The following is a 57671-nucleotide window of genomic DNA, read 5'->3' as shown; positions in this document are numbered from 1 at the left end:
CGGGCAGCGTGTCCGGTGTGCCGGCGACCTCCGCGTGGTACAGCGCGGTCAGTTCCCGGGTCAGGATGCCCACCGACCAGCCGTCGGTGACGATGTGGTGCTGGGCGAGCAGCAACAGATGGTCGGCGGCGGCGCGGTGGACGACAAGCGCCCGGGTCAGCGGCCCCGCCTCCAGGTCGTAGGGGCGGCTCAACTCGTCGGCGAGGAGCCGCTCCGCGGCCTCGGCGCGCTGCTCGGCGGGCAGGTGCCGCACGTCGGCGGTGCGCAGCGGCAGGACGGACTCGCGGCTCACCCGCTGTACGCCCTGCCCGTCGACGGTGGCGAACGTGGTGCGCAGCGATGCGTGGCGGGCGGCAAGACGGTCCAGGGCCCGGCGCAGTGCCCCGGTGTCGAGGTCTCCGCGCAGCCGCACCGCCACGCCGGTGTTGTACTCGGTGCCGCCGTCGCTGAGGTCGTCGAGGAACCACAGGCGCCGCTGCGCGCTCGACAGCGGGAGCGGCCGGTCGTGCGGGGCGGCCGGTATGGGATCCGGGGCCACGGCGGCGGCCGGGTCGCCGAGCAAGGGTGCGAGCGCCGCGACGTTGCGTGCGGTGAAGACGTCCCGTACGAGGAGGCTGACGCCCAGCTCGTCACGGATGCGGGACAGGGTCCGCGCCGCCAGGATCGAGTCGCCGCCGAGGTCGAAGAAGTCGTCCTCCACGCCCACGGCTTCGACGGCGAGGACGTCGGCCCAGATGTCCGCGAGGGCCTGCTCCTCGGGGGTACGCGGCAGAACGCGGCCGGGTGCGGGGGCATGCGCGGGGGCGGGCAGGGCACGCCGGTCGATCTTGTGCTGCGGGGTGAGCGGGAGTTCGTCGAGGACGACGACTGCGGAGGGCGTCATGTGCGCGGGCAGCGCCGCGGCCACGAAGGCCCGCAACTCCGCCGGACCCGGGGCCTGTTCGCCGCCGTCGGCCCTCGTGACGTAGCCGACGAGCCTGCGCCGTCCCGGCTCGTCCTCGCGCACCACGACCACGGCCTCGCGGACGCCGGTGTGGGCAAGGAGTGCCGCCTCGACCTCGCCGGGTTCGATGCGGAAGCCGCGCACCTTCACCTGGCGGTCGACCCGGCCGAGGTACTCCAGTTCGCCGTCGGCGGTCCAGCGGGCCCGGTCCCCGGTGCGGTAGAGGCGGGCGCCGGGCGGGCCGAAGGGGTCGGCGACGAAGCGTCCCGCGGTCAGTCCTGGCCGGTCGAGGTAGCCGCGGGCCACGCCGTCGCCGCCCACGAACAGTTCGCCGTCACCGCCGGGGGGCACCGGCCGCATGTCCGCGTCCAGGACGTGGGCGCGGGTGCCGGGCAGCGGGCCGCCGATCGTGGGGGTGCCGCATCCGGCGGCGAGGGGTCCGGTCCAGGAGGCGACGATGGTGGCCTCGGTCGGACCGTAGGAGTTGATCATCCGGCGGCCGGGTGCCCAGGCGTCGACGAGGTGCGCCGGGCAGGCCTCGGCGCCCACGATGAGCGTCCGCAGGTGGGACGCGCCGCCGGGGCCGGGGGGAGGCAGGGTGGCGAGGGCGGCCGGCGGGATGAGGGTGTGGCTGATGCGGAACTCGTCCAGGACCGCGGCGAGTTCGTCGCCGAGCCACGGCCCGTCCGGCGGGACCACGAGGGTGGCGCCGGTCAGCACCGAGATGAACAGTTCGAGCACGGAGGCGTCGAAGCTGGGTGAGGAGAACTGGAGCACGCGATCGCCCGGCCCCACCGCGTACCGCTCCGCCGCGGCCTCGACGAAGCCCGCGATGCCCAGGTGGGTGACCGTCACGCCCTTGGGTCTGCCGGTCGAACCGGAGGTGTAGATGACGTAGGCGGCATGGTCGGCGCCGACCGACGCGCCCGGCACTCCGGCGTGCGCTCCCCCGGCGTCCGTGCCGTCCGCGACGTCCATACCCTGCGCCTCGTCCGTACCCTGCGCATCGCCCGCACCCCGCGCATCGCCCGCACCCCGCGCATCGTCCGTACTCTGCGCGGTCTCCATCACGTCGCGGACCCGGCGCAGGTCGTCCAGGACCACTGCGGGCCCGGCGTCGTCCAGCATCAACGCGCGCCGCTCGGCGGGGTAGTCGGGGTCCACGGGCAGGAAGGCCGCGCCCGCCAGGGACACGGCCAGTTCGGCGGCGATCAGTTCCATGGAGCGCGGCAGGACCAAGGCCACGGTCCGTTCGGGGCCCGCCCCGCGCCGCACGAGTGCGGCGGCGAGCCGCCCGCTCCGGGCCGCCAGCTCACGGTAGGACCACGTCCGTCGGCCGTCGGTCAGCGCGGGCGCCTCGGGCGTGCGCGTCACCCACGCGCCGAACAGTTCGGCCAGCGTCCGGTGCGGTGCCTGATCCGTCCCCTCTGTCCCCGTGGCCGCGGCGGCCTCGGGGGGCCGCGGCTGCGAAGACGCCGGAGTGGATGTGTCGTGCGGCTCGTTCATGGGGGCAGTCCTTCAGTGCGGGGACGGTGCTGGGCGCGCCGCTGCGGGAGGCGCCCCCGGACGGCGGAGTCATGGGGGTGCCGCGACCGCACGGCACAGGAAGACGGCGGTGCGGTGTACGTCAGACGGTGCCAGTGCGGCGGGCGGCGCGCCCCGATATCTGCACGTGCTCGATGACGCCGGTGGCGGGGTCGCGGTGGAACCGGCCGCCGGGCTCGAGGCGGCCGGTGGCGGGGTCGACGAGATCGCACGTCAGGTCCGGGTAGCAGACCAGCGGCAGCGGGGCGTCACCGTCGACGGACAGCGTGGGTCGGCCGTCCGCGTCGAGGGTGATCAGGTATTCGGTCGGGCCGTTGTGGTAGACGCCCGCGCATTCGGGGAGGGCGATGGGGTCGCCGCGGTGAGCGGGCGCCGGAGCGGTCGGCACGCGCGCGCCGGTGAGCCGGGGAAGGTCGTCGACGAGGTCCTGCCAGAGCTTGGTGGCACCGCCGGCGTTGCCGGTGAAGGCGACGACCACACCGCTTTCCGGTTCCACCCGCAGGTGGCAGGAGGTGCCCTGCGCGTTGCCGTCGTGGCCGCACCACCTCTGTCCGTCCTGGTCGAACAGCGCGACGCCGAGGCCCCAGCCGTCGGCCAGGGCGCCCGGGGTGGCGCCGGGTTCGGGCCGTCGCATGCGGGCGGCGAGGTCGGGCGGCAGTACGGCGGAGCGGCCCGCCAGGGCTCGTCCGATGTCCACCAGGTCGAGCGCGCCGGCAAGGAGGGCGCCGGCCGGTGCCTCCACCGGGGCCAGGTTCTGGTGGGTCGGGCGCGGTCGGCCGGTGGCCGTGTTCACGGCGTGGCCGACGGCGCCGGAGCGGGCGGGAGCGGTTTCGCCGAGGAAGGCGGGCTCGGTGCCCAGGGGGTCGAGGAGCAGCGCCTGGACGGCTTCCTGCCAGGTCATGCCGGTCACCAGCTCGACGAGGCGGCCGGCGGCTATGTAGCCGGCGTTGGAGTAGGAGAAGCCGGTGCCGGGTGCGAACAGCGCGTCCTGTGCGGTGCAGAGCCCGGACAGATAGCGCGACGCGGTGGTGCGGGCAGCCGTGTCCGAGTCCGGTCCGGTGGGCAACCCGGCGGTGTGGCCCAGCAGGTGACGTATCGTCACCTCCGGTAACTCGCGCAGTTCGGGGACGTACGAGGCGACTGGGTCGTCCAGGTCGAGATCGTCGTCGTCGGCCAGGAGGAGGACGGCGGCGGCGGTGTAGACCTTGGTGACGGAGCCCAGCGGGACGGCCGTGTCGGCTGTGTACGCGCGGCCGGTGGCGGCGTCGGCCGTGCCGGTGTGGACGCTGATGAGTTCCGTGCCGGTGTCCACGGCGAGGTGGGCTCCGGGCACCCGGTGGGCGTGGGCGAGGCTGTCGAGGCGGTCCTGTAACTCCTGGCGCAGGAGCGGTGCTTGCCGGTCGGCGACCGGGGCGGCTGTGGGGTACGGCATGAGAAGGGAACTCCCGTGGGCTGTGGCTCGTGGAAGGTGACACGCCGACCGGGCGGGACGGGCGGCGGTCGGCCGCGCCGAGGTGCGGCCGCTAGGGCCTTTTGACCTCGACCGGCAGGTGACGTACGCCGATGATGACGGCGGGATTCTGGTACGTGACGTCGGCGTACGACGGGATCGCGAGATCGCGGAAGTCGTCGAGCAGCATGCGCAGCGCGATCCGGGCCTCCAGTCGGGCCAGCGGCGCACCGAAACAGAAGTGGATGCCGTGGCCGAACGTCAGGTGGTTGTTGGGGCTGCGGCCGATGTCGAGGGTGTCGGGCGCGGTGAACCGGCTCGGGTCGCGGTTGGCGGCACCCAGGTGGGCCATCACGAGGGAGTTGACGGGAAGTTCATGGCCGCCGAGCCGCACGGGCTTGGTGATGCGGCGGCCCAGTTCGGGGAAGGGCGGAAGGAGCCGCAGCACCTCCTCGACGGCGACCGGCAGCCGGTCGGGTTCCGCGCGCAGGGCGGTGAGTGTGCCGGGCTGCTGGTCGAAGGCCACCAGGGCGTTGCCGAGGAGGGCGGTGGTGGTGATGTGGCCCGCCACCAGGAGGAGGGCGACGAAGCCGACCATCTCTTGGTCCTCGAGGCGCACGCCGTCCACCTCGGCGGCGATGAGCTCGCTGATGAGGTCGTCGGCGGGGTGTGCGCGCCGGTGCCGGATGTGGTCGAGGACGTAGCTGTTCATCTCGCGCACGGTCGGCGCGATGGCTTCGAGCGCGCGTTCCAGGTCGGCCGCGTCGGGCGCCTCGCTGAGCTGGTCGCCGCCGAAGAGGGTGGCGGCCCACTCCTGGAACAACGGGTGATCGTCCGCCGGGATGCCGAGGAGCTCGGCGATCACGATGATCGGCAGGGGGTAGGCCAGGGTGTCGACGACGTCGAACCTGTCCCGGTCCGCCACGGTGTCGAGCAGGCGCCTGCACACGGCTTCGATGCGGGGTTCGAGGCCCTGCACCACGCGCGGGGTGAACGCCTGGCTCACCAGGGTGCGGAACTTGCGGTGCTCCGGCGGGTCCATGCCGACGAAGTTGCCCTGGGTGAAGGCGGCGAAATCCTCTTGGGTGGGGGCGATCGGGGTCATGTCCGAGGAGTACGTCGCCGGGTCGGCGAGCACGGCGGCGACCCCTTGGTGGTCGACGACCCGCCACACGCCCTGCTCTTCCTCGTAGCTGACGGGCCCGCCTTCGCGCAGGGCCTGCCAGCGGTCGGTCAGGGCCGCGAAGGGTAAGTCCGGCTGTATCGTTTCGCTGCTGGTCACATCTCTCCCTTGAATGGCGCGTGCGGGCGCGGTGGGGCCACGGGCGGGGTGCGGCTGAGGCGGTCGCGTTGGGCGCGCCGGACGTGGGCGTGGTACGCCTCCGGTCGGTCGGGCAACGCGCGCGGACGGGAACGGCGAGGGCCGGGCATGCCTGCCTCCGCTGCACCGGCGGGCTCGATCAGGCATGCTTGCGGGCCAGTTGGGCGCGCACGTCGTGCGGGCCGGCACCTGCGCGGGTCTAGGCGCTGGTGGCGTGCCCGCCGGGTCGTACGGCTGTCATCCGTCCGTCAACGAGGCCGTGTTGGCTGGGCTCAACACAGCCGCCACGGCGCACTTCGGTGCTTCGCCCACCCCTGGACGAAGGACGGCACCTGTGGTGCGAACCTTGCCGACATCACTCATCCCCCAGTGAAACGTTCCGCGCCGCTGGCTGCGCGCGTGCTTCCCCATGCACCTGCGAACTGGTGGCGGCCCCCCTGAGGCCGAATACCCGGGAACGGGGTGAGGCGGTGCGCACACCCTGTCGGAGCCTGTCCGACGCTCTGCTCAGTGCGCACTCGAACCACCTTCGTCCCGGTGGAACTCGGCCACAGTCTTCACGGTGGGTCACGGGATAGCAACCCCCTAAAGTTGAACGGATAGTGCTCTTGCTGCCGCGCGCAGTAACCGGTGAGTAGCTTCCGCGAGGCCTCAACCTCGCACGACAGCCATGGCCGGGCCGCCGCCTGCCCCAAGTGCCCGGCTGCCACCCCCTCAAACACACGCCTGCGGAACACGGCGCGTTCTGCCCTGCGGACAAGTGACCGAAAACCCGTCTGACCAGCGATGGATCCCGGATTCACCCCGTGAAAAACTAGCCGGTGAACACCAGTTGGCCGGATCCATGAGCCTGCGAGCCCTCAGCAAGGCCCGCGGCATTGACACGGGCGGGTCAATTGCGGTGCGCCCGGACACGAACGACAGTCCCGCAGGGCGGCTCCACCCAGCCCGAGGGGGGAGCACTTAGGGGCGCATCGTCACACAGTGTGCGCGGGCGCATGCCCCTGACGGAGGTGGCGTACGTTCCGGTCACGGCCGCACGGTGCGAGCGCCCCCGTGCGCCCCATCGGATCCGCTCCCCGCCCTCCGCGATACACCAGGGCGGACAGGGGACAGCCTGCGCGCCGAGGTGGTCGGGGACCGCGCGCATGAGGGTTTTGTGCATCTGGGTGGCGTCGCGCAGATCGCGCTGGACCTCGCGGCTGTCCGGGTTGATCTGGATGCGGGCGAGGCTCGTGCCGGCGTTCATGTGTCCCCGTGACGTAGACCGCCGGTTCGTACACTGCGAGGGTGGAAGACCATACGGCCACCAGGATCCATGCACGCCCGGCGCCCGCCTTGCGGCGATACGTCGGCTCGTATGTCGGTTTCGATCTTCGTGGGTTCCCGGCGGGGGTGCACTGCGGTCCGCCGGGCCGCGTGCTCACTGCGGTGATCAGTCTGTCCGGCCCTTTGGAGGTGGCGGCGGGCGTCGACGACGGGTCACCGGTCACCCGGTTCCGCAGCGTGGCCGGCGGTCTGATGCGCCGGTCCGTGGCGATCCACCACGACGGACGCCAGGAAGGCGTGCAGGTGTCGCTGACACCGCTCGGGGCCCGGGCCGTCTACGGCATGCCCGCCGCTGATCTCGCCGACCGGCTGGTCCCACTCGACGAGCTCCTCGGAGCGCTCGGTGTCGAGCTGGTCGACCGGCTCCGTGCGGCGACGACATGGGCCGCGCGGTTCTCCGCGCTGGACGAGTTGCTGCTGCGAGCCGTCGACCGCGGCGCCGGCGGCGACCCCGTGTCCCGGGTGCGCCCCGAGGTGGCCGAGGCATGGCGCCGCCTCTTGGCCGCGCGGGGCCGCGTCCAGGTGGGGAAGGTCGCCGCAGAACTGGGCTGGAGCCGTCGGTACCTCACCGAGCGGTTTCGCGGTGAGGTGGGCCTGTCGCCGAAGACCTTCGCCCGGGTGCTGCGCTTCGAGCACGCGCACGAACTGGCCACCATGCCCGACCCGCTTCCCTGGGCCGAGGTGGCGACCGTCTCCGGCTACGCCGACCAGGCCCATCTCGTCCGGGACTGGAGCGAGTTCACGGGCCGGTCACCGACAGCGTGGCGTCGCGGCGAAGTCCTGCTCGGGACCGCGTAGTCGCCGACCGGCCGTCCGTCGCGTCGACTTTTCGTTCCCTTTCCTTCAAGACCCCCCTCTTGCTGTCCTGTGACGATCATCGGCATGAGACTCGTCAATCACGAACCCAACGCCATCGACCTGCGGACCACCCCCGTGCACCTCGGGCTGGGCTCGCGAGCGAAACCCGTCGAGGGCTTCGCCTGGGACCCGGAGGTGCTCCATGCCTACGGCGCCGCGGTCGCGGCGGACGGCGCCGAGGGCCGGATGGTGACGATCTTCGACGGCAACGGCCCCGACGACCAGTGGGAGCGCCACCCCGCCGGCGACGAACTGGTCGTCTGCCTCAGCGGGTCGGTGACGGTCACCCGTGACGTGGACGGAGTGCCCGACCGGGTTGTGCTCGGGCCGGGCGAGGCGACCGTCAACCCGGCCGGGACATGGCACGCGGTCGACATGGCGGGACCGGCGTCCATCCTGACCATCACCGCCGGCCTCGGCACCGACCACCGTCCCCGGACCGAAGCCCGCCCGGCCGAGCACGCCGGCACGTCCGGCCCGCGCACACCGTGACGACCCGTGTCGCGTGCCTCGGCGACAGCCTCACCCGCGCGCAGCTCAGCGTCGACTACCTGGACCTTCTCGAACGACGTCGGCCCCCCGGCGACGTACGGCTCGCCCGTTTCGGTGTCAACGGCGACTTCGCCCACAACCTCTCACAGCGCCTCGATGCCGTCGTAGCGGACCCACCCGACGTGATCACCGTGCTGATCGGGACCAACGACGCCCGAGCGAGCCTCGCCGACTACCCCGTCGAGCGGGCCATCAAGCGCAAACAGCTCTCCGAGCGCCCGTCGGCCGGCTGGTTCCAGCAGTGCCTGGGAGCCGTCGTCGAACGGCTGCGCACGCAGACCGACGCGACGATCGCTCTGCTGTCCCTCCCGGTCCTCGGCCAACAACTCGACGGAGCCGCGGCGCGGGCATCCCAGGCGTACAGCCGCATGATCGCCGAGGTCGCCACCACCAACAAGGCGGCCTACCTCCCGCTCCACGAACGCCAGACCGAGGCACTACGCCAGGCGGACCCACCACCGATCCCCTACCGGGACCCGACACCCGCAGCGAGCGTCGGCGTCGTCGTCCGGCGCGCCTTGCTGCGCCGTAGCCTCGACACGATCTCGCGGCGCCGGGGTCTCGTGCTCACGACCGACCACATCCATCAGAACAGCCGCGGCGCCGCCCTCGTCGCCGAGGTCATCGACGCCTGGCTCCCGACCCGGAGCGCGTAGCCGGCCCCGGCGGCGGCCCGTTTCCTGCGTATCCCGCAGGTTGGCTTCCACGGGCAGCTGGCGACAGTTGATGACGAGAGTCCGCCAGTACCGAGGTCATCCAGACCGGCGCCGAGTCCTACCGGCTCGCCCACACCAGAAGCACAAGCCGAACGAGCGCCTGTCACACCAGCGGTGTGTGGACCGCGGCCGGGTCCGGGCCGGTCGCGGGGCCGTCGGTCTTGTCCACGGGCGGTCGGCTGCCGGACCCTTGGAGGGCATCGGAGCAGGTGCGCTCGATCGCCGAGACGACGACTGACGAGTGCCGGGTGGGCAGACGATGACAGGCTCGCGGGACGACGTGCAGTTCAGCGGTGGGGATCTGCTCGGCCAAGCGGTGTGAGTGGACGGGCGGAACCGTCGGGTCCTCCTCCCCCACCAGGATGTGCACCGGGATCCGCCGCAAGGCCCCCAGCTCGGTGACGTCGTGGCGCATCAGTGCTTTGAACCACCGCCCGGCGACATCCATGGGCGGCTGTGTGCTCAATCGCGGCTCCCAGAGGTTGTGCAGGCGCAGCGCCACGCGGGGCGCGTGAATGCACAGGCTGGCCATGGCGTGGCGCAGTACGCCGACCAGCCGTGTCCGCAGCGGAAATCCGGCGGCAGCGAGGTCGAGGCCGCCGCCGCTGGTGGACACGAGCAGAGCCGCGATCACTTTCTTCCCGAAGAGGCGGGGGCGGGAAGCGGCCAGCGTGAGGACCGCGGCGCCTCCCATGGAGTGGCCGACGAGGATGACCGGGACGTCCCCGGGCGCGGTGGCGGCGATGACGGCCTGGATGTCGTCGGCCAGCAGGGACATCGCCGGCCGTGCGGTGCCGGAGGTGGAGCGGCCGTGTCCGCGCTGGTCATAGCGCACGATGAGGGTGGACGGGCGGTTCAGTTGTGCCACGGTCTTGTCCCAGATGGCAGAGGTCGCCTGCCATCCGTGGGCCAGGACGATCACCAGGTCGGGGTCGTTCGGCCCATGCAGGTAGAGAGCCAGGCGCGCGCCGTCGGGCCGGGGCAGACCGACGAGGGTGCAGGGGGTCTCGGGCACGAACGTCTCCTTGGAACGGACGGCAGCACGGCTGCCCGGGGCGAGCGACGGCGACATGGCATGTCCTGCATGTCCTGCACGTCCTCGCACTGCGGGACCTGCCGGATCACGCCCTGCCACGAGTGGGAAGGCACACGAACAACCAGACGCAGAAAGACACGGAACTGGTTGTGGAGAGCCTCGGCTGCCGTCCGGCAGATGGGGCAGCTCACTGCCCCACGCGTACATCTCTCGGTCGGGATCGGTCAGGAGAAGGTTGCTTCTGAGTCGGGGGCCCGGCGGGGAAAGTCACCGGTCACCGACTTTGCCACCCCCTCGCGCGGGACCTCGGCCCCGAGGCGGGCCCGGCGTGTGGCGGTGCCCATCTCGCCAGCGTATGGCTCAACGTCATTGGGCAGGCAGCGGATCACCATGATCTGGGCGGCGCAGCGACGCTTGAGGACGCCTGACGCGGGAGACGGTCAGCCCTGCGTCCTGGGCTCGCGGCGCATGCACCACGTGCGGGGGCCGTCGTCGGGCAGCTCGACCTCCGCGGTCACGGTGAAGCCCAGGCGTTCATAGAACCTCACGTTCCGCTCGCTCGAGGTCTCCAGGAACGCCGGGTGCCCGGCGCGGTCCGCGGCTTCGAGCCCGGCCGCGACCACCACGCCGCCGAGCCCTTGGCCCTGTGCGTCCGGGGCCACGCCGACGGTCGCGAGGAACCACACCGGCTCGCTGGGCCGGTGCGGATCGAGGGCGCGCTGCGCTGCGGCGAAGGCCGGCGCGCGGTCGCCCGCCAACTCCTCGATCAGCGGCCCCACTTCGGTGAATCCGGGCGCGGGGTCCCGCTCGGGCGTTGTCCACACCGCCGCGGCGCGTGCGTCGTCGGTGACCCACGTCCGTCCGTACCGAAGGCCGACCCGGGTCAGGAACAGCTCCTGGAAGCGGCGCACCCGCTCGTCGTGCCCGTCGGCCGCGACGACATGCCGGGTGAACGGATAGTCGGCGAAGGCACGGGTGAGTGTCCGGACGGCACCGGGCACGTCCCGTTCCGTGGCGGGTCGTACTGCGGGGGTGGGGGCCATGCACGCTCTCCTTCACGTTCCTCGTGAGTACCGGCGAGGCGCACTTCGGCGTACGCCGCGCACACGGAGAACGATCAAGCCGACCTCCAGGTTCCCGGAGGCTGGGTGGGCCCCGGAAGGCTGGGTGAGCGGCGTCGGGTCGCCCGTTGGTCCGAAGCGAGCGCGGACAAGGGCCTCGTGGCTCTGCACGACCGCGTCGGGGTTCGCGAGTCGTCGGCGCTCCAGACGGATCGCGCCCAGGTGCCGGGATTCGTAGATCCGTGCCCGCCACGCCGCTTTTTGGCGAGTGGTCCTGCGGCCCTCAGGACTCCCAGCAGGCCGCGCGGGCGGTAGCCGAGTCCGCCCGATTCTGCGTACTGGTCGGCCGCGGTGGACAGGCGCGGGCTGGGGGTGGGCAACGGCCGCTCGCGGCGCTCACGGAGTCGTGGAATCGACGCCTCGGCACGTGACTTCGGCGAGATGCGGTCTGGGCTGTCATCCGGTGGGCGCTGTCGTCCGGGGGGTTTCCTGCGGGGCGTCGGTGGCCGAGGCGAGTCGCTGCTGCATGCGTAGATGGCGGAACTCGTAGTGAGCGCCGGATTGCCGTAGCACTCCCCTGCGGTGCGCTTCGTCGAGGAATGTCATGAGGCGCCAGGGCAGCCGCCTCGTCAGGGCCAGCCAGGTACGGGCGACGGCCAGTTGTCCCCATGCGGTGAGTGCGAGTGCGGCGGTGCCCATCGGCACCCACATCTGTGCCGCTACATGGTCTAGCCCGCCTCGTGAGGCGAATGCCCAGGCCAGGAGGGCGCATACGCCGCCCGTCATGACCGCGACGACTCCGGACCGGGACAGCGACGCCATGCGGTCCGTGCGCAGGGTGACGTGCGGGTTGGCCGCCCGGATGAGGTCGGAGGGAGCGCTGAGCGCGCGATAGAGGCCAGATGCGGGGCCGCCGATCAGCGCGATCAGGACTCCGCCCATGGCTCCGGGGAGCAGGAATCGGTCGAGTGGGTGCCGGGTGGCGCTCTGGGCGAGCCAGGTCCGGGACTGCTTGGGTAGCTCCGGCAGCATGTTCACCGCATGGGCCGCGCTGTGTCCGTCCACGAGGATGCGCAGGTCGCCCTGGGCTACGCGGAAGGTCACACGTGCGTCGAACGATTCGCACCTGTGGTCGCAGCTCGGCGGTTGGCTGCCGTGAGGATATGCGGTGAGCCGGGAGCCTCCGTGCGGGTACACCAGGACGCCGGCGATCTCCGTCGCGGACTCGACGGTGCGGTCGCCGTCGGGGGTTTCCTGGTGCGACCACGTCCCGATCCGCCTGCCGTCCAGGTCGGGCGCCCTGGACGTCTCGACCGCGGAGAGCGCGTAGCCGACGGCGCCCACCGTCGCGCCCGCCGCAACTCCGACGAGCAGGCAGACGGCCCAGCCGTGCAGAAGCCCGGTCGCGAAACGCCGGGCGATGCGGCCCTCACCGGCATGGGAGACGGCCGTCCGCACCCCCTGTCGCCTCGCTGCCGCCCACAGGCACAGGGCCGCGGCGAAGCACAGGGCGCCGGCCACCGTCGGCCACACGCCGAGGTCGTGCCCGAACAGCCATGGCCTGATGACGACGAGCCCCGCCAGGGCGAGGAGGCCGCCCCCGGCCTGTGCCGCGAGCCGACCGGCAGGGCTGCCCGCCCACGGCAGCCCGAGCGGCACCGCGTGCCGGGTCAGCCCGGCCACCCCGAAGTACAGGGCGATCAGTACGCCGAAGACGGCGCCGCCGAACAGCTCGGCCACCCAGCCGTCCGTGACCGTGCCGAACTGCAGCCCGAACTGAACGGAGCCTCCGGCGAGGGTGTACCCGAGGGTGGCGATGGCGGCCGTCGCCATGCAGACCGTGAGCTGCCGGGGCAGTGCCGTGCGCCGTTCGCGCCGCACCGCCGACACGGGCAGGAGCAGGGCCAGTCCACCGGCGAATCCGATCAGGTTGCCGACCAGGTTCGCTGCCAGCGACGGCTTGTCGTCGGAGACGAAGACGTCGCCGCCGACGCTGGAGAGCAGGATGGGGAGGGCCAGGACGAACGTGAGTGCCTGCGCGAGCAGGGCGGGCGCGGCCAGCCGCAACGCCCGCGGCACGCTGAGGTACAGCTCCCACCAGGCGAGCCGCTTGGTGCCTCGCCGTTCCAGTTCGCGGGCGAGCCAGGTCAGCCAGCGCTCGGCGTCCGCGGTGCGCCATCGTGAGTCGGCGTCTCCGTCGCCGAACGCGGCTGGTACGAACGCGTCGAGGAGGTGCTCTTCGATCCCGGCCGTCGTGTCGAAACGAGGGTCGTCGAGAAGCTCTTGGGGGTCGCGGGACACGTCGCCGTACACCGTGCGGGCCAGGGCCACCATGAGCGGGTTGGTCAGGATCTGCAGGAGTGCGCGGGCTGCCGGGCCGTGTGGCTCCTCCTGCAGGGAGTCCAGCACCGGGGTCCACACCGTCGTGCGGCGATCGCGGGGGCCGCGCAGCGGGCGCGCGGTGCGTTCCAGGTATGACGTCGCCTCGGCGAGGTCCAGCGGCAGCAGTTCGAGGACCTCCGCACCAGTGAGCACGTCGCTGCACTCGACCGTGCTGCGCCAGGCCGTGGTCCGCGAGGTGACGAGCACCGGCATGCCGTCGTCCAGCTCGGCGTTGAGCCTGCGCATCCCGGTGCTGTACGACGCCGGGGGCAGTTCGTCGAAGCCGTCGAGGACAGGTGTGATCAGTCCGGCGTCGAGCAGCGACCCGGCCAGTACGGTGCCGTCGGTGGTGGCCGCGAGCGGCCGGTATTCCGCCACGAGCCGTTCGACGAGCCAGGCGCGCAGGGTGGTGGTGCCCGGGTCCCAGGCCGCCAGGGGGAAGATCACGGGTACGGCTGTGCCGGGTGCGCGCTTCTTCAGAAGGTCGAGCGTGCAGCACACGGCGAGCACGCTCTTGCCCGAACCGGGGCTTCCGAGCACGACCATGCGCCCGGACGGTACGTCCTCGAAGGTCGTGGCGATCGACGCCAGGCAGTTGGCTCCGGGCCGGGGCTCGGGCACCGGGTGCCCACGCCGAATGTTCCGTGTGTCGTCCGTGAGCAGTCTGTCGGCCCACCTCCAGCGGACGTTGAGTGGTTTCGGGTCTTGCAGGCGCCGCAGCCGTGCCTCCTGTGCCCATTGGACCCGTACCGCCTCGGCGAGCGCGTCGGCGGTCTGTCGTAGCACGACGCCGGGTTCCGGGGGCGCGTCCGTGCGGCGCAGGACGTCCAGGAGCAGGGCAGCGACGGACACGAGGACGCCGACCACGGAGACGACGAACGCGGGGCCGTCGTACTGGGCTTGCTGACCTTGCTCGCCGCCGACTCGGCGGAGGGTGACGGCCAGGACGACCAGCGCCGCGCAGCCGACGCCGATCCACAGCCTGCGTCGTGTCCAGACTTCTCGCCCGCGCATGCCGTACCTACCGTCCCTCTCGCCTCGTGTGGAACCGAGCGTTTCAGGGAAGGAGCGCCTGGCGGCGGGGCAGTGCGATTCTGTGGTGGGGCGCTCGGTGGTGAACCAGGGCGGCGTGTGCGCCGTGCGCGCCCGGGACGAAGTGGCCAACGCTTCGCCGGGCCGTCCGGCCCGGTCGAGTTGACGCGACGGCGGGAAGTCATAGCCAAGAAGGCCGCCCGCGTCGAGGCTCTGGAGCGGAACCGCTGGTCACGTCGTGTCAGTTGTCGTCGCCGTGCCCATGGCCTTGCGTCGCGGGGGGGGCTGGATCAGGTGTCTGGTCGTCACCGGCCGGCCGACAGGGTGGCGCCCGGCCGAGTGGGCTCTCCGTGGCCAGCGGTGCAGCGTGGACAGCCGGGGCTGTCGGCGCTCACCGTTCAGGCGTCGTCGTCCAGCTTCTCCACCACGCGGACCGAGATCTCCGCCAGGGTTCGGAGCTCCGCCGCGGTGAGATGGTCCAGGAAGAGGGATCGGACGGCCTGTACGTGCAGGGGGGCCGCCGCCGCGATGGCTTCGCGCCCCGCTTCCGTGATCACGGCGAAGGCGCCCCGCCCGTCCTCCTCGCAGTCCTCCCGCACCACCAGTCCCCGCTTGATCATTCGCGCGATGTGGTGGGACATCCGGCTCTTCTCCCACTCCAGTGCCCGCGCGAGGTCCTGATACCGCTGACGGCCCTCCGGCACATCCGTCAGGTTGACCAGGACCGCGTAGTCCGCGGCCGCCAAGTGGGATTCCGTCTGCAGCAGATGTGACAGGCGGCCCATCAGCCGCTCATGCACGCGGACGAAACTCCTCCACGCGTGCTGTTCCTCCGCCGTCAGCCAGTTCACCCCGTCAGTCACGCGGTCGAGTGTAGTGAACTGGTTGACGCGTCATCGGACCGGCTGCGTGTGGGTGCCGGCGTCGCAGCGCGACGGGGCGACGTCTTCATCTCCGACGGACTGAACAGCCGGGCCGTTTGGTGTGGTTGGGCGGCCGCGTGATGACCAGGGCAAGGGGCGGCCCCGACCCCGGGACCGCCCCGCCGCCCCCGCCGTTACGCCCCGGCCGTCTCGGCGACCGGGGTGTTCAGGAGCTGCTGCTCCCAGACCGTCGCTATCCCGGTGGCACCCGTGTGCTCCAGGGCCGCCATCTGGTCCTCCGGTGCGATGCGGTCCGTCCTCGCCCAGTCACGCTGCCACTCGCTCATCACGGCCAGCCAGGTGATCGGCACGACCCCGGCCTGGATCATGCGCCGCACCGCCATGTCGTGCGCCTCGGCCGACACACCTCCGGAGGCGTCGGTGACGACGTGGACATCGAAGCCCTCGCCCGCCGCCTGGATGGCGGGCATGGCCACGCAGATCTCCGTCCACAGGCCGGCGATGATCAGCTTCTTGCGTCCGGTGGCCTTCACGGCGTCCACCACGACCTGGTCCTCCCAGGTGTTGATCAAGGTCCTGTTGATCGGCTTCTGGTCCGGGAAGACGTCCTGCAACGGCTGGATCAGCAGGCCCCCGCGGTCTTCCACGACCGTGGTCAGGATCGTCGGGACGCCGTAGCCCTTGGCCGCCTTGGCCAGGCCCACGACGTTGTTGGTGACCATCATCGGCTCGTGGCTGTGCAGGTTGGCGAACTGGTACGGCTGGTGGTCGATCAGTACCAGGACGCTCTCCTCGGGGGTCAGCAGGGCCTCGAGGCCGGCCTTCGGCGACGTGCTCATGGAGATCTCCTTAAGGAGTGCGGGACGCGCCCGAACCAATTTGGTTGACGCGTCATCTTTCTATATGACACGTCAACTATCTGTCCAGTGCGGGCTGTTCAGGGGAAGCGGATGTGGATCAAGCTAGGGTGACCGCGTGCGAGTGCTGCTGGTCGAGGACGACGAGAATCTCCGTTTCGGGGTGGCCGCCGCGCTGCGTGCCGCCGGGCTCGCGGTCGACGAGGCCGCGGATCTTCCTCAGGCCGATGAGGCGCTGTTCGTCACCGCGTACGACTGCGCCGTCTTCGACCGGACGCTGCCTGCCGGTGACGCGGCCGCCTACGTGGACAAGCTGCGTGGCGAGGGCCGTACCGTTCCGGTGCTGTTCCTCACCGCGCGTGACACCGTCGAGGACCGGGTCGAGGGCTTCGCCAGCGGTGGGGACGACTATCTGGTCAAGCCGTTCGCCGTGCCGGAACTGGTCGCCCGGGTGCGCAGCCTGTGCCGGCGCGCCGCCGTCGTGCGCCCGCCCGTGCACCGGGTCGGGGATGTGGAGATCGACACGGCCCGGCGGCAGGTGCGCCGGGACGGTGTCCTGCTCACCCTCACCGGCCGGGAGTTCGCGGTCCTGGAGGTCCTCGCGGCCCGCGGCGACCAGGCCGTCTCCCGGGCCGAACTGATCGAGAGCTGCTGGGACGAGATGGCCGAGCCCCAGTCCAACGTCCTCGACGTGCTCATCTCCCAGCTCCGCCGCAAGCTCGGGGACCCGCCGCTGATCCACACCGTACGCGGCGTCGGCTACCGGCTCGCCGCCGACGGCGGATCGCGGTGAAAGGCCGCTCCGGACTCCTCCGTCGCCGGTCACGGACCCTCACCCCCACCGGGCGCGTCCTTCGCCTTCGCCGCCGCATCACCGTGCTGTTCGCCCTCACCAGCGCCGTGGGGCTCATCACGATGGCCGTCCTCGCGGTGCACAGCGACGGCACCCGGTGGCGCGAGCAGCTGGACCAGTCCATGAACGGCGACATCAGCTGGGCGATCGGCCTGCTGGAGACCGACAGCGAAGGGCGGCTGGTCACCAGCGTGCTCGTCGACACCATGGGCACCTCCTGCCCGCCTCTGTCCGTGCTCCTGACGGGGCCCCGAGGCAGTGGTGACAAGGAGGAGGGTCTGCGCGTCGCCGTGGCGCCGCGCAAGCCGTGTCTGACCGTGACCTCCGGTGTCGTCCAGGACGCGGCGAAGGCCGCGGTGCGGGCCGGGGACGCCCGCGCCTTCGACCGGCGCACGACGAAGGGGGAACCGGTGCGGGTGTTCGCCATGCCGTTCTATCCACCGGACGCCGCCGCGGGCGAGCACGCGCAGGGCGCCCTCGTCACCATGGCCGACGCCTCCGGTCAGCGGGCCGACCACCGCAGGCTGGCCTGGATGGTGACGGGCGGCTGCGCCGTGCTCGTGCTGCTGTCCGCCGGCGTCGGGCACGTCCTGTCCGGGCGCGCGATCCGGCCCGCGCTGACGGTGCTCGGGCAGCAGGAGGCGTTCCTCGCCGACGTCGCGCACGACCTGCGTACCCCCGCCGCCTCCCTGCGGACGCTCTCCGAAACGGGGCTGCGCGGTGAGGCGGACCGCGCCGAGGTGCTGCGGCGCACACTGCGGCTCGCGGAGGGCATGGGCTCCCTCGTCGACGGGCTGCTCACCCGGGCCCGGCTCATGTCCGGAACGGCGGCGATCACGCGCCAGCCGCTGCGTCTCGACCAGCTGGTGGAGGCGGTCGTCGAGGACACCGAGACCGAGGGCCACCGGGTGGAGGTGCGGGTCGAGGAGACCGTCGTGGTCGCCGACCCGGGCCTCGTGCGCCGAGCCGTGGGCAATCTGCTGGGCAACGCGCTCGCCCACGGCCACGCGCCCGGAGAGCCCGCCGACGTACGCGTCACCGTCACGAAGGACGGCGCCGTGACGGTCGACGACGCGGGCCCCGGGCTGCCGCCCGAGGTGGCGGGGGCCCTGTTCGAGCGGTTCCGCAGCGGGTCGGGGTCGACGGGGCTCGGCCTGTCCATCGCCTCCTGGGTCGCCCACGCGCACGGCGGCAGCCTCACCGCCGAGAGCGGGGAACCCAGGGAGGGCGGTGCGGGCGGTGCGGGCGGCGGGGCCCGCTTCGTGCTGCGTCTGCCCACTGGGGGCTGACCGCCCTCCCGGCGGGCTCCGGGCCTCATCAAAACCTCATCATCGTCCAGCGATGCTTCCGTGACCCGACCCGATCGCCATGGGAGCACCGCGTTGAACCGCGCCATACGCCGCCGCCACACCGTCGTCATCGCCCTCGCCGTCCTCGGCTCCGTCACGCTCGCGTCCTGCTCGGCGGGAGCGGCCGCCGACCGGCCGAAGGCCTCGGGCGCCTCCGCGGACCCCGCGACCCGTCCCGAGCTGAAGGCGTTCTACGGCCAGAAGCTGAAGTGGACCTCCTGCGGCGACGGTGACGCGTACGAGTGCGCCGACCTGACCGTCCCCATGGACTACGCGCACCCCGGCAACGGCAAGACGTTCGTCCTGCCGGTGACGCGGGCGCTCACCGCGCGTTCGGCCAAGCGCATCGGGTCGCTGGTGTTCAACCCGGGCGGTCCCGGTGAGTCCGGCGTGCAGTTCCTCCAGGACGGCGCGGCCGACGACTTCAGCAGGAAGATGCGCGAGCGCTTCGACATCGTCTCCTTCGACCCGCGCGGCGTCGCCGGCAGCAAGCCCGCCCTGACCTGCACCACCAAGGGCAAGGAGGCAGGTGGAGCGGACGAGGGGGAGGCGCAGGAAGCGGGCGCCGTGGCGCCGCTGTATCCGCGGACCGCCGCCGAGCGTGCCGACACCCTCGCGGGGGCGCGGGAGGAGGCCGCCGCGTGCAAGAAGGCCAGCGGTGCCATCCTGCCGCACGTCGGAACCGAGGACGCGGCCCGCGACATGGACGTACTGCGCGCCGCGCTCGGCGAGGAGAAGCTGACGTACACCGGCTGGTCGTACGGCACGAGCCTGGGCACGTCGTACGCCGAGCAGTTCCCGAAGCGCGTGCGCGCGATGGTCCTGGACGGGGCCATCGACCCGTCGCTGAAATGGTCGGACCGCGTCATCAGCCAGGCCAGGGGCTTCGAGCGGGCCGTCGACGACTACGCCGAGTACTGCGCCGACGTCGCCGGAGACGACTGCCCCGCCGACACACCCGAAGGGATACGCACGCTGGTCGACGGGCTGTACGAGACGACGCGGCGCGAGCCGCTGCCGGTCGACGGGGACGAGTACGGGCTCGACGCCTCGATGGTGCTCACCGCGATCACCATGGCGATGTACACGCCGGAGCAGCAGTGGAAGGGCCTCTCCCGGGCGTTGCGCGAGGCGGGCGACGGGGACGGGACGAAGCTGGCCGCGCTGGCCGCCGGTGAGGAACCGGCTCCCGGAACCGACGACTCCGAGGAGCCGGCCGAGGATCCCGGGGCTTCTGACGGTTCCGACACCTCCGGTGCCGCCGGCGACGAGCCGCCCGCCGACAACGGGGAGGCCGCGCTGCTCGCCGTCAACTGCCTCGACACCCCGCACGCCCGCGACCCGCATGCGTACTGGGACGCCCTCGCGCCCGCCGACAAGGCCGCCGGTGTGTACGGCACTTCGGGCGTCACCATCGAACTCGCCTGCACGTACCTGCCGTCGGGCGAGCGGCAGCCGCACCGGGTCGACGCGAAGGGCGTCCCGCCGGTCCTGGTCGTGGGCACCACGGGCGACGCGGCCACGCCGTACGAGGAAGCCATGAGCCTGGCCGAGCAGTTCCCCGGCGGGATGCTGCTGACCTACGAGGGCCTGGGGCACACCGCGTACGGCCGCAGCAACTCCTGTGTGGAGTCGAAGGTCGACGCCTACCTCATCGGGCTGAAGAAGATCCGCCCCGACGCCACCTGCTGAACCGGCGTCTTCCCCGATCCCCTCAGGCAGCGGGGGTGGGGCCTCCGGGCCGGAACCGCTCCACCCCGACGATGTGCCGCACCTTGACCGGGCGCACGATCACCGCGACTCGCTGCTCCCCCGGCATGATCCATTCGAAGTCGCCGCCCAGGTACTTGCGGGCCAGCCGGTCCATGTGGTCGTGCGCTTCCTCGCCCTCGACGAAGCGGGACACCACGCCGCTGATCTGCACTCGGTCGAAGGGGTCGGTGGCGTCCGCGTGCGAGAGATAGACACGGGGGTCGCGGCGCAGGTTCTCCTCCTTCACCCGCCCCACCGAGGTGTTGAACGTCAGCTCCCCCTCCCCCTCCAGGTCCACCCACATCGGGCTGACCTGCGGTGCTCCGTCGGCGAACACGGTGCCGACGTACCAGATGTTGGGGGCCTGAAGCCGGGCGCGGACAGCTTCGTCGAATGTCGCGGTTGTTGCGGTCATCCGGGGAGGCTACTAGCAGTGATCTTGACCGTTCGAGGGGGACCGTGGAGTCGGCCGGCTCGCCCTCCTGCTAGCGTCACGCGGTGATCTCTCTGGGGGAGCCCGCGTTCTTCACCCGGCTGCGCGAGACGCGACGGGTGCTCATCGCCGGTGCGGGCGGCGGCTTCGATGTGTACGCCGGGCTGCCGCTCGCGTTCGCGCTGCGGGCGGCGGGCAAGGAGGTGCACCTCGCCAACCTGTCCTTCGCCGACCTGTACGGCCTGGGCCCCGATGTGTGGGTGGGCGAGGACGTCGCAGCCGTCGGGCCCGAGACCCCCCAGCGCGGCGACTACTTTCCTGAACGGACGCTCGCCCAGTGGCTTGTGACGCAGGATCTGCCGCCGACCGTGTACGCGTTCCCGAGCATCGGGGTCGGTCCGCTGCGGGCCGCCTACCGGACGCTGATCGCGCATCTCGGTGGTGTCGACGCGGTCGTGCTGGTGGACGGCGGTACCGACATCCTGATGCGCGGCGACGAGCACGGGCTCGGTACCCCGGAGGAGGACATGGCGAGCCTGGCCGCCGTGAGCGGACTCGACGAGGTCCCGCACCGCCTCGTGGCCTGCCTCGGCTTCGGGGTGGACGCCTATCACGGCGTGAACCACTCGCTCGTGCTGGAGAACCTGGCCGCCCTGGACCGGGACGGCTCCTATCTGGGCGCGTTCTCGCTGCTCGGGGCGGGGCGGGAGGGTGCGCTCTATCTCGACGCGGTGGCGCACGCCGAGCGCCACACCGCGAGCCGTCCGAGCATCGTGAACGGATCCGTGGCCGCCGCCGTGCGTGGTGACTTCGGCGACGTCCGGTTCACGGACAGGACCAAGGACAGCCACCTGTTCGTCAACCCGCTGATGGCACTGTACTTCTGTGTGGACCTGCCCGGTCTTGCCCGCCGCAATCTCTACCTCGGCCTGCTGGAGCGGACCGCGCTGATGCGGCAGGTGAGTTCGGTGATCGAGGAGTTCCGCACGACGCTGCCCCGTCAGCGTCCGCCGAGGACGTTCCCGCACTGACTCCGCGTGGGCAATGTCCACGGCGGACTGCTGGTCGAGGCCGTGTCGGAGAGGGCCCTGAGCCTGCGGGTTCGCCGCCGCGGCCTCCAGCCCCGTGAGCATCTGCGGCGCGGCGGAGGTGGCTGAGGGGCCGCAGGACCAGATCCCGCCCGGCTGCTGAGGGCGCACCGCGCTCCGTGTCGCCCGGGCGGTCCGGCGGGGCCACGGACACGCCAGGGTCAAGGGGCTCAGTCGCGCGGGTGCGACGGGCGCCGGCCGGAGGGCTGTGCTTCCGGGGCGTACGGGAGGGTGAGGCGGACGGTGAATCCGCCCTCGGTGGTGGGGCCGGAGTCGACGTGTCCGTGCAGGAGGTCGGCGCGTTCGCGCAGCCCGATGAGTCCGAGGTGGGCGCCGGGCAGGGGGGTGGCGGGCCGGGAGGGCGGCGTGTTGGTGACGGTGACGCCGATGCGGTCCGGGTCGTGCCACAGGTGGACGGTGACGCGGGAGCCGGGGGCGTGTTTGCGGGCGTTGGTGAGTGCTTCCTGCACCGTGCGGTACAGGGTGCGTTGCACGGGAGCGGGCAGGTCGGCCGGCAGTTCGCCGGTGAGGGTGCTGTGTATGCCGCTGCCGTCCACGAGCCGGTGCAGGTCGGCCAGGGTGGGCTGGGGTGCGAGCTCGGAGGCGTCGCCGCCGGACATGCGCAGGAGCGTCACCATGTGCCGCAGTTCGTCCAGGGTGGTCACGCTCAGCTCCCGGATGGTGTGGGCCGCGGCTTTCGCCCTGGGCTCGGTGGTGCTGACCTGCAGGGCACCGGCCTGGACGGCGATCAGGCTCACCTGGTGGGACACCACGTCGTGCATCTCCCGGGCGAGTTGGGCGCGCTCGCGGGCCAGCAGGTTCTGGGCGTGGAGCTGCCGCTCGTGGTCCCGGGCCTCCTCCACCTCGAGCAGGCGCTCCGCCGCGTCCTGGCGGGCCTGGACGAGCTGGCCGAGGAAGACGGGGGCGGCGGCGGTGGCGATGAGGTAGGCGAAGTCGACGAGGGTGCGGGTCGCGCCGTCGTGGGCGTAGTCGCCCAGTGGCCAGGGCGCGGCATCGGCGGCCGCCGAGACCAGTGCGCACACGGCGAGGAGCTGACGGTTGCGGGACGCCGCCGCCAGGGCGTACAGGCTCGCGAACGGCACCACCATGAGCGGGGTGAACAAGGTGGCGGGCACTCCGATGAGAAACACCGTCAGCGGGAAGCGGCGGCGCAGCGCCAGCGCCGCGCAGGCCGCTGCGGCCCAGGCGACCTCGTACGTCTTGACGTCCTCGGCGTTCCACCACAGGTCGGCCGCCGCGAGCAGCACGATCACGGGGGTTGCCCAGGTCGCGGCGAGTCGGCGGGCGTCCTCGGCGCGGGACGGCATCCGCCGGTGCGGCTGGTTCATGGTCGTGGGCCCGTGTCGTGGGAGGGGTGGTGTCGTTCGGTGCCCTTGGCCGTGAGCAGGCCGGCGCGTTGGGCGAGGAGTGCCGCTTGTACGCGGCCCGACACCCGCAGCTTGCCGAGGATCGAGCTGGCGTGGTCCTTGACGGTGCCGGGGCTCAGGTGCAGACGGGCGGCGATGTCGGCGTTCGACAGGCCTTCGGCGATGAGCCTGAGGACCGTGCGCTCGCGGTCGGTCAGCAGTCCCACGCGTCGCACCTGCGGATCGTCCTCGACGGCACCGTGCGCGCCGTCGACGATCGCGGATGAGGCCTTGGGTGAGAGGACCACTCCCCCGGCGTCCAGCGTGCGGACCAGGTGGGCGAGTTGTTCGGGTGCGGTGTCCTTGAGGATGAACCCGGCGGCGCCGGAGCGCAGCGCGGTCAGGATGTACTCGTCGGAGTCGAAGGTGGTGAGCATGGCCACGACGGGCGGGGCGTCGAGGGCGCGTAGCTCCCGCAGCACGGTCAGGCCGTCGGTGTCGGGCATGCGGATGTCGAGGAGCACGACGTCGGGCCGTACCCGGACGATGGTCCCGACGGCCTGAGCGCCGGTCGCGGTGGCGACGACGTCGATGTCGTCCGCCGCGCTGAGGATCAGCTCGAAGCCCGAGCGGACCAGCGCCTCGTCGTCCACCACCACTACCCGGATCACATCTGCCCCATCCCGCTGCCCGCCGTCGTACGCATGCGTCTGTTGAACGGAGCGTAATCGCGCACCGGCTCGACGCCGCAAGCGGCACCGCCGCACCCGTCAGCCGGGGGGTGGGTTCCCGCCAGGTGGCGGGGGTCCGGCAGCGGCTCGACGGATACAAGTTGACCTGCGCTTCTTCGAGTCTGGCTGGCATGAGATCGCAGCCACGGAAGTCCGCGACGGCGCCTGCGGCGACCGACGCTCCCGCCCTTGCCCACCGTGACGGCCGTGCCACGACCGGTCGGCTGCTCGGCGTGGACCTCGCCCGCGGCCTGGCGGTCTTCGGCATGTACGCCGCCCACGTCGGCCCCGCCCCCGAGGACGCCGGTGGCGTCACCGGCTTCTTCCTGGAGCTGTCCCACGGCCGCTCCTCGGCCCTGTTCGCCTTCCTCGCCGGCTTCTCGCTCATCCTCCTGACCGGGCGCAGCAAGCCACGGACCGGAAGCGCCGGCCGCCAGGCCGTGCTGCATGTGCTGATACGTGCCGTGGTCCTCCTCGCCCTCGGCACCGCGCTGACGATGACCGGCACGCCGGTCGAGGTGATCCTGGCCTACTACGGGCTGTTCTTCGCCCTGCTCCTGCCGCTGTACCGACTGCGTCCCCGCACTCTGGCGGTCCTCGCCGCCGTCACCGCCCTCACCCTGCCCCAGGTCCGCCATCTGCTGCTGCGCTCCCTCGATGACGGCGCCTGGGGCGAAACGGTGATCGCCCACGACCCCCTGGCCCGCGTCAGTGGCACGGACGGCTTCCTTGACCTGCTCGTCACCGGCAGCTACCCGGCCCTGGCCTGGCTGTCGTTCCTTCTCGCGGGCATGGCCGTGGCCCGCCTCGACCTCGCCTCCCGCGTGGTGCGGGCCCGGCTCGCCGCCACCGGGGCCGCGCTCGCCGTCGTCGGACACGGCGGCTCCTGGCTCGCCCTGCACCTGCTGCCCGGCGTGCCTGCCGCACTCGCGGCGGACGCCGCCTGGGACGGGCCCGTCATGGCGTCGTGGTGGTCCGACGTGGCCGGTGTGTCGGAGACGTCGGGCACCGCCTGGCTGTGGGTCGCCGCGCCGCACAGCGAGACGACGCTCTCCATCGTCGCCAACACCGGCGTCGCGCTGCTGGTGCTGACCGCGTGCGTCTTCGCCCTCGACCGGCTGCCGCGCCTCACGAGGTGGGCCCGGCCCGTGATCGCCGTGGGCTCCATGTCCCTGACCGCCTATGTCCTGCACATCGTGCTGATCTGGGCCCTGGGCATCGAGGACCTCGACGGGCTGCCCCTGCTCCTGCTCCCCGCCTTCATCGCCGCCGCGGTGCTGCTCGCCACCGTGTGGTCGCGTTTCTTCCGGCGCGGACCGCTGGAGCACCTCCTGCACGGTGCCACCCGCCTCGGCGACACCTTGGTGCGTGGGCGGACCGGCGGCGGTCCGGCCACAGCTCAGCACCCGGACGGGAAGCCATCGCCGACTACGCGGCCGGTCGACCCGTCGGCTTCAATCCGCCCGTCCGAAACGCCAAGCCGAAGGCGAGAGAAGTACATCGATCAGGTCGATAAGTGACATGACATCAGAATCCACGACGCATACGTTGACCGCATCGCACGAACACCACTCACGCGCCACGGACACCTAAGCGACCACACATTTCTTCGGGAGCGTCCAGTGAGAAGTGCACGAACTGCGCTTTGCGCTCTGCTCATCACCGGGGCCGTCGGCCTCTCACCGACCACCGCCTCAGCGACCTCGTCGACCTCGTCGACGCCATCCACGCCATCCACACCGTCGGCGAACCGGAGCGCGTTCACCCTGTCCAGCACCGCGTTCGCCGACGGCGGCGTCATCCCCAAAGTCCACGAGTGCACCAGCGGCGGAGGGAGCGACCCCGGCAAGAGGAACGAATCCCCTCCCTTGACCTGGGCGGGCGCGCCGACCGCCGCCAAGAGCTACGCGATCGTGATGCGCGACCTCGACAACTCCGACCTCATCCACTGGGTCATCTACGACATCCCGGCGAGCGCGGCCTCACTCCCCCAGAACGTCGACCACGCCTACCGGCCCTCGACCCCGGCGGGAGCCAGACAGGTCTACTACCGAGGCAGCGCGAGCCTCTACGGCTACCAGGGACCGTGCTCCCCCTCGACGGTGAACACCTACGAGTTCGTCGTCCACGCCCTCGACCAGCCGTCGTTGAGCCGCCTGAACTCCAACTCGTCGACCCGGACCGCCGCCAGGGAGATCATCGCGGCGACGATCGGCTCGGCCAGGATCACCGGCGAGTCATAGCGCCGGCGGCAGCCGCGGCCGTCGACCGCTCCGCTGCGGGTTCTCCTCTCCAGAGGTCTTGACAACTCTATTGGTCTGGACCAACTTTGCGCGCAACAGCGATGGCCACCGTCGTCGCTCACGTGCTTCACCTCTCTCCCAGGAGGCACCCGTGGACCGTGTGCGCAAGGACAGACCCGGCGTCCGCCGGAGAATCAGCGCGGTGATGGCCGTCGGTGCGGCCGCCGCGCTCGCCGTCACCGCGCTCGCCGCGCCCGCGCAGTCGGCCGACACCAACGCGGCCGGCACCGAGGCGGCGAGCACCAGAGCGGCGGACGTCAACGTCGCCAAGAACGCCGGGTTCGAGGCGGACCTGAACAACTGGACCTGCGCCGCGAACAGCGGCGTGGCCGTCACGTCCCCCGTGCACGGCGGCGCGAAGGCGCTCAAGGCCACCCCGTCCGGCCAGGGCACCGCCGAGTGTTCCCAGATCGTCGCGGTGAAGCCGAACTCGACCTACACGCTGAGCAGTTGGGTGCAGGGCAGCTACGCCTACCTCGGCGCGCGCGGCACCGGCACCACCGACGTGTCGACCTGGACGCCGGGCACCTCGTCCTGGCAGCAGCTCTCCACCAGCTTCACCACCGGCGCGAACACCACCTCGGTCACCGTGTACACACACGGCTGGTACGGGCAGAGCGCGTACTACGTGGACGACGTGAGCGTCTTCGGGCCCGACGGGGGCGGCGGCCCCGACCCGGTCGAAGTACCGCCGGTCCCGGCCGGTCTGGCGGCGGGCACGGCGACGCCCACGTCGGTGGAGCTGTCCTGGACGCCGTCGTCCACGGCGACGGGCTACACCGTCTACCGCGACGGCACCAAGGTCGCCTCGTCCAGTGGCGCCTCCACGACCGTCACCGGCCTCACGCCGGAGACCACGTACAGCTTCCAGGTGAGCGCCTCGAACGCGGCGGGCGAGTCGGCGAAGTCGACGGCGGTGTCCGTGAAGACCCCCAAGGGCGACGGTGGAGGTGACGGCACCGTGCCCCGGCACGCGGTGACCGGCTACTGGCAGAACTTCAACAACGGCGCGACCGTGCAGAAGCTGCGGGACGTGTCGTCGCAGTACGACATCATCGCCGTGTCGTTCGCCGACGCCACCCCCACTCCGGGCCAGATCACCTTCAACCTGGACCCGGCCGTCGGCTACGCCTCCACCGCCGACTTCAAGGCGGACATCGCCGCGAAGAAGGCCGCGGGCAAGTCCGTGATCCTCTCGGTCGGCGGCGAGAAGGGCACCATCTCCGTCAACAGCGACGCCTCCGCGACCGCGTTCGCCAACAGCGCCTACGCGCTGATGCAGGAGTACGGGTTCAACGGCGTCGACATCGACCTGGAGAACGGCATCAACCCCACCTACATGACGAAGGCGCTGCGCCAGCTCTCGGCCAAGGCGGGCCCGAAGATGGTCCTCACGATGGCCCCGCAGACCATCGACATGCAGTCCACGTCCGGGGGGTACTTCCAGACGGCGCTGAACGTGAAGGACATCCTCACCGTCGTCAACATGCAGTACTACAACAGCGGTTCGATGCTCGGCTGTGACGGCAAGGTCTACAGCCAGGGCAGCGTGGACTTCCTGACCGCGCTCGCCTGCATCCAGCTGGAGGGCGGCCTCGACCCGTCGCAGGTCGGGATCGGCGTCCCGGCGTCGACGCGCGGCGCGGGCAGCGGTTACGTCGCCCCGTCGATCGTGAACAACGCCCTCGACTGCCTGACCCGCGGCACCGGCTGCGGCTCCTTCAAGCCGTCGAAGACGTACCCGTCGCTCCGCGGCGCCATGACGTGGTCGACGAACTGGGACGCCACGGCGGGCCACGCCTGGTCGAACGCGGTCGGCCCGAAGGTGCACAGCCTTCCGTAGCGAACGAACGCCCAGGAGGGGCGGGCCGGGCCGTTGTTCGGTCCGGCCCGCCCCTCCTGGCATGTGCGGGCCGGACCGCTCCGGTCTCCTGGGCGGCGGTCGGCCGTGGGGGGTTGGCGGTCGACCGTCGGTGGTCGGCGGTCCGGCAACCCGTCCGGGCTCTCACTCGGGTTGGCGGGCCATACGTCCACCACCCTTCAGTACGTCATGGCACCACTGGCGGAAGCCGGTGGCGGTGACGGAGGCCGGGTCGCGGGGTTCCGCGTCGTAGATGCCGTCGTTCTGTGCGGCGGCCATGTCGGCCATGTCCTGTGCCAGCGCCGGGCTCGCGCCGCGCCGCACCATGCGGTCCCGGAAGTCCGCGAGCGGTACCTGCTGGTAGCGCACCGCGTGTCCCAAGGTCTCGGAGATGATCTCGGCCATGGCGTCGGGGGTCAGCCTGTCGGGGCTGACGAGAGGAACGCGGGCCTGCCCGTTCCAGGAGGTGTCCAGCAGGAGCGCCGCCGCGGCGGCGGCAACGTCCCGGGTGGCGACGGTCAGCAGTGGCCGGTCCGCGGTGTTCGCCAGGGAGAACGTCCCGCGCTCCGCCATCGGCCGGGCCTGACGGAGCAGGTTCTCCATGAAGAACGGCAGAGCCAGGGCCCGGTAGGGCACGCCGGTGGCCTCGATCAGCTCGTCCATGGCCAGCGCGGCCGAAAGGAGCCCGGCCTCGCCCTCGTACCCGAGGCCCAGGGAGGTGATGCCCACCATCCGTACGCCCCGGCTCGCGGCTTCCTGGGAGGCGGGCCGGGTGAACTCCAGGTAGTAGCGCCTGGCGCGGTCGGCGTCTTGGGAGCCGGCCGGGGGCACGAGCCAGAACAGCCGGTCAGCGCCCCGCAGTGCCTTCGCGATCGTGTCCGCGTCACCGTGGGAGCCCTGCACCACCTCGGCGTCCGAGAGCACCCGCGCGGGCAGCCGGGAGGAGTCGCGGGCGATCACACGGACCGCCTCTCCTCTGTCCAGGAGGTGGTCCAGGACCTGTCGGCCGATGTCGCCGGTCGGCGCGGTAATGACGATCATGAGTACCTCCGTGAAGGACGGTCGACGGCGCACCCGGGGGGCGCCGGACGGATGCCGCGAGTCAACCCGGCGCATCGGCGCAGGTGAAGGACCAGCTCGGTCGCCATCGATACCCTGGGGGTATGAAAGACCTCGAGGTGCGGCAGCTCCGGTACTTCGTCGCGGTCGCCGAGGAATTGCACTTCGGGCGCGCCGCGGCCCGGCTCGGCATGGCGCAGCCGCCTCTGTCCCGAGCGATCCGCGACCTCGAGCGGGAGCTCGGTGTGACGCTGTTCGAGCGGACCACCCGGCAGGTGAGGCTGACCGGCGCCGGAGAAGTCCTGCTGCGCGACGCCCGAACAGCCCTCGAGGCGGTCACCGCCGCCGCCCACCGGACCCGGCAAGCAGGCAGCACGTCGCCCCGGTTGCGGATCGCGCTCAAGGCCGACATCGACGGCGGGCTGCTGCCGCAGATCCTCGATGCCTACCACGCCGACCCCGCGGCCCTGCCGCCCGAGCTGGTCCTCGGAGGGTTCGGCGAGCAGGCCCAGGCACTGCGCGACGGCCTCGCCGACGTGGCGCTCGTGCTCTGCCCCTGGGACGGCCGCGGCCTGGACAGCGAGCCGCTGCTCACCGAGCCGGTCCTCGTCGCCATGGCCGCCACCGACCCGCTGGCCGCCCGGACCCACCTGTCCCTCGCCGACCTGGCCGCGCGAAGCCTCCCCGACGGCGCCCCGGCCGCCCACGGCCAAAGCACACCGCCCCGGCCCCGGGCGACACGGTCCGCCTCCAACTTGTCGGAGATCTTCAGCCTGGTGGAGACGGGCAGCGTCGTGTTCTTCGCGCCCGCCTCGGTCGCCCGGCGCAACCCGCGACCGGATGTCGCCTATCGGCCGGTCAGCGACCTGCCGCACGCCAGACTGCTCGTCGCCTGGCCCCAGGACGCACGCTCACCGGCTGTCGCCGCCTTCGTGCGCGCGGCGTGCGCGATCGCAGCCGCCCGACGCGCGCAAGAGGAAGCGGAAGCGGAAGCGGAAGCGGACATGCCTAGCAGCACCACCTGAGCCCGTCACCAACAGCCGACGCCGAACCCGACCATGGATCAAGCCAATCGTGAATCAGCCACCGGGCTGTGTCCGTTCCCTCGGCCCGCACAGCGGTAGCGTCGGTCGCATGATCGTATGGCTCAACGGCACCCATGGCGCAGGCAAGACGACGACCAGCGCGCTCGTGCAGAAGCTGATCCCGGATTCACGGGTGTTCGACGCCGAGAAAGTCGGCGAGACCCTCATGGACATCACACCGGTGCTGCCGTGGACAGGCAACTTCCAGCACTGGCCGCCGTGGCGGCCGCTCGTCGTCGAGACCGCCCGCCACGTGCTCGACTACACCGGCGGCACCCTGGTGATGCCCATGACGGTCCTGGTCGAGGAGTACTGGCGCGAGATCAGCTCCGGCCTCGCCCGACACGCCATTCCGGTACGGCACTTCGTCCTGCACGCCGACCAGGACACCCTCCGCGCGCGCATCGCGGGCGACACGGTTCTCGGCCCCGACTCCCCGTTCCGGCTCCAGCACCTCGAGCCCTACGCCGAGGCAGCCCGCACGTGGCTGCACGAAGCGGCCGAGGTCGTCGACACCACGCACCTCACGCCCGACCAGGCCGCTCAGCAGATCGCGGATGCCGTCAAGAGCTGAGGTGCGCCCGCCGCTCCCGGAGCGGTCCGGCGGCAATGCAGGCCGGAGGCCGCTCAGAGGTGGCCGTCCAGGAAGCTCCGCATCTCGGTGACGGTCATCGGCCCCGAGGCGTGCGCCACCGCCTCCCCCTCCTTCAGCAGGACGTAGGAGGGGGCTCCGGCGACCCCGTATCGCTCGGTTGCTGCCGGACAGCGCGTGATGTCGGCGCGGACCGCCGTCAGACGGCCCGCGCAGTGGTCGGCGATGTCGCCCACGACGAGGTCCATCGCCCGGCAGGGCTCGATCATCCCTGTGCGCGTCAGCTGCCCCGAAGACCGACCGCCAGCGTCAGTTCAAGGACCCGGTGCGGCGATGCGAGATCCGGAAACAGCTCACGCAGCTGCGACATCCGGTACCGGACCGTCTGGGGATGGACGAACAACGCCGCCGCCACCTCGTCCCGCCTGCCCTGGTGCAGCAGCCACGCCCGCAACGTCTCCTCAAGGCGTCGTGCGGTCCCGACGGGCAAGGTCCGCAAGGGTGCGAGGGCTCGGGCACGCAGGTCCGCGTACGCGTCCGCGTCCGCGCTCAGCACCAGCTCGGGCAGGTGGTCCTCGGTGTCGCGGATGTCGGAGGAGAGGGTGCGCGCGCGTACGGCTCGTGCGTACGAGGCGGAGGCGCGCGTCCAGGGCCGGGCCGGGCCGACCACGGCGGTGCGGTCGGTCAGGTGCCGCAGGAGATGTGATCGGTCGGCGTCGGGGACGAGGAGCACACCGGTGGCGTCCGGCAGGTCGTCGAGGACGAGGGTGTTCGGGTCGAGCGCGCGGTAGGCGGGCCGGGCCTGGTCCGCGGGCAGCAGGACCGCGGTCAGCGAGGCCGGGGGCTGCCACCCGGCCCGTTGGACAGAGGCCAGCAGCACGTCCGGGCTCGCGCCGGCGAGGAGGTCGCGGGCCAGGTGTTCCAGGTGCCGTTCCTGGGCCCTGCCCCGGGCGGCCAGTTCGTCGGCGTGGCCCGCGGCGCTCGCGGCGGAGAGCTCGTCGATGTAGGCGAAGGTCAGCTCGGCGAACTTGGCGACCTCGGCGGCGGGCAGACCCGCGGGTACGGCACCCGCTGCCAGGCATCGCCAGGCCACGCGGGCGCCGACGCGATAGGCGCTGAGCAGGGCGTCCATCGAACGGCCGTCGCGCACCTCGCCGCGGCCCAGTTCGTAGGCCGCGTCACCGGCGTCGCCGCCGGTGGCGTTGCCGCTCGCGAGGTCCAGATAGTGCCCCAGCGCGGTGCGGACGGCTCGGCGGATGGTGGCGCCCATCCGGCCCGAAAGGGCGTTGGCGTACGAAGGGACCTCGTCGATGATCGCCTGGACGACCTCGTCGGCAGTCGCCTTCAGCGCGGCCCGAAGTGCGGTGACCGTCGTCTCATCCAGGGCCAGCTCACTGGCCCTCCGGATCGCATGGCTCACGTTTTTGTTCCCTACGAACAATTCAGCCGACCAGATTCACATCGTGCGGTCAGGACTTTACGCCCTGAGGCGCAGCAAGCTGGGGTCATGACGAGTGCAGCCCTCCGCAGCAGGGCGTGGAATCTGCTGGAGATGGTCACGACGCCGCTGCTGCCGTCGGACTACCTCGACCTGTTCAGCCCACTGCGTGCGGGCGCCGACCTGCGGGGGCGCATCGAGGCCGTGCGTCCCGAGACGGGTGACGCCGCGACCATCGTGATCAGGCCGGGGCGGGCCTGGCGCGGCCACACGGCCGGTCAGTACGTGCGGATCGGGGTCGACGTCGACGGCGTGCGCCTGTGGCGTGCCTACTCCCTCACCTCGCCGACCGACCGCAGGGACGGCCGCGTCACGATCACCGTGAAGGCGATCCCGGACGGCAAGGTCAGCAACCACCTGGTCCGCAGGGCCAAACCGGGCACGGTGATCCAGCTCGACCAGCCGACCGGCGACTTCGTGCTGCCGCGGGCCAAGCCCGCCAAGGTGCTCTACCTGACGGCCGGCAGCGGCATCACGCCCGTGATGGGCATGCTGCGCGACACCGAGTTCGACGACGTCGTCATGGTCCACTGCGCGCCGCGGCCGCAGGACGTGATCTTCCGCAGCGAACTCCACGACCTGGTCGCGGACAAGAAGCTGCGGCTCACCGAGGTGCACACCGACACGGACGGCATGCTCGACATCGCCCGTATCGGCGCGCTCGTGCCCGACTGGGCCGAGCGCGAGACCTGGGCCTGCGGGCCCGCCGGCCTGCTCGACGCCGCCGAGGAGCACTGGAGCGAACACGGCGTCCAGGAGCGCCTGCACACCGAGCGCTTCCGCCCCGGCGTCGTGGTCACCGGCGACGGCGGCGAGGTCACGTTCAGCGCCACCGGCAAGACCGTCGACGCGGACGGCGCCACGCCGCTCCTCGACGTCGGCGAGGAGGCCGGTGTGCTGCTGCCCTCCGGGTGCCGCATGGGCATCTGCTTCGGCTGCGTCACGCCGCTCAAGGCGGGCGCCGTCCGTGACCTGCGCACCGGCGAGATCACCGAGGCCGAGCCGGGCGTCCTCATCCAGACCTGTGTGTCCGCCGCGGCGGGCCCCTGCGACATCGAACGGTAGGAACACCTTGACCGCCATCGACCCCACCGCCCACCTGACCTCGGAGCAGATCGAGGAGCTTGGCCGCGAGCTGGACGCGATCCGCGACGAGGTGATCGCCGACCGCGGCGAGAAGGACGCCGCGTACATCCGCAAGGTCATCTCGGCACAGCGCAAGCTCGAGCTGGCCAGCAGGGGCGTGCTGCTGTTCTCGTCCTTCCCGCCCGCATGGCTGCTCGGCACCGCGGGTCTGTCCGTGGCGAAGATCATGGACAACATGGAGATCGGTCACAACATCCTGCACGGCCAGTGGGACTGGATGCGCGACCCGAAGATCCACTCCACCAGCTGGGAGTGGGATCACGTCTCGCCGTCCGACCAGTGGAAGCACTCGCACAACGAGCTGCACCACACGTACACCAACGTGATCGGCAAGGACAACGACCTCGGCTACGGCATCATGCGCGTCGACGAGGACCAGAAGTGGCACCCGGTCCACCTCGGCCAGCCGCTGTGGAACTTCATCAACGCCTGCTTCTTCGAGTACGGCATCGCGGCGTACGACCTGGAGCTCGGCAAGAACCTGCACAAGCGTCGCCGCAAGAACCCGGAGTTCCGCGAGCGGGCCAAGGCCGTGGGCCGCAAGATCCGCAAGCAGGTGCTCAAGGACTACGTGATCCACCCGCTCCTTTCGGGCCCCTCGTTCCTCAGCACGCTCGGCGCCACGTTCACCGCGAATCTGGTCCGCAACGTCTGGTCCCACTCGGTGATCATGTGCGGGCACTTCCCGGAGGGCGTGCAGGTCTTCGAGCGCCGGTCGATCGAGGGCGAGACGCGCGGCCAGTGGTACCTGCGCCAGATGATGGGCTCGGCGAACATCAGCGGCAGCAAGGCCATGCACTTCATGACCGGCAACCTGTCGCACCAGATCGAGCACCACCTGTTCCCGGACCTGCCGAGCAACCGGTACGCCGAGGTCGCGGTGAAGGTGCGCGCGCTGTTCGAGAAGTACGAGCTGGAGTACGTCACCGGGCCGCTGCCCAAGCAGGTGTTCTCCGCGTGGCGCAAGGTCTTCCGGCTCTCGCTGCCGAACAAGACGCCCCACGTCAAGGTGCCGGACCGCGAGCAGGTGCTCGTCGCGGCCTGACTCCCGGTACCGGTGTCGAGGTGCGGGGCGGCGGGACTGGTCGCGCTCGACGGCACGGTTCGGTCCGCCCTGCTCAGCGCAGTTGCTCGGCCAGTCCGACGATGATGCCCTCCGGACCGCGGACGTAGCAGAGCAGGTGGCTGTCCTCGAACCGGGCGATCTCGCCGACGAGTTCGGCGCCGTGGGGGCGCAGGCGGGCCACGGTGTCCTCGAGGTCGTCGACGGCGAACATGACGCGGTGCGTGCCCAGGATGTTGTGCGGCCGGTTGCGCGGCCCGTCGCTGATCACCGCGGGGCTGTGGTACTTCGCCAGCTCGAGGCGGCTGTGACCGTCCGGGGTGCGCACCATCGCGATGTCGCAGCGGACGCCGTCGAGCCCGGTGCACTGGTCGGCGACGGGTCCCTCGGCGACCGCCCTGCCCTCGAGCTCCATTCCGAGTTCCACGAAGAACGCGATGGCGGCGTCCATGTCCTCGACGACGATGCCCACGTTGTCCATCCGCTGAATCGCCATGCTGGCTTCTCCTTCGTCCTCGTACGGCCGGTGGTGGCCGCTGTGCCCCTGGGACGGAGCCGGCGACCCGTTCTCGACATCCACAGACCGCCGAACCCCACAAGATCTGGAGAACCGGCCGGACGCAAGGCACACAAGGCACACGGCGCGTTCGGCAGCCGCTCCCTCTGGCGCCCGTACCTCGACGTGGCCTACCCCGGCGTAAAACCGGACGGCTGGGCCGCATCCGTACCGGCAGCACCCGACAGGGCCGCCGCACCCCCGTGGCGGCGGCCCTGTCCCGGCTCAGCGCAGCCGAGTCGCGACATACGCCTCGATGGCGGCCCGCTGGTACGCGGCAAGGCCCGGCGCGATCGACTCGTACGCCGCGCGCCAGTGCTCGTTCTCCACACAGCAACGCCCGATCGCGAGGTACTCCTCGGCGGTGGCCGCCCGGCTCTGGGCCAACGTCCGGTACTGGGCGTCGATCTCGGCCTGCACCGGGTCGGCGTCAGCGGGCAGGCCCGCGGCCATCAGCTCGGCCAGTCGGACCATCTGGGCCGTGCGCTCGCGCTCGTCGGCCTCGATCTCGACCTCGCTCATCGCCGCGGTGTGCCGCTCGACGGCCCCGACCAGCTCCGGGAACCCGGTCAGGACCTTCATGCACTGGGTGGACCGGATGCCCTCGAACAGGTTCTCCGGCCGGCTGATGCTGATCATGTCTGTGCCGTCCTTCCTGGACTGCTCCAGTTCGGTGATCGTGCGCGCGACGGTCGCGGCCAGGGCATCCAGCCGGTCACGCTCGGCGAGCAGCCGACGGTGATGACCCCGCAGGGCCTCCACCTCGTCGACCTGCGCGGCCAGGATCCGGCCGATCTCGGGCAGACCCAGGCCCAGCTGCCGCAGCACGAGAACCTGCTGCAGCCGCAGCAGTTGGCGCTCCTCGTAGTAGCGGTGGCCGTTGGCCCCGATCCAGGCCGGCGGCAGCAGTCCGACGTCGTCGTAGTGCCGTAGAGTCCGGGCGGTCACACCCGACATCCGGGCGACCTCCGCGATCGGCCAGGCCATCGCCGCCTCCCGCACGCGTACTTCACCGGGCCGGAATCTCCGGCCCTGCTCAGGACGGTAGAGGCTTCCGCTGCGGCAGCCTCAAGCCCGGCTCTCAGTTTGGTGCGCGCCTGTCGGCGGCCGCCAGGTCGGCTGCGAGCACGGCCTCTAGCCGGTGGTGTGGGTCGGCTTGAGCGTGGTGACGCGCGGCTGGGTCCGGACCCGCTCGATGGGGTTCGAGGTGTTGTCGGCGTCCTTGATGTCGGCGTCCGCGAAGCCCGTGGCCGAGCAGGTGGTCGAACCCCGGTCGACCATGGTGACGTTGATCCTGCCGGAGGTCTCTTCGGGCGCGGCGTCCGCGGCGTCGATGGCCAGGTCCGCCGTCCTGCAGAACGTGACCTGGCCGCCGGTCTTCGTCCCACCGTTCGGCGCGGCCTCTGACTTGGCGGCGCCGCCGGAACCCGCCTTCTCGCCGTCTGCCTCCGACTTCGCGTCACCGGAGCCCGATCCGCCCTCCGGCTTCGAGCCGCCGCCCTTGGACGAGGAAGACACAGCCTCGAAGCGGAGGCCCCGTTCAAGCGCCAACGCGCCGTAGACCGACAGCGCGTCATCGCTCCAGCCGGTCGGGGCGCGCACCTGGCGCAGCCCCTCGTGCCGCAGCGAGGCCGCCTCCGCGCGTGCCGGCCGACCGGTCTGCCAGGAACAAGATCGCCACAGGCGTGAGCGTGCTCAGCGCAATCGGGAGGCGGCAGGGGCAAGGGATGCGGGACACTTCGCCGGGTGATCGTGATGGAGCCCGTCCTGGAGATGGGCACACCTGACGGCTTCGACCTCTGGCCTGTCGCGGAGGTCGAGTCATTCGGCTTCCTGCCTCTCAGCGGTGAACTCTCACCGGCGGAGGTCGGGTCGGCGGTGATGCGTATCGCCCTGTGCAACGACGTCGACCCCGGCGGCGAGCACCCACCTCGCCCGGCCGACGCACTCGGCTCGTTCCTCCACGGACTGCTGACCTTCGACCCCCTCTTCGCGGCCGGCGGCCTGCGGGTCACCGACAACTCCACCGGCGTGGCCTTCCTCCCTGGCTGCTGCGACGGCCTGGAGGACTGGCGCGACTGGCACCAGTTCCTCGACGGCGGCAGCCTGCTCGGATTCGGCCACGACCCCTCGTCGCCGATCGCGGAGCGCTTCGACGACACCGTCCGGCTCACCGTCCACGCCGACCGGAGCGACAGTCCGGTCATCGAGCTGTCCATCACCGAGCTCCGCGACCTGCTCGCCGGTGTCGAACGCGATCTGGCCGGCTTCCTCGCCCTGGCGGCCGACTGGGCCTCCAGACACCTGCCGGGCCACCGCGCTCCCGTCACGGCCGCCCTCGCCCGCGTCCTCGACCTTCCCTCCCGTGCTTCTGCCGACCTGATGTCGTAGGGCTCGTGTGGAACGGTATGGCCCAGCAGGACCTCTCCCTATCCGTACAGCCGTACCCCTCAAGAGGAGTTGTTCTGCATGGTCCGTCGCCTTCGTGTCCTGCTGCTGACCGCCCTGGCGCTGGTCGCGGGCGCGGTGATGACATCGCCACCGGCCTTCGCCGTCATCGGCGGGAAGAAGAGCACCTACGGCCCGTGGGCGGTGCGGATGCTCGTCGACGGCAAACCGGCGTGCACCGGGACGGCGGTCTCGCGCCAGTGGATCCTCACCGCCTCCCACTGCTTCTACGAGCAGGCGCGGCCGGTCGCCGACAAGCGGATCTCCTTCCGGGTGGGCCATCTCGACATGCGGAAGGGCAAGACGGTCCGCCCCATCCCCCACAAGCGTGTGGGCAGCGCGCACGCCGACATGATGCTCATCAAGGTCGCGCCGATGAACGTCCGCACGGCACGCCTGTCCAAGGTCGGCGTCCACCGCGGCCAGGCCGTGCGGCAGTACGGATGGGGCGCCACCTGCACCACGGACGAGAGCTCCTGCCAGTCCAACGTCCTCAAGCAGTCGGACCTGAAGGTCGTACGGCCCAACGACCCCCGGTGCGCGGGCCTCACCGCACCGGGCGGTCCCGACTTCTGCATGAAGAAGGTGTCCGGGATCCCCGCCGGTGGTGACTCCGGCGGCCCCGTGATGACCGTCGGCCCGCGGGGCACCGAGAAGCTCATCGGTGTCTTCAACGGCTCGGACCGGGAGAAGGGCGCCGAGGCCGGGGAGGTCTCCCAGCAGCTCTCCTGGATCCGGTCCGTGATCCGGCGATAGCGCCTGCACGGCTGCCGCCCTGGGAGGCGGTTGGAGTCAGTTGCTCATGCCCGCGGCGAAGGGTGTCGCCCGCCAGTGGTCGACCGCGGGCTTGAGGTACTCCATCAGTACGGGCAGTTGCGGGACCAGCGTGAGGGTGGCGACGACCCGCAGCATGCCCAGGGCGTTGACGAAGGCGAGGACCCCCTCGTCGAGCGGCCTCGTGCCGTTGCGTCGCGCGCCGCGGTTGTAGGCGGCTTCGTGCTCGGGGCCGAGAGCCGCCAGGTCCCACTCGACGGGCCCCAGTGTGACCAGTTCGAAGTCGGCGTAGAGGTCGCCGTCGACCGCGTGGAAGATGTTCGCGGGTGGGGAGTCCCCGTGGATGGGCTGGACGTCGACGCCGGGGAACCGGGCCTCGAAGGCGCCGCGTGTGCGTACGAGGGGTTCGAGGAGGTGCCATTCGCGGCGGGCCCGGTCGAGCTCGGCCGCTCCGATCAGGTCGGGGTGCCGGTCGAGCCTGGCGAGGCTGTCCGCGATGAACTGTGGGTCGGCCGCGGACAGGAACTCCAGACGGCGGCCCGGGTACGTGCGCAGGGCCGCGTGCAGGTCGGCGACGCTCTCGGCGTTCGCGACGTAGTCGGGTTCCTTGTCCCGGACCTCCTCCACGAACGGCCAGAACGTCATCGAGAACCCGTCGCGCTGCACGGGTTCGGTCGGCACGAGCGGGCTGGGCGCGATCACGGGGATCTGCTGGTCGGCCAGCCACCGTGTGACGTCCAGCTCGTCCTGCTGGCGGTGCGCGAGCGCGGCGAGGTCGACCGGGCGGGGCAGGACGGTGGGAATCCGGGCCACGACCGGCGCGGGGGCCAGGTGGACGACGACCGAGAAGACGTCGTGGAGCACCGTGGGCTCGGCGATGCTGAGGCCGAGCCCTCGCCCGGCGGCGACGGCTGCCGCGACGGCGGCGGAGGTGCGGTCGGCGTGCTGTTGTGGCGTCAGGAAGGTGGTCATGGATCGTCCTTTGTTCCAGTGGGTCGATGGACTCCGAAGCGATTCGGAGCGAGTCGGAGCGAGTCGGGGGGCGGGCCCAGCCCAGTCAGCGCCTGCGGCCGGCGCGCAGTTCCAGCTGCTCGGCTTCGAAGCGCGCGCGGAAGTCGCGATCGTGCGACACCGCGACGACCGCCCCTGGGTACGCCGCGAGCGCCGCCTGCAGGTCCTCGACCAGGTCGAGTGCGATGTGGTTGGTCGGCTCGTCGAGGACGAGGAGGTCCGCGGGCCGGGTCACCAGGGTCGCGATCTGCAGCCGCCGCCGCTGTCCCACGGACAGGGCGGTGACCGGGACGAGCAGGTCGTGTTCGCGGAACAGGCCCAGGGACAGGAGCTGTTCGGCGTACTCGTCCGGCAGCCCGGGCTGCCCGGCGGCGAACGCGGCGAGCAACGGCAGGTGCGTGGGCCGCGCGGGCAGTTCCTGGGCGAGGTAGCCGATCCGGGCGGGGCGGCACACGGTGCCCGCGTCCGGATCCAGGTCGCCCGCCAGGACACGAAGCAGCGTCGTCTTGCCCGCGCCGTTCTCGCCCGTGACGAGGAGGCGCCCTCCCGGCTTGATCGCCAACAGCCCGTCCAGGCGGAGCCGTTCCCCGACCCGCACGTTGTCGAGCTCGGCGAGTGTGCCCTGGACCGGGCCACCGGCTGCCGGCAGCAGCGCCGTCGTGAACCGGAGCGGTACCGGGGGCGGTGCCACCGGGTCGCGCCGCAGCCGGTCCAGGCGCTCCCGTACCGCACGCACCTGCCCGCCGAGCTTCGCCTCGCTGGAGCGACGGTGCTTGCCGAAGCCCTGCTTCGGGTCGCGGCCGGTGGTGGCGAGCCTCCTGCCCGCGGCCTCCAGCTCCGCCTCGGTACGGGTCACCTCCTCGACCCAGTCCGCGTACCGCTGCTCCGCTCCGCGCCGGGCGGCGGCCTTCGCGGCGCGGTATCCGGCCCAGCCGTCGCCGTACCGGTGCACGGCGCACTCGTCCCGGTCGACCTCGAGGATCGTGGTGGCGATGCGTTCCAGGAAGCCGCGGTCGTGGGTGACCGCGACGACGGTGCCGCGGTGTGCGCGCAGGTGCTCCTCCAGCCAGCGCACGGCCGCCGCGTCGAGGTGGTTCGTGGGTTCGTCCAGGAGGAGCAGTTCGGGGGCGGCGGCCAGGACGCAGGCGAGCGCGAGGCGCGACTGTTCGCCGCCGGACAGTGAGCCGAGCAGGCGGTCCCGGGTGATCCGGGCAAGGCCGAGCCCGTGCAGGGCGGCGTCCACGCGGGCGTCCGCCTCGTATCCGCCGCGTTCCTCGTACGCGGTCAACAGCTCGCCGTAGGCGGCGAGTTCCTCCTCCGACGCCTCGCCGAGGCACTGCTCCGACGCGCGCAGTCGGCGCTCCATGTCGCGCAGTTCGGCGAGGGCGAGGTCGACGGCGTCCCGCACGGTGCGGTCCGGGTCGAGGTCGAGGATCTGGGCGAGGTGGCCGATGCCGCCGGGGAAGCCGACGGTGACCTCCCCGGCGTCCGGCGTCTCGGCCGCGGCGAGCAGCCGCAGCAAGGTGGACTTGCCGGAGCCGTTCTCACCGATGACGGCGGCCTTCTCGCCCGGCCGGACGGTGAAGGAGACCTGGTCGAGGACGACGCGGGTGCCGTACGACTTGGTGACGGACTTGACGGACAGCTGCGCCACGGCGGGGGCGGTGGCGGGCAGGGTGGTGCGAGCGCGGTCGCGCATAGGACTTTCCCTGGGCATACGAAGGGTCCACGGACAGCGGAAACGGCGACAGGGGCCGTGCCCGGACTCAGACGAAGAAAAGGAAAGCCATGCGTCGACCATAACAAGACGAGTCGTCTCGCCTCAACTCGTGCGGGGCGCGAAGTCCGCTATCGACGCGGGGTGCGCGGCTCGATCCGGTGGTCGAAGGCGGCGCCGCCCACACCGACCGTGGTCACGCCGCCGTCGACGGTCAGGACGGCCCCGTTGACGTAGGACGCGGCGGGCGAAAGGAGCCAGTCGATCGCTCCGGCGACCTCCGCCGGATCACCCGGCCGCCGGGCAGGGTTCAGCCGGTTCGCCTCCTCGTACGCCGCCTCGGCGCCGCCCGCGAGCCCCGCCTCCGCCGCGAACCGCGCCATCCGCTGGTCGGCCATCTCCGTACGCACCCAGCCCGGGCACACTGTGTTGGCCCGCAGCCCTTGCGGCCCGTAGTCGACAGCGAGGGAGCCGCAGAGGTGGAGCAGGGCCGCCTTGGACGTCGCGTAGGCGGCGTTGCCGACGCTGTTGCGGAGCGCCGCGACCGAGGCGACCGCGACCACGGCGCCGCGGACCTCCAGGAGATGCGGCAGCGCGGCACGCAGCAGCAGGAACGGGCCGGTGAGGTTGGTGCGGATCAGCGCGTCCCAGTCCTCGACGTCGGTGTCGCCGACCGCGCCGCCCCGCCCGATTCCGGCGTTGAGCACCAGGCCGTCGAGCCTTCCGTAGGCCGTCACCGTCGCCTCGACGAGCTCACGCACGGCCTCGGGGTCCCCGGTGTCGGAAGGGTGGGCCAGCGCTCCGGTCTCCTCGGCCACCCGGCGCAGTGGCTCGGATCGCCGCCCGGAGATCACGACCTGGTGCCCTTCCGAGCGCAGCAGCCGGGCGGTGGCGGCCCCGATTCCCGTTCCGCCGCCCGTCACCAGGACAACACGCTGTTCCGACATGCTCGTTCGCCTCCGAAGGTGGTCAGCTTCAGGTTCCCCGCACAGTGATCATAGAAAGCGGCGGGCGGTGAACGCGCCCCGGCGACCGTGCGGCCGGCCTCCCGCCCACGGCCGACACGGTCCGCCAGGTCCTTCCGGACCCATAAGGCGTACGTCGACATCGTGCAGGACACCGAGGAGGCCGATCCCGGGTCCAGAAAGGTGGAGCTGGAGCCGAGGGGCGATGAGAGCCAGGGCATCGACCAGGACGGTACGGACACCACGAACAACCCGACCGAGCAGCGGAGAACCCGCATCCACCGCCTGTCCGCCCTCCTTGCCGACCGCATCGCCAAGGCTCAAGCCGGCAAGAGCCTGTAGCGGACACCTCTGCTGCACGATCCCCGTCCCGACGCGACTCGCCACCGGCGAATCTGGCCAGGGGGCCTCTTCTCACCCGCGGGCACGCGCGGGAAGAGTTGGTTCGACCGTACAGAGCAGACGGGGGGACGAGAGTGATGCTGCTGCACGTGTTCGACAGCCAAGGTCATCCTGCGGAGGAGCGCGTCGAGGCCTGGCGCGCCGTGACGGCGAGCGCGCTGATCCCCAACGAGTTCAGCATCGAGCGCCCATCGGACTTCCATGCGTCGTTACGCGCTGCGGAGATGGGCGCGGTCCAGGTGACGGCCATGACGTACGCGTCGCTGAAGATGCGTCGTACACGACAGCTGATCCGGCGGTCCGACCCCGAGATGTACGCGGTGGGGCTCATCGTGCGGGGCCAGCAGGGGATCCTCCAGGAGCGTTGCGAGGCGGCCTGCCGGGCCGGCGACCTGGTGCTGTACTCGACCTCGCATCCCTACGAAGGCGCGGTCGACGTCCGGCGCGGCCCGGCGGCTTCCGTGGTGGCGCAGATCCCGCGGGCCCGGGTGCCGCTGCCATCGGACCGCCTGGACCGCCTGCTGGCTTCCCGGGTCCCCGGGCAACAGGGGGTGGGACGGCTGCTCGCGAACTTCCTCACCACCGCGGCCACCGACTCCGGCCCCCACCGGCCCACCGACGCCGGACGTCTCGGCCACGTCCTCACCGATCTGATCACCGCATGGCTCTGCCACGTCATCGAAGCCGAAGACGGGGCGGCGGGCGAGACGGGCCAACGTGTGCAGGTCCTGCAGATCCAGGACTTCATCCGCAGGCACCTCCACAGCGCCGAGCTGACGCCCGGCAGCGTCGCCGCCGCACATCACCTCTCGCTGCGCAGCCTGCACCGCCTCTTCCATCGTCACGCCCACGGAACCACCGTCGCCTCCTACATCAGGAGGCAACGCCTCGAACGCACCCGCCGCGACCTGGCCGACCCGAACCTGGCCGCACGGCCCGTCCACGCCATAGCGGCCCGCTGGGGCTTCACCCGCCCTGCCGACTTCACCCGCGCCTTCCGTACCGCCTACGACACCACCCCGACCGAGTACCGGCACGCCTCGCTGCGCGCGGGGCCCGGCGCTCAGCAGTAACCGACAGGCACACACGCTGTGCGCGTCACTGTGGGAGCCGACCGCACTCCGGACGCCTCCGTGCCCCTGCGGACACGGAGGCGTGCGGGCACTGCGCGGCGCACTGGGCCTGAAGGCACGGCCTGCGACCGGACGCCTCCGCCCCTCCCTGCGCCGTGAGTTCTCAGTAGTCGATCAGGCCCGAGGCGCGTGCTGTCCCCTTGAACTGCAGGAAGAACTTCGTGCCGTCAAGCACGTCCGTGGCAGCCTCGTCCCAGCGGTTGGCGGGCAGCCACTGCCAGCCGTTGCAGCTCCAGCCCGTTCCCCTCTTGAAGCAGGTCCTCACCTCGCGGCGGCTGGACAGCTTCACGTTGATGTCGTTGCACCTGGTGGTGGTCGTCGCGTAGGTCCCCCTGGCGGGCCAGAACGCGGGGTCGTTGACGCCGCTCCCCGGCCAGCTGGTGAAGCGCGGCGCGTTCTGCGTACAGGCCCGCGCTGTACTGATGGGTGACTCCGACGCCTCGGCCGGTGCTGCTGCCGCGGCGGTGGCGGTCATGCCGCCCCCGAGCAGCACAGCAGATGCCGCCAACGAAACGATCTTGAGATTTCGCAACGTGTTCCCCCTGTCTCATCACGGGTGGTGTGGTCAACACCGGAAGCTCCCGACAGAGCCACTCGCTTCGCGCCCCCGGGGCACTCTGGCCTTCCGCTCAAGACGCGTGAGCGGACCGACCACGACCGCGTTCGGTGACGGATCATCGAACGAGCGCTCAGCCGAGACTGTGCCCCGAGTCTTCCGGGACGCCGTGTGCGTGGGGATAGCACCGCGTGCCAGCTGCTTGGCGTTGGACGCCAGGATGTGCGCTGGAGACGAATTCCCCGTCGCTCCGGTGGTGTTGAACTCGCTCCTGTGGTGTTGAACACCTCGGCAGCTTCCTGGACATCCGCTGTGCGAAAGTACACCGATGTTGCGTTTCGCTGCTTCGCCGGAACCGGTAACTGCTGATCCGGTACGCACGGTGCCGAGTACGTTGCTGACCCAGTCCTGGCTCGACCTGTCTTTTCTGCACTGGGCTGTCGACCCTGCGGACGTGGCACCGCTCCTGCCCGTGGAAACCGTGCCGGACACATACGAAGGGCTGACTTACGTCGGCCTTGTGGCATTCCGGATGCACCGGGTGGGCTGGTTCAGGGCGCCAGGGATACCGTACTTCGGAACCTTCCCGGAAGTGAATGTGCGGCTCTATTCGGTGGACCGGGAGGGGCGGCGGGGCGTCGTCTTCCGTTCGCTGGAGGCGGCCAGGCTGCTTCCGGTGACCATCGCCCGAGCCGCCTTTCAACTCCCCTACGTCTGGGCGAGGATGGCGATTCACCGCGACCGTGACACCATCACTTATACGAGCAGTCGCCGCTGGCCGGGACCTCGGGGAGCGGGCTGTCGGCTCAAGGTCCGGATTGGCGAGCGGATAGAGGAGCCGACTCCCCTCGAACACTTCCTCACCGCCCGTTGGGGAATCCACAATTCGTTCTCCGGCCGGTCGGTCTACCTGCCCAACAGTCACCCGCGTTGGCCACTGCACAGGGCTGAACTTCTGCGTTGCGACGATGATCTGGTGTCTGCTGCAGGACTATCGGCGTGTGCCGGACCTCCCATGAGCGTGCTGTACTCCCCCGGTGTGCCGGTCCGCATGGGCTATCCGGCCGTCAACGACCTCTTCCGATGACGTCGGGCACGGCGGCTCGCTTCAGCCCGGGGTGGCCGACGGGGCTTACGGCTCGTCCTGTTGGAGCGAGGCGGTGAGCGTGTCCAGCTCGGCGAGGCGAGCCGTGGCGTCGAGACGGGACGCCGTCGCCACGAGGAGCAGTTCGGTCACGGCGATCTGATGGGTCAGCGGGGCGATGGGGCCGGCGGCCTCGCGAGGCAGGGGGATGAGGGTCTGGGCGTGCTCGGCCAGGGGGGACTGCCAGGCGTCCGTGACGAGCAGCAGCCGTCCACCGCGTTCGCGTGCCGCCCGGACGAAGGCGGCCGTCCGGTCCGAGTACCGGCGGAAGTCGTAGGCGACCACGAGGTCCTGGGACGTCACGTCGAGCAGCGTTCGGGCTCGTTCGTGCGCGGGGCCCGGGACAAGTCGGGCTCCTGGCCGCAGCGCCCCCAGCTGCCGGACCAGGTAGTCGGCGGCCAGTTCGCTCAGGGGGCCGCCCAGCGCCCAGACGGACCGCGCTGTCGCGAGGGTGTCGGCTGCCGAGTCCAGCAGGGGTGGGTTCACCGCGGCCAATGCGCTGGACAGGCCGTCCTGCAGCTCGCGTGCCGCGCTGCCGGGGTCCAAGGCCTGGGCTGCGAACGCGCGCAGCCGTGACCGGTCCTGCGCGCCCGCGCGGACGGTGTCCTGGAACTCGGTGAAGGAGCCGAAGCCGAGCCGGTCGACCAGCCGGGACGCGGTCGGCGGGCTCACCCCGGCCCGATCGGCGAGTGTGCGCAGCGAGTCGAGGGCCGCGAAGGGGTAGTCGTCGAGGACGATCCGGGCGACCGCGCGCTCGCCCGGAGGGAGCTTGGGGTAGGCGGCTTCGATGCGGGACACCACGGAATCCATGACATCAGATGTTACATGAGAAGCGGCTTGACGCATCAGGTGAAACAGATGTTACGTTCCCGGTCATGGAAACCTGGCAAGGGCTGATCGACAGCGAGTACCGGCGCTGGCTGCGGGTCACCGACCGCACTCCGTCCGTCTCCCTCAACGAGGGCAACACCCCGCTCCTTCGCTCCCGTCATCTGTCGGACCTCACCGGCTGCGACGTCCGGCTCAAGGTCGAGGGAGCCAACCCCACGGGCTCCTTCAAGGACCGCGGGATGACCGTGGCGATCAGCAAGGCCGCCGAAGACGGCGCGGAACTCGTCCTCTGCGCCTCCACCGGCAACACCAGCGCCTCGGCCGCCGCCTACGCGGCACGGGCGGGCATCACCTCCGCCGTCCTGGTCCCCGTCGGCCGCGTCGCACTGGGCAAGCTGGGCCAGGCGGTCCGCTACGGCGCACGGATCGTCGAGGTGGCCGGCACGTTCGACGACTGCCTGCGCATCGCCCGCGACCTGGCCGACCACCACCCGGTCGCCCTCGTCAACAGCGTCGGCAACGAGCTGCGCCTGTCCGGTCAGCAGACCGTCGCCTACGAGACCGTGGACGCGCTCGGCGCCGCGCCCGACATCCACTGCCTGCCGGTCGGCAACGGCGGCAACATCACGGCGACCTGGCGCGGATACCGGACCTTCCACACCTCTGGGCGCCTTGGCCGACTGCCGCGGATGTGGGGCTTCCAGGCCGCCGGAGCAGCCCCGCTCGTACACGGGGAGCCCGTCGCCGAGCCGCAGACCGCGGCGAGCGCGATCCGTGTCGGCAATCCCGCGACCTGGCAGGGCGCCGTCGACGCCCGCGACGAGTCCGACGGCTTGATCGGCGCCGTCACCGACGAGCAGATCTTCGACGCCTACCGGCTCCTGGCCCGCACCGACGGCGTGTTCGTCGAACCGGCATCGGCGGCGGGCGTCGCCGGGCTCCTCGACCGGCACGACCGCGGCCTGCTCACCCCGGGCCAGACGATCGTCATCACCCTCACCGGCAATGGACTGAAGGACCAGGACGCGTCCCTGCGCGACGGCTACACCCCGGTCGAGACCGGCTCGTCCACCGCCGAAGTCGCCCGCGCGCTCTCCCACACGGCCCTGGCGTCAGCGCTGGGCTGACGACGAGTACGGCTCCAAGGCGCTGGTGGGGCAGGGGGGCGGGCTCTGCGGAATCCGCGCGGTCGCTATGGCGCGCGGCCCGCTCCTGGGTACGGGACGGCGCGAACATGAGTGCCCCTACTCACGCCCGGGCAGCCCTCGACGGCCGACGATGAAGATCCATCTCGTCGAGCTCGGGAGACCGAACATGCTCAGCCGCCTCGCCGACGCGCTGACGCCCGCCGTCGGCCGCCTCACGATCACCGCTGACGCGGGCGCCGAACTCGCCCCCGGCAGCATCGTCGTCGCCAATCACACATCACTGGCCGACCCCGTCGTCGTGCTCGCCGCGCTGCACCGCCTCGGGGCCCGGCCGGTCGTCATGGCGGCAGCCGGGCTCTGGCGCGTCCCCCTGCTCGGTCGCGCGCTCGCCCGCGACGGCCACATCCCCGTCCACCGCCGGGACCGGCGCGCGGCGCACGCCCTGGACGCCGCCGCCGAGGCCCTCCGGCAAGGCCACCTGGTGTTGATCTACGCCGAGGGCGGTCTCCCCCGCCGCCTGGACGCCGCGGAAGCGGCACCCGGCACCTTCCGCAGCGGCTTGTCCCGACTCGCCCGGCGAACGGGGGCGCCGGTGGTGCCCCTCGGACAGGCCGGGGCGCGCCGGATCACATCGGGCAGCGTGTCCAAACAGCTCACCGGCCTGCTCACGGCACCGCTGCGCCGGCCCGGGCTGCACGTACACGTGGGGCGCCCGCTCGAGCTGACCGGGGACGGCACCGCGCCGACGGAGCAGGCCCACGCCGCGGTGACAGCCGCCTGGCACACGGCGGCCGGGCAGTTGGGGGAACGAGCGGCGCTCGCCGCGTGACGCAAGCGAGGTGGAGCGGGTCCGCTCGTGGTGAGACGACTGTGGGCGCGGCGAGCACCGAGCCAGCTCCGCACGCGGGAATTGATGGCCTGCGGGCGCCGTTGGCGGAGTCTGTGCTGGTGGGGCATGCGGTCAAATGGTTCGCGGATCGCGTGGCTGGTTCGTAGCCTCATCGCCATGATCACTCTTGAGCTTTCCGACAGAGCGGGTCGGCATGTCGTCCTGCGTGAAGTCGACGACGAGAACTGGCGTGCCGTCGCGGACGTCGCACCGCTGGACGACCAGCGCCCGTACGTGCCCGCATTGGCGGCCCGCTACTTGCTGCTGTCGTCGCGGGAGGGCGTCTGGCACTCCATGGCGGTCTGCGCCGACGACACGGTGGTGGGTCACCTCATGTGGGGGCGTGACGACGACGGCTCGTACTGGCTCGGGGGGATGTTGATCGACGGCCCCGAGCAGGGCAAGGGGGTCGGGCGCGCGGCGGTGCGCACCCTCATGGCGTGGTTGGCCGAACGCGAGGGCTGCCGAGAGCTGCGCCTCTCGTATCACCCGGACAACGCCGTGGCCGCGAGCCTCTACGACTCCCTGGGCTTCCAGCCGACTTCGGACTCTTCCGGTGACGAGGTCGTGGCCGGCCTGCCTGTGTTCGACGGCCGGCCAACGGCCCTCAACTCCCCGTCACCGTGACCACGGAAACGGCAACGGAATTCGGGGGGCCGAGACCGCGGTGAACCGCACCGTCAAGCAGACCACCGCCACCACCACAGCCGCAGGAGCCGTTCGAGCGTGCTGCCGCCACCCTCGTACGGCAGACTCGGTGTAGGGGCCCGTTCCAGGTGCTCATTGCGAGGCCCGCATGCTTGCTGTGCCGATCTGGCTGTGGGGAGTGTTCGCCGCGACCGTCGTCGTGTCGCTGGCGATAGATCTGCTGGCCCACCGCAGCGCTCACGTCATCGGCTTCAAGGAAGCGGCCGCGTGGAGCGGCCTGTGGGTGGGGCTCGCCCTGACCTTCGGCGTGGTGGTCTTCCTCGTCCTGGGCGGAACGGCGGGCACGGAGTACACCACCGCGTGGCTCCTCGAGAAGAGCCTCTCGGTCGACAACCTCTTCGTCTTCGCCCTGATCTTCGCGTACTTCAAGGTGCCCCGGGCCTATCAGCACCGCGTGCTGTTCTTCGGCGTCATCGGCGCCCTCGTGTTCCGCGGCATCTTCCTCGCGGCCGGTGTCGCGGTGGTCAGCCGCTTCACCGCCGTCCTGTTCGTCTTCGCCGCCATCCTCTTCTACAGCGTCTACAAGATCCTCAAGGGTGAGGAGGAGAGCTTCGACCCGGGCAAGAGCTTCGCCGTGCGGCTGCTGCGCAAGATCGTCCCCGTGCGTGACACGTACGCGGGTACGAAGTTCTTCGTCAAGGAAGCGGGCAAGCACGTCGCGACGCCGCTGCTCGCCGTCGTCGCCGCGATCGAGGCCGCCGACCTGATCTTCGCAGTGGACAGCGTGCCGGCCGTGCTCGCCGTCAGCGATGACGCCTTCATCGTGTACACCAGCAACGCCTTCGCCATCCTCGGCCTGCGTGCCCTGTACTTCATGCTCTCGGGCCTGCTGGACCGCTTCCACTACCTGAGCAAAGGGCTCGCGATCATCCTCGGCTTCATCGGCGTCAAGCTCGTCCTCCAGGCGTGCCACAAGCTGATCAGCGAATCCGTGCCCGAGATCCCCTCCCCCGTGAGCCTGGCGGTGATCGTCCTTGTCCTCACGGTGTCCGTGGTCCTGAGCATCCGGCGGCCTGCCGGTGAGCCCTGAAGCACCCGCTTCCAATGACGTCTCCCATGACGCCATCGAATTCGTACACTTCTACAATGAAAAAACAAAGTAGAGGTAAAAGCTTCCCCAAAACCTTTCTCGCGTTTAGCGTAGAAGCATGACCGGCAAAATGCGTGAGACCCGAAAGCAGGCCGAAAGCACCTGCCCGGCCTGCAAGCACCCCGTTTCCACGGAAATCAAGCGGCACAAGACCCTCGGGGTCTTCGTCCCGCTCTGGGGCCCAGGCCCTTGCCACAACCCCGACTGCGCCGCATACGAACCGGCCCGCCGCAGGCCGAAGGCCCGCGCCTAGCTCTGCGGCCGGCGGTGCTGCTCGATCAGGGCGCGGGCCATCGCCTGGGCCCGGCGGGCCGCGTCGGCATCGCCTTCTGCGGCCGAGATGATCGAGCCTTTCATCAGGATGTGCCACGAGCGGGCGAAGGAGTCCGTGTCGCGCAGTCCCGCCTCCTCGGCCATGGAACGCACGATGGCCCGGATGTTCTCCAGGTACTGGATACTCGCCCGCCCCAGCGGGTGACCCCACCGCATTTCCAGCAGGACGTTGACGAACGAACAGCCGTCGAAATCGTCCCGGTGGAACCACTCGTCGAACACGTCGAAGAGGGCGAGCAGCCGCTCCTCCGGGGTACGGCCACGATCACGGGCGCCGGCCTCCACCATCCCCAGGGTCCATCGCTGCTCCCGGCGGGCGAGGAAGGCGAGCACCAGGGCGTCCTTCGACGGGAAATGCCGGTAGAGCGTGGCCTTGGCCACCCGGGAGCGGACCATGACCTCTTCGACTCCGACATCGCGGATGCCCCGTTGCGAGAAGAGCTCGTAGGCCGCGTCCAAGATCCGCTCACGGGGCGGGAGTTCTGTCTGCATCGCCTGTCCAGAATAGGGCTGTACGGCGGCACTCGCCGCTGCCAACGTGAGGCATGCGGTAGGAGACAGACCGGTCTTACTCCCTCCAAGGCGAGTCTCGCTGATGCGCGCGTACCCTGCTGAGAACTGTCCACACAGGCACGGCCGTTGCCGTATCAGCCGCCGGCCGGGGATCCGCCGCGCGGTCTGCAGTCGCCACCGGGAGGTCCCCCGGCGGCGACCCTGAGCGTCAGGACCAGAAGGTGAATCCTGACGCGGGAGGCCCTCCCTGTGCGGAATGCGCGGGATTACAGCCCGCACAGGGAGGACAAGCGCCAGCAATCCGCACCGCCTGTGGCTCCGGATTACCCATGTGACGGACGCCGACGGTTCGGTGCTCCCCGCACCGCAATCGACGCCCCGCGCCCGCCGCGGCGGTCAGCCACCCGGCCGCCCCTCCCCCGGGTGCCACTCCCGGGTCTCCCTCCACCGAGGAGGAACCGATCATGAGTGTCCGCCGCACCAGCCGCGTCACGGTCTCGGCCCTGGCCGCGCTCGCCCTGCCTCTCTCGCTTGGTCTGCTCGCGCCCATGGCCCACGCCGACGACATGTCGGAGCCGTTCGGCCCGGGCTGTTCGGCCGTCCCCGAGGACGGCGCGGGCAGCTTCAGCGGAATGGCCGACGATCCCGTCGCCACCGCCGCCTCGAACAACCCGGAGCTGTCGACCCTGGTCTCGGCCGTCAAGAAGGCCGGGCTCGTCGACACCCTCAACAACGCCGAGAAGCTGACCGTGTTCGCGCCGACGAACGACGCCTTCGCCAAGATTCCCAAGGCCGACCTCGACAAGGTCCTCGCCGACAAGAAGCAGCTCACCAAGATCCTCACGTACCACGTGGTGGGCGAGAAGATCGCACCCGACAAGCTCTCCGACGGCACGTACAAGACGCTGGCGGGCAGCGACCTCACGACCTCGGGCTCCGGCGAGTCGTACAAGGTGAACGACACCGCGAAGGTCGTGTGCGGCGACGTCAAGACCGCCAACGCCACGGTGTACCTCATCGACTCGGTCCTGATGCCGAAGATGTGAGGGCCGATCCACAGAAGTGCGGGCCAATCCACCACCCGCTCTGCCACGGATCACCTGTGTCGGGTTCGTGAGGGATCCCGCGCACGCGGACGCGGTCGGCGATCTGAGCGCTCCCGGTGGAATGTGAGACGCCCTGACTCCTCCGCCCGGACCCGCCCGTCGGCCCCCTCCGCCAGGCACCTGCCGCACGACGCACTGCGTGCGGCAGGTGCCCCTCGGCCGTGGCGGCCTGTGGCGAATGTGTGAAGCCCGCGGCAGGGCGCGGGCCGGACCAATCTGAAGCGTCCTCGGCTACGGATCATCGGTACAAGGCGACTCGTGCTGGAGGATCACGCGTGAAAGAAGTCGTGCACATCGGAACCCGGTCGAGACCGGGGCCGGATCTCCAAGACCTCGTCGCCCGGGTGGCCCGCGGCGAGCAGGAGGCGTTCGCGGGTGTCTACGACGCCGTGGCGGGCCCCGTCCTGGGCGTCGTACGCGGTGTGCTGCGCGATCACGCCCAGTCCGAGGAGGTCACCCAGGACGTCCTGGTGGAGGTCTGGCGCACCGCGCCCCGCTATCGCCCGGACCTCGGCACGGCCATGAACTGGATCCTCACCCTCGCCCACCGCCGCGCGGTGGACCGCGTGCGCTCCGTGGAGGCCTCCGCCGCCCGCGAGCACAAGGCCGCTCTCCTGGCACACACCCCGGAGTTCGACGAGGTCAGCGAGCAGGTGGAGACGCGCCTGGAACGCGAGCAGGTACGTCGGTGCCTGCGCACCCTGACCGAACTGCAGCGGCAGTCCGTGACCCTGGCGTACTACCGCGGTCTCACCTATCGACAGGTGGCCGAACTCCTCGCCCTGCCCCTGGGCACCGTGAAGACTCGCCTGCGCGACGGGCTCATCCGCCTGCGCGACTGCCTGGGGGTGAGCACATGACGTCCGCCGACGACCCGCACACGCTGACCGGCGCCTATGTCGCACACGCGCTGGAGGACGAGGAACGCGCGCAGGTCGAGGACCATCTGGCCCGCTGCGAGGTGTGCGCTCAGGAGGTGCGCGAGCTCGCCGAGACCGCCGCGCGCCTCGGCCTCGCGGTGGCCACCGCCCCTCGCCGGGGGATGCGCGACGATGTGCTCCGTCGCATCGCCACCGTGCGCCAGGACGTCCCCCGCGCCGAACCGGACCCGGGCCCCCGCCGCACACCGCTTCGCGCCCGCCGCGTCTCCCGGTGGGCGCTCGCCGCCTGCGTCGCCGCGGCCGCTGCCTTCGGCGGCGCCGCCCTCTGGCAGCACCAGCAGGCCCGGGACGCACGCGATCAGGCCCGCCAGGCCGAGGAACGAGCCCGGGAGCAGTCACGGGAACTCGCCGCGGTGCTCGGCGCCCCGGACGCCAAGTCACGCAGCGGCAGGTTCGCCGACGGAGCCAGCGGCACCGTCGTCGTGTCGGCCAGCCGCGACCGGGCCGCGTTCATCGCCGCGGACCTGCCCGAGCCCCCGCCGGGCAAGGTCTACCAACTCTGGTTCAACGACGACGGGTCGATGCGCGGGGCAGGGCTCATCGGCCCCGGCCAGGGCACGCAGGCGATGCTGATGGACGGCCCCGTCGGCCGGGCCACCGGCATGGGGCTCACGGTGGAGCCGGCCGGAGGCTCGGACCAGCCCACCAGCGAGCCCGTGGCGCTCATGGACTTCCCCACCTGAACCGCCCGCGGAGTTCCCGGGCTTCGCGTCGGCGAAGCCCGCCCTCCCGGCCCTTGGGTCAACTGCCGCATCCGGTCTCACGCTTTCGAGGGATCGACCAATCCTTGAGCCCGACGGCACCGGATACCCCACGTGAGAACAGAGCGAAGAGCGCGGCTACGGCGGCCGGACTGGTGGCGGGTCCTTGCAGGTGCGACGAGCGGACTGCTGGCCGGGTTCGCCGCACTCGCCGTCGCCGAGCTGGTGTCCGCCGCGGTGCGGCCGGAGGCGGGCCCCGTGGTGGCGGTCGGCGGGGCAGCGATCGACCGCACGCCCGCGCCGGTGAAGGACTGGGCCATCCGGGAGTTCGGCACCAACGACAAACTCGTCCTGCAGCTCGGCATTCTCGCCGTGCTCGCTCTGCTGGCCCTGGTGCTCGGCCTGGTCGCCCTGCGGCGACGCCTCGTCGGGGCGGCCGGGGTGCTGCTCTTCGGTGTGATCGGCGCGCTGGCGGCGACCGGTCGGCCCGACGCGACCGGGTTCCGTGACGCCTTCCCGTCGTTGGCGGGCTCGGTCGTCGGTGCGGGCCTGTTGTACGGGCTCAGCGGCCGTTTGGCCACCGCCTCGGCCTCCGACGTGGACCGAGCCGATGCGCCGCCTGCGTCCGGGGACGTGTCGGGTGCGGACCGGCGCGCGCCTGCCGAGTGGAACCGGCGTGGTTTCGTCGTCGCGGCCGCGGTCGCGGCGGCCGCCTCCGCGGGGGTCGGCGCCCTGGGGAGGTCGCTCAACGCCTCGCAGGGCAAGGAGGCCGTCGCCTCCCGCGAAGCCGTCGAACTGCCTGCACCGGCCTCGCCCGCCCGCGCCGTGCCCGGCGGCGCGCAGGTGCGCGTGCCGGGAGTCAGCTCCTTCATCACGTCCAACAAGGACTTCTACCGGGTGGACACCGCCCTGGTCGTACCCAAGGTGAACGCCGACACCTGGAGTCTGCGGATCCACGGCGAGGGTGTCACGCGCGCGAGCAGGCTGTCCTTCGCGGACCTGCTGGGGCGCGAGCTGATCGAGCGCGACATCACGCTGACCTGTGTGTCGAACGAGGTCGGCGGGCCTTACGTGGGCAACGCCCGCTGGCTCGGGGTGCGGTTGGCGGACCTGCTCACCGAGTGCGGGGTCGTGCCCCCTTCCCGTGGAGGCCCCGCGGACCAGTTGGTGGCCCGGTCCGTGGACGGCATGACCATCGGCACACCCGTGGACGACGTGATGGACGGCCGCGACGCGATGCTCGCGCTCGGGATGAACGGGCGGCCGCTGCCGTTCACGCACGGGTTCCCGGTCCGCATGCTGGTGCCGGGTCTGTACGGCTATGTGTCCGCCTGCAAGTGGATCGAGGACATCGAGCTGACGACGTTCGACGCCTACGACCCGTACTGGGTGAAGCGCGACTGGGCCCGCAGGGCGCCGGTCAAGACCCAGTCCCGTATCGACACCCCCAAGCCGTTCGCCAGGCCGAAGGCGGGCACGGTGATGGTCGCCGGGGTGGCCTGGGCGCAGCACCGCGGCATCGACAAGGTCGAGGTGCGCGTCGACGACGGTCCCTGGCGGTCGGCCGACCTGGCCGCCGAGGACACCCGGGACACCTGGCGCCAGTGGTCGTATCCCTGGCGGGCCACCCCCGGCGGCCACACCCTCACCGTGCGGGCGACCGACCGCACGGGCGCGGTCCAGACCGCGCGGCGCACCCGCACGATCCCCGACGGGGCGAGCGGCCGGCACTCGGTGGTGGTCACCGTCGACTGACGCCCTCTCCCCGCTCGGACGCGTGCGCGAGGTCTCAGCCCCGTACGCCCATGACCTTCCTGACCTTCCCGCTGCGGCACTGTGTCGCGGCCGTCCCCCGAGGAGTAAATCCATGAACACCACATCCCGTCGTGTGCGCCGTGCCGCTCTCGCCGTCGCCTCCGTCGCGTTGCTGCCGCTGGGTCTGACGGCCTGTTCGGACGACAGCAAGGACAGCGCCTCGTCCGACTCGTCGGGGTCGTCGGCCGCCGAGGAGAAGGCCCCGAAGAGCCCGTCCGACGACATGGGCGGCATGGCGGAGCCGTTCGGTCCGGGCTGCGCCTCCGTGCCCAAGGACGGCAAGGGCTCCTTCGCCGGCATGGCCAAGGACCCCGTCGCGACTGCGGCCTCGAACAACCCGGCCCTGTCCACGCTGGTCACCGCCGTCAAGAAGGCCGGCCTGGTGGACACGCTCAACAACGCCGAGGACGTCACCGTGTTCGCGCCGACCAACGACGCGTTCGCGAAGATCCCCAAGGCGGACCTCGACAAGGTGCTCGCCGACAAGGCGCAGCTCACGAAGATCCTCACCTACCACGTGGTCGGCAAGAAGCTCGCCCCCGGTGACCTGGAGAGCGGCTCCTACGAGACGCTGGAGAAGTCCAGGCTCACGACGTCCGGTTCCGGAACGTCGTACAAGGTGAACGACTCGGCCGACGTGGTCTGCGGCAACGTCAAGACCGCGAACGCGAACGTCTACATCATCGACACGGTCCTGATGCCGAAGAGCTGACACCGAGCACTCGCGTAACGCCGACGGGTGCTCCTGATGAATGGTCCGGCCGATGTCCGCTCGTCGCGCCGGGCCATTCGAGGTGTCGCGGCGCGGGTGTGCCCGGCCGGGTGCCGCATCCGTGGCATCGTCCTCGCAGACCGTATGGGGCGCCTGCTGCCGGGCCGGACGGCGCGTGCTTCACGTGGTCGGTCTCGTCGGCCTGTTCCCGTGGTCGTGACGTAGGTGTCGGAGCAAGTGCGCGGAGGAGCGGTCATGGGCACGGAGGGACAGCGGGACGGGGAGCGCCTGCGCTGCCTGGTCACCGGAGCGTCTGGTTACGTCGGCGGGCGGCTGGTGCCGGAGCTTCTGGAGGCGGGCCATGCGGTGCGGTGCCTGGCGCGGTCGCCTGCCAAGCTCCGCGACCATCCGTGGGCCGGGGACGCCGAGGTGGCCGAGGGCGACGTCATGGACGCCCTTGCCGTCGCGGAGGCGATGCGCGGGGTCGATGTTGCGTACTACCTGGTGCACGCGCTGGGTTCCGGCTCCGGGTTCGAGGAGACCGACCGCCGGGCGGCCCGCGTCTTCGCCGAGCAGGCGCACGCTGCCGGTGTGCGGCGCATCGTCTATCTGGGTGGTCTCACGCCCCGGGGTGTCCGCGAGGCGGAGCTGTCCCCGCACCTGCGTTCGCGCGCCGAGGTCGGGCGGATCTTTCTGGACGGGCCCGTCCCGGCCACTGTGCTGCGGGCCGCGGTCGTCATCGGTTCGGGGTCGGCTTCGTTCGAGATGCTGCGCTATCTGACCGAACGGTTGCCGGTCATGGTCACACCCTCGTGGGTGCGCACGCGTACGCAGCCGATCGGGGTCCGTGATGTGCTCCGCTATCTCGTCGGATCGGCCGTCATGCCGGCCGATGTGGACCGGGCGTTCGACATCGGGGGCCCTGATGTGCTCACGTACCGGGAGATGATGCGGGCGTACGCGAGGGTCGCCGGGTTGCGCCGACGGCTCATCGTGCCGGTGCCTGTCCTCACTCCGGGGCTCTCCAGCCACTGGGTGGGGCTCGTCACTCCGGTGCCCGCTTCGATCGCCCGGCCGCTCACGGAGTCGCTGCGCCATGAGGTCGTCTGCCACGAGCACGACATCGCGCAGTACGTGCCGGATCTGCCGGGCCGTCCGCTGCCGTTCGACGAGGCGCTGGCCCTTGCGTTGCGCAGGGTGCGGGAGGCGCAGGTCGCGACGCGCTGGTCGTCCGCATCGGTGCCGGGGGCGCCGAGCGATCCGCTGCCCACGGATCCCGATTGGGCGGGTGGCAGTCTGTATGAGGACGAGCGGCGGTTGCCGGTCGATGTGTCCCGGCAGGCGCTGTGGAGGGTGATCGAAGGCGTCGGGGGTGACAACGGCTGGTATTCGCTCCCGATCGCCTGGGCGGTACGGGGCTGGCTGGACCGGTTCGTCGGTGGTGTGGGGCTGCGTCGCGGTCGGCGTGACGCGGAACGGCTGCGGGTCGGTGATTCGTTGGATTTCTGGCGGGTGGAGGAGGTCGAGCCGGGTCGGTTGTTGCGGCTGCGGGCGGAGATGCGGCTGCCGGGGCTCGCCTGGTTGGAGATGTACGCGGAGACGGATGACGAGGGCCGTACCTGTTATCGGCAGCGCGCTCTGTTCCATCCGCGAGGTCTGTTGGGCCATGCCTATTGGTGGTCGGTCGCGCCGTTCCACGCTGTCGTTTTCGGCGGCATGGCCCGCAACATCACGCAGGCCGCTGCCAAGGGCGTGAGCGCGCGCGGGACGGCGTCAGGCTCCGGGCACGCTCGTTCTCGCCGCACCGGGCGGCGTGCGCGCCGCTGACGCTCACGTCGAGTTTCGACATCACCGTCGCTTTTCTCAGGCGGCGAATCCCACATTGGTGACGTACTCGTACTGCCCCCATTGGCTGCCCAGGTCCACGATCTTTTCCACCCAGGCGTCGTCGAGCGCCTCGTCGTTCGCGTCGGTCCAGGCCCTTACCAGCGCGTCCCACTGGCGGACATTCAAGCTCCGGAATTCCACGACC

The 57671-nt window shown here is 71.3% G+C and carries 51 protein-coding genes and 2 pseudogenes (1 of these 53 running past the window's edge); 29 read left to right on the top strand and 24 right to left on the bottom strand.

The features are described from left to right. The 3 genes from OO63_RS23685 to OO63_RS23675 all read right to left on the bottom strand — a co-directional run. Positions 1-2449, bottom strand: partial view of a non-ribosomal peptide synthetase gene (locus tag OO63_RS23685; protein WP_030361311.1) — the start only. 16328 nt of this gene lie to the left of the window's left edge; only the first 2449 of its 18777 coding nucleotides appear in the window; its start codon is at positions 2447-2449; the stop codon falls past the left edge of the window. A 121-nt stretch (positions 2450-2570) separates the two neighbouring features. After that, complete coding sequence (locus tag OO63_RS23680) at positions 2571-3920, bottom strand: serine hydrolase domain-containing protein (RefSeq protein WP_030361310.1); 1350 nt, start codon at positions 3918-3920, stop codon at positions 2571-2573. Between the two features lie 91 nt (positions 3921-4011). Beyond that, entirely contained in the window at positions 4012-5220 is a 1209-nt protein-coding gene (locus tag OO63_RS23675) for a cytochrome P450 (protein WP_051811118.1), read from the bottom strand. 1329 nt (positions 5221-6549) lie between these two features. Between OO63_RS23675 and OO63_RS23665 the strand changes: the two genes are divergently transcribed. From OO63_RS23665 to OO63_RS23655, 3 genes are all read left to right on the top strand, one after another. Then, complete coding sequence (locus OO63_RS23665; RefSeq protein ID WP_030361307.1) at positions 6550-7386, top strand: helix-turn-helix domain-containing protein; 837 nt, start codon at positions 6550-6552, stop codon at positions 7384-7386. An 84-nt stretch (positions 7387-7470) separates the two neighbouring features. Next, complete coding sequence (locus OO63_RS23660) at positions 7471-7938, top strand: cupin domain-containing protein (protein ID WP_033264385.1); 468 nt, start codon at positions 7471-7473, stop codon at positions 7936-7938. Next, positions 7935-8654, top strand: a complete 720-nt coding sequence (locus tag OO63_RS23655; protein WP_030361305.1) for an SGNH/GDSL hydrolase family protein — start codon at positions 7935-7937, stop codon at positions 8652-8654. Before OO63_RS23660 ends, OO63_RS23655 begins: the two co-directional genes overlap by 4 nt. Before the next feature lie 163 nt (positions 8655-8817). Here the strand turns inward: OO63_RS23655 and OO63_RS23650 are convergent, their stop codons facing one another. The 5 genes from OO63_RS23650 to OO63_RS23630 all read right to left on the bottom strand — a co-directional run bounded on the left by OO63_RS23650 (position 8818) and on the right by OO63_RS23630 (position 15948). Beyond that, positions 8818-9729, bottom strand: a complete 912-nt coding sequence (locus OO63_RS23650; RefSeq protein WP_157854037.1) for an alpha/beta fold hydrolase — start codon at positions 9727-9729, stop codon at positions 8818-8820. Between the two features lie 461 nt (positions 9730-10190). Then, positions 10191-10793 (bottom strand): GNAT family N-acetyltransferase, encoded by a 603-nt coding sequence (locus OO63_RS23645; RefSeq protein ID WP_030361303.1) that lies wholly within the window; start codon positions 10791-10793, stop codon positions 10191-10193. A gap of 474 nt (positions 10794-11267) precedes the next feature. After that, positions 11268-14207 (bottom strand): NACHT domain-containing protein, encoded by a 2940-nt coding sequence (locus tag OO63_RS23640; protein WP_030361302.1) that lies wholly within the window; start codon positions 14205-14207, stop codon positions 11268-11270. A gap of 416 nt (positions 14208-14623) precedes the next feature. Continuing rightward, the gene (locus OO63_RS23635; RefSeq protein ID WP_030361301.1) at positions 14624-15088 is read right to left on the bottom strand and encodes a MarR family winged helix-turn-helix transcriptional regulator; all 465 of its coding nucleotides are present in this window, start codon (positions 15086-15088) and stop codon (positions 14624-14626) included. Between the two features lie 194 nt (positions 15089-15282). After that, positions 15283-15948 carry a hydrolase gene (locus OO63_RS23630; protein WP_030361300.1) on the bottom strand — a complete coding sequence of 222 codons (666 nt, stop codon included), beginning with the start codon at positions 15946-15948 and terminating at the stop codon, positions 15283-15285. A gap of 142 nt (positions 15949-16090) precedes the next feature. Between OO63_RS23630 and OO63_RS23625 the strand changes: the two genes are divergently transcribed. From OO63_RS23625 to OO63_RS23615, 3 genes are all read left to right on the top strand, one after another. Further along, positions 16091-16759, top strand: coding sequence for a response regulator transcription factor (locus OO63_RS23625; RefSeq protein ID WP_030361299.1), 669 nt, complete (start codon positions 16091-16093; stop codon positions 16757-16759). Beyond that, positions 16756-18108: a sensor histidine kinase gene (locus tag OO63_RS23620; RefSeq protein ID WP_033264383.1), complete on the top strand. Its 1353-nt coding sequence runs from the start codon at positions 16756-16758 to the stop codon at positions 18106-18108. The genes OO63_RS23625 and OO63_RS23620 overlap by 4 nt, the downstream gene beginning before the upstream one ends. A 93-nt stretch (positions 18109-18201) precedes the next feature. Then, positions 18202-19860 carry an alpha/beta hydrolase gene (locus OO63_RS23615; RefSeq protein WP_030361297.1) on the top strand — a complete coding sequence of 553 codons (1659 nt, stop codon included), beginning with the start codon at positions 18202-18204 and terminating at the stop codon, positions 19858-19860. Positions 19861-19882: 22 nt separating this feature from the next. Here OO63_RS23615 and OO63_RS23610 read toward each other — a convergent pair whose 3' ends face one another. Beyond that, positions 19883-20335, bottom strand: coding sequence for a TIGR03618 family F420-dependent PPOX class oxidoreductase (locus tag OO63_RS23610; protein ID WP_030361296.1), 453 nt, complete (start codon positions 20333-20335; stop codon positions 19883-19885). Between the two features lie 83 nt (positions 20336-20418). On the opposite strand from OO63_RS23610, the gene OO63_RS23605 reads away from it, so the two are divergent. After that, complete coding sequence (locus OO63_RS23605) at positions 20419-21384, top strand: DUF1152 domain-containing protein (RefSeq protein ID WP_030361295.1); 966 nt, start codon at positions 20419-20421, stop codon at positions 21382-21384. A gap of 227 nt (positions 21385-21611) precedes the next feature. Here the strand turns inward: OO63_RS23605 and OO63_RS23600 are convergent, their stop codons facing one another. Further along, the gene (locus tag OO63_RS23600; protein ID WP_051811119.1) at positions 21612-22769 is read right to left on the bottom strand and encodes a sensor histidine kinase; all 1158 of its coding nucleotides are present in this window, start codon (positions 22767-22769) and stop codon (positions 21612-21614) included. A 17-nt stretch (positions 22770-22786) separates the two neighbouring features. After that, positions 22787-23479 (bottom strand): response regulator, encoded by a 693-nt coding sequence (locus OO63_RS23595; RefSeq protein ID WP_078619316.1) that lies wholly within the window; start codon positions 23477-23479, stop codon positions 22787-22789. Positions 23480-23670: 191 nt separating this feature from the next. Here OO63_RS23595 and OO63_RS23590 point away from each other — a divergent pair, with 191 nt between their 5' ends. The 3 genes from OO63_RS23590 (at position 23671) to OO63_RS23580 (ending at position 27685) form a co-directional block, all read left to right on the top strand. Then, entirely contained in the window at positions 23671-25059 is a 1389-nt protein-coding gene (locus tag OO63_RS23590; RefSeq protein ID WP_078619315.1) for a DUF418 domain-containing protein, read from the top strand. Positions 25060-25161: 102 nt separating this feature from the next. Then, the gene (locus OO63_RS47400; RefSeq protein ID WP_030361291.1) at positions 25162-25782 is read left to right on the top strand and encodes a YbhB/YbcL family Raf kinase inhibitor-like protein; all 621 of its coding nucleotides are present in this window, start codon (positions 25162-25164) and stop codon (positions 25780-25782) included. A gap of 151 nt (positions 25783-25933) precedes the next feature. After that, positions 25934-27685 carry a chitinase gene (locus OO63_RS23580; protein WP_030361290.1) on the top strand — a complete coding sequence of 584 codons (1752 nt, stop codon included), beginning with the start codon at positions 25934-25936 and terminating at the stop codon, positions 27683-27685. A 162-nt stretch (positions 27686-27847) separates the two neighbouring features. Here OO63_RS23580 and OO63_RS23575 read toward each other — a convergent pair whose 3' ends face one another. Next, complete coding sequence (locus OO63_RS23575; protein ID WP_030361289.1) at positions 27848-28744, bottom strand: NmrA family NAD(P)-binding protein; 897 nt, start codon at positions 28742-28744, stop codon at positions 27848-27850. Positions 28745-28866: 122 nt separating this feature from the next. Here OO63_RS23575 and OO63_RS23570 point away from each other — a divergent pair, with 122 nt between their 5' ends. Both OO63_RS23570 and OO63_RS23565 read left to right on the top strand, forming a co-directional pair. Continuing rightward, a complete protein-coding gene (locus OO63_RS23570) occupies positions 28867-29787 on the top strand; it encodes a LysR family transcriptional regulator (RefSeq protein WP_030361288.1) in 921 nt (306 codons plus the stop codon). Positions 29788-29896: 109 nt separating this feature from the next. Continuing rightward, positions 29897-30421, top strand: coding sequence for a P-loop nucleotide/nucleoside kinase family protein (locus tag OO63_RS23565; RefSeq protein ID WP_030361287.1), 525 nt, complete (start codon positions 29897-29899; stop codon positions 30419-30421). Positions 30422-30474: 53 nt separating this feature from the next. Here OO63_RS23565 and OO63_RS23560 read toward each other — a convergent pair. Both OO63_RS23560 and OO63_RS23555 read right to left on the bottom strand, forming a co-directional pair. Further along, positions 30475-30705 (bottom strand): annotated as a pseudogene (locus OO63_RS23560) (thioredoxin family protein); the annotation flags it as partial. Positions 30706-30719: 14 nt separating this feature from the next. Continuing rightward, on the bottom strand, positions 30720-31859 hold the full coding sequence (locus OO63_RS23555; protein WP_030361285.1) for a PucR family transcriptional regulator: 1140 nt from the start codon (positions 31857-31859) through the stop codon (positions 30720-30722). An 87-nt stretch (positions 31860-31946) separates the two neighbouring features. Here OO63_RS23555 and OO63_RS23550 point away from each other — a divergent pair, with 87 nt between their 5' ends. Further along, on the top strand, positions 31947-33002 hold the full coding sequence (locus OO63_RS23550; RefSeq protein WP_030361284.1) for a ferredoxin reductase: 1056 nt from the start codon (positions 31947-31949) through the stop codon (positions 33000-33002). A 7-nt stretch (positions 33003-33009) separates the two neighbouring features. Beyond that, positions 33010-34128 (top strand): fatty acid desaturase family protein, encoded by a 1119-nt coding sequence (locus OO63_RS23545; protein ID WP_030361283.1) that lies wholly within the window; start codon positions 33010-33012, stop codon positions 34126-34128. Positions 34129-34201: 73 nt separating this feature from the next. Here OO63_RS23545 and OO63_RS23540 read toward each other — a convergent pair whose 3' ends face one another. The 3 genes from OO63_RS23540 to OO63_RS23530 form a co-directional block, all read right to left on the bottom strand. Beyond that, positions 34202-34642 carry a VOC family protein gene (locus OO63_RS23540; protein ID WP_030361282.1) on the bottom strand — a complete coding sequence of 147 codons (441 nt, stop codon included), beginning with the start codon at positions 34640-34642 and terminating at the stop codon, positions 34202-34204. A gap of 285 nt (positions 34643-34927) precedes the next feature. After that, entirely contained in the window at positions 34928-35689 is a 762-nt protein-coding gene (locus tag OO63_RS23535) for a MerR family transcriptional regulator (RefSeq protein ID WP_030361281.1), read from the bottom strand. A gap of 147 nt (positions 35690-35836) precedes the next feature. Further along, positions 35837-36304, bottom strand: a complete 468-nt coding sequence (locus tag OO63_RS23530; protein WP_051811116.1) for a DUF4232 domain-containing protein — start codon at positions 36302-36304, stop codon at positions 35837-35839. Positions 36305-36457: 153 nt separating this feature from the next. Here OO63_RS23530 and OO63_RS23525 point away from each other — a divergent pair, with 153 nt between their 5' ends. After that, positions 36458-37093: a hypothetical protein gene (locus tag OO63_RS23525; RefSeq protein WP_030361279.1), complete on the top strand. Its 636-nt coding sequence runs from the start codon at positions 36458-36460 to the stop codon at positions 37091-37093. Positions 37094-37171: 78 nt separating this feature from the next. After that, the gene (locus OO63_RS23520; protein WP_030361278.1) at positions 37172-37906 is read left to right on the top strand and encodes a S1 family peptidase; all 735 of its coding nucleotides are present in this window, start codon (positions 37172-37174) and stop codon (positions 37904-37906) included. 36 nt (positions 37907-37942) lie between these two features. Here the strand turns inward: OO63_RS23520 and OO63_RS23515 are convergent, their stop codons facing one another. The 3 genes from OO63_RS23515 to OO63_RS23505 form a co-directional block, all read right to left on the bottom strand. Beyond that, a complete protein-coding gene (locus OO63_RS23515) occupies positions 37943-38896 on the bottom strand; it encodes a protein kinase family protein (protein WP_030361277.1) in 954 nt (317 codons plus the stop codon). A gap of 85 nt (positions 38897-38981) precedes the next feature. Next, positions 38982-40634, bottom strand: coding sequence for a ribosomal protection-like ABC-F family protein (abc-f, locus tag OO63_RS23510; RefSeq protein ID WP_030361276.1), 1653 nt, complete (start codon positions 40632-40634; stop codon positions 38982-38984). A gap of 149 nt (positions 40635-40783) precedes the next feature. Then, complete coding sequence (locus tag OO63_RS23505; protein WP_030361275.1) at positions 40784-41599, bottom strand: SDR family NAD(P)-dependent oxidoreductase; 816 nt, start codon at positions 41597-41599, stop codon at positions 40784-40786. Between the two features lie 162 nt (positions 41600-41761). On the opposite strand from OO63_RS23505, the gene OO63_RS23500 reads away from it, so the two are divergent. Then, a complete protein-coding gene (locus OO63_RS23500) occupies positions 41762-41959 on the top strand; it encodes a hypothetical protein (RefSeq protein ID WP_157854036.1) in 198 nt (65 codons plus the stop codon). A 137-nt stretch (positions 41960-42096) separates the two neighbouring features. Then, positions 42097-43092, top strand: coding sequence for an AraC-like ligand-binding domain-containing protein (locus OO63_RS23495; RefSeq protein WP_030361273.1), 996 nt, complete (start codon positions 42097-42099; stop codon positions 43090-43092). 163 nt (positions 43093-43255) lie between these two features. On the opposite strand, the gene OO63_RS23490 is transcribed toward OO63_RS23495, so the two are convergent. Continuing rightward, positions 43256-43660: a hypothetical protein gene (locus OO63_RS23490; protein WP_030361272.1), complete on the bottom strand. Its 405-nt coding sequence runs from the start codon at positions 43658-43660 to the stop codon at positions 43256-43258. A 376-nt stretch (positions 43661-44036) separates the two neighbouring features. Between OO63_RS23490 and OO63_RS23485 the strand changes: the two genes are divergently transcribed. Next, positions 44037-44795 (top strand): YqjF family protein, encoded by a 759-nt coding sequence (locus OO63_RS23485; RefSeq protein WP_030361271.1) that lies wholly within the window; start codon positions 44037-44039, stop codon positions 44793-44795. Between the two features lie 45 nt (positions 44796-44840). On the opposite strand, the gene OO63_RS23480 is transcribed toward OO63_RS23485, so the two are convergent. Then, positions 44841-45662 (bottom strand): MurR/RpiR family transcriptional regulator, encoded by an 822-nt coding sequence (locus OO63_RS23480; RefSeq protein ID WP_051834896.1) that lies wholly within the window; start codon positions 45660-45662, stop codon positions 44841-44843. 65 nt (positions 45663-45727) lie between these two features. On the opposite strand from OO63_RS23480, the gene thrC reads away from it, so the two are divergent. From thrC to OO63_RS23460, 4 genes are all read left to right on the top strand, one after another. Beyond that, positions 45728-46810: a threonine synthase gene (gene thrC, locus OO63_RS23475; RefSeq protein WP_051811114.1), complete on the top strand. Its 1083-nt coding sequence runs from the start codon at positions 45728-45730 to the stop codon at positions 46808-46810. A 187-nt stretch (positions 46811-46997) separates the two neighbouring features. Beyond that, on the top strand, positions 46998-47660 hold the full coding sequence (locus OO63_RS23470) for a lysophospholipid acyltransferase family protein (protein WP_030361268.1): 663 nt from the start codon (positions 46998-47000) through the stop codon (positions 47658-47660). 177 nt (positions 47661-47837) lie between these two features. Beyond that, positions 47838-48347, top strand: coding sequence for a GNAT family N-acetyltransferase (locus OO63_RS23465; RefSeq protein WP_030361267.1), 510 nt, complete (start codon positions 47838-47840; stop codon positions 48345-48347). A 169-nt stretch (positions 48348-48516) separates the two neighbouring features. Then, positions 48517-49458, top strand: a complete 942-nt coding sequence (locus OO63_RS23460; RefSeq protein ID WP_033264380.1) for a TerC family protein — start codon at positions 48517-48519, stop codon at positions 49456-49458. Between the two features lie 309 nt (positions 49459-49767). Here OO63_RS23460 and OO63_RS23455 read toward each other — a convergent pair whose 3' ends face one another. Then, positions 49768-50310: a TetR/AcrR family transcriptional regulator gene (locus OO63_RS23455; RefSeq protein ID WP_234311338.1), complete on the bottom strand. Its 543-nt coding sequence runs from the start codon at positions 50308-50310 to the stop codon at positions 49768-49770. A gap of 518 nt (positions 50311-50828) precedes the next feature. On the opposite strand from OO63_RS23455, the gene OO63_RS23450 reads away from it, so the two are divergent. From OO63_RS23450 to OO63_RS23425, 6 genes are all read left to right on the top strand, one after another. Continuing rightward, a complete protein-coding gene (locus OO63_RS23450; RefSeq protein WP_030361264.1) occupies positions 50829-51410 on the top strand; it encodes a fasciclin domain-containing protein in 582 nt (193 codons plus the stop codon). Between the two features lie 335 nt (positions 51411-51745). Then, the gene (locus tag OO63_RS23445; RefSeq protein WP_030361263.1) at positions 51746-52330 is read left to right on the top strand and encodes a sigma-70 family RNA polymerase sigma factor; all 585 of its coding nucleotides are present in this window, start codon (positions 51746-51748) and stop codon (positions 52328-52330) included. Then, positions 52327-53094, top strand: coding sequence for an anti-sigma factor (locus OO63_RS23440; RefSeq protein WP_030361262.1), 768 nt, complete (start codon positions 52327-52329; stop codon positions 53092-53094). The genes OO63_RS23445 and OO63_RS23440 overlap by 4 nt, the downstream gene beginning before the upstream one ends. 132 nt (positions 53095-53226) lie before the next feature. Further along, positions 53227-54867, top strand: coding sequence for a molybdopterin-dependent oxidoreductase (locus tag OO63_RS23435; RefSeq protein WP_030361261.1), 1641 nt, complete (start codon positions 53227-53229; stop codon positions 54865-54867). Between the two features lie 112 nt (positions 54868-54979). Then, positions 54980-55639, top strand: coding sequence for a fasciclin domain-containing protein (locus OO63_RS23430; RefSeq protein WP_030361260.1), 660 nt, complete (start codon positions 54980-54982; stop codon positions 55637-55639). Positions 55640-55894: 255 nt separating this feature from the next. After that, positions 55895-57466, top strand: a complete 1572-nt coding sequence (locus tag OO63_RS23425) for an SDR family oxidoreductase (protein ID WP_030361259.1) — start codon at positions 55895-55897, stop codon at positions 57464-57466. Positions 57467-57502: 36 nt separating this feature from the next. On the opposite strand, the pseudogene OO63_RS46890 reads toward OO63_RS23425, so the two are convergent. Next, positions 57503-57671, bottom strand: a pseudogene (locus OO63_RS46890) (transcriptional regulator); the annotation flags it as partial.

It is taken from the genome of Streptomyces alboflavus (assembly GCF_000716675.1).
Lineage (GTDB): Bacteria > Actinomycetota > Actinomycetes > Streptomycetales > Streptomycetaceae > Streptomyces > Streptomyces alboflavus.
Note: the sequence above shows the minus strand (reverse complement) of the source record. Positions and strands in the feature narration are given on the sequence as shown.

Excerpts from the sequence above, each read along its gene's own strand:
- OO63_RS23465 (WP_030361267.1), top strand. The coding sequence starts at position 47,838 with ATGATCACTCTTGAGCTTTCCGACAGAGCGGGTCGGCATGTCGTCCTG.
- OO63_RS23535 (WP_030361281.1), bottom strand. The coding sequence starts at position 35,689 with ATGGCCTGGCCGATCGCGGAGGTCGCCCGGATGTCGGGTGTGACCGCC.
- OO63_RS23520 (WP_030361278.1), top strand. The coding sequence starts at position 37,172 with ATGGTCCGTCGCCTTCGTGTCCTGCTGCTGACCGCCCTGGCGCTGGTC.
- OO63_RS23450 (WP_030361264.1), top strand. The coding sequence starts at position 50,829 with ATGAGTGTCCGCCGCACCAGCCGCGTCACGGTCTCGGCCCTGGCCGCG.
- OO63_RS23460 (WP_033264380.1), top strand. The coding sequence starts at position 48,517 with ATGCTTGCTGTGCCGATCTGGCTGTGGGGAGTGTTCGCCGCGACCGTC.
- OO63_RS23645 (WP_030361303.1), bottom strand. The coding sequence starts at position 10,793 with ATGGCCCCCACCCCCGCAGTACGACCCGCCACGGAACGGGACGTGCCC.
- OO63_RS23640 (WP_030361302.1), bottom strand. The coding sequence starts at position 14,207 with ATGCGCGGGCGAGAAGTCTGGACACGACGCAGGCTGTGGATCGGCGTC.
- OO63_RS23515 (WP_030361277.1), bottom strand. The coding sequence starts at position 38,896 with ATGACCACCTTCCTGACGCCACAACAGCACGCCGACCGCACCTCCGCC.
- OO63_RS23425 (WP_030361259.1), top strand. The coding sequence starts at position 55,895 with ATGGGCACGGAGGGACAGCGGGACGGGGAGCGCCTGCGCTGCCTGGTC.
- OO63_RS23660 (WP_033264385.1), top strand. The coding sequence starts at position 7,471 with ATGAGACTCGTCAATCACGAACCCAACGCCATCGACCTGCGGACCACC.
- OO63_RS23470 (WP_030361268.1), top strand. The coding sequence starts at position 46,998 with ATGCTCAGCCGCCTCGCCGACGCGCTGACGCCCGCCGTCGGCCGCCTC.
- OO63_RS23590 (WP_078619315.1), top strand. The coding sequence starts at position 23,671 with ATGAGATCGCAGCCACGGAAGTCCGCGACGGCGCCTGCGGCGACCGAC.
- OO63_RS23485 (WP_030361271.1), top strand. The coding sequence starts at position 44,037 with ATGTTGCGTTTCGCTGCTTCGCCGGAACCGGTAACTGCTGATCCGGTA.
- OO63_RS23565 (WP_030361287.1), top strand. The coding sequence starts at position 29,897 with ATGATCGTATGGCTCAACGGCACCCATGGCGCAGGCAAGACGACGACC.
- OO63_RS23480 (WP_051834896.1), bottom strand. The coding sequence starts at position 45,662 with ATGGATTCCGTGGTGTCCCGCATCGAAGCCGCCTACCCCAAGCTCCCT.
- OO63_RS23495 (WP_030361273.1), top strand. The coding sequence starts at position 42,097 with ATGCTGCTGCACGTGTTCGACAGCCAAGGTCATCCTGCGGAGGAGCGC.
- OO63_RS23600 (WP_051811119.1), bottom strand. The coding sequence starts at position 22,769 with ATGCCGTCCCGCGCCGAGGACGCCCGCCGACTCGCCGCGACCTGGGCA.
- OO63_RS23505 (WP_030361275.1), bottom strand. The coding sequence starts at position 41,599 with ATGTCGGAACAGCGTGTTGTCCTGGTGACGGGCGGCGGAACGGGAATC.
- abc-f (WP_030361276.1), bottom strand. The coding sequence starts at position 40,634 with ATGCGCGACCGCGCTCGCACCACCCTGCCCGCCACCGCCCCCGCCGTG.
- OO63_RS23550 (WP_030361284.1), top strand. The coding sequence starts at position 31,947 with ATGACGAGTGCAGCCCTCCGCAGCAGGGCGTGGAATCTGCTGGAGATG.
- OO63_RS23440 (WP_030361262.1), top strand. The coding sequence starts at position 52,327 with ATGACGTCCGCCGACGACCCGCACACGCTGACCGGCGCCTATGTCGCA.
- OO63_RS23525 (WP_030361279.1), top strand. The coding sequence starts at position 36,458 with ATGGAGCCCGTCCTGGAGATGGGCACACCTGACGGCTTCGACCTCTGG.
- OO63_RS23570 (WP_030361288.1), top strand. The coding sequence starts at position 28,867 with ATGAAAGACCTCGAGGTGCGGCAGCTCCGGTACTTCGTCGCGGTCGCC.
- thrC (WP_051811114.1), top strand. The coding sequence starts at position 45,728 with ATGGAAACCTGGCAAGGGCTGATCGACAGCGAGTACCGGCGCTGGCTG.
- OO63_RS23610 (WP_030361296.1), bottom strand. The coding sequence starts at position 20,335 with ATGACCGCAACAACCGCGACATTCGACGAAGCTGTCCGCGCCCGGCTT.
- OO63_RS23430 (WP_030361260.1), top strand. The coding sequence starts at position 54,980 with ATGAACACCACATCCCGTCGTGTGCGCCGTGCCGCTCTCGCCGTCGCC.
- OO63_RS23630 (WP_030361300.1), bottom strand. The coding sequence starts at position 15,948 with ATGAGCACGTCGCCGAAGGCCGGCCTCGAGGCCCTGCTGACCCCCGAG.
- OO63_RS23680 (WP_030361310.1), bottom strand. The coding sequence starts at position 3,920 with ATGCCGTACCCCACAGCCGCCCCGGTCGCCGACCGGCAAGCACCGCTC.
- OO63_RS23540 (WP_030361282.1), bottom strand. The coding sequence starts at position 34,642 with ATGGCGATTCAGCGGATGGACAACGTGGGCATCGTCGTCGAGGACATG.
- OO63_RS23575 (WP_030361289.1), bottom strand. The coding sequence starts at position 28,744 with ATGATCGTCATTACCGCGCCGACCGGCGACATCGGCCGACAGGTCCTG.